The following is a 56,539-nucleotide window of genomic DNA, read 5'->3' as shown; positions in this document are numbered from 1 at the left end:
GTACGGCAGGAGCTTCAGAGCCTGCCGAAGACGCTCGCCGAGGATGTCGCGCGCAACCTGGTGATGGTCGCGCGGCTCATCGACGAGGACCCCGAGGGCGCGTACGGCTACTCGCGGGTCGCGCTGCGGCTGGCGTCGCGTGTCGCGGCCGTACGGGAGGCGGCGGGCTTCGCGGCGTACGCCAACCAGAAGTACACCGAGGCGCTGGCGGAGTTCCGTGCCGCGCGGCGGATGACCGGGACCGTGGAGCTGTGGCCGCTCATGGCCGACTGCGAGCGTGGACTCGGGCGTCCCGAGAAGGCGCTGGACATGGCCGGTGCGCCCGAGGTGCACAAGCTCGACAAGGCCGGGCAGGTCGAGATGCGCCTGGTCGCGGCCGGTGCCCGGCGTGACATGGGGCAGCTGGACGCGGCGATCGTGACGCTGCAGAGCCCGGAGCTCGCGTCCAACTCCGTGCAGCCGTGGACCGCGCGACTGCGGTACGCGTATGCGGACGCGCTGCTGGCCGCCGGGCGGCAGGGCGAGGCGCGGGAGTGGTTCGCGAAGGCCGTGGAGGCCGACAAGGACGGCAGCACGGACGCCTCGGACCGGCTCGCGGAGCTGGACGGTGTCGAGTTCGTCGACGCCTTCGACGAGTCGGAGGACGACGGCGAGGGCCAGAGCGGCGGCGGTGCCGCGGCGGCGCCGGCGGACGACGAGTGAGTGACTGACGTGTGAGGAGGGGCGGGATCCCGGCAGGGATCCCGCCCCTTCGGCGTTCTCAGACGTCCAGGGCGCGCAGCACCAGGCCCGAGGCCGGTTTCGGGCCGAAGGACGTCGACTTGCGGGGCATGGTGACGCCCTGGCGCGCGAGGTCGCGGACGACGTCCTCGCGGACGGGGTGCATGAGCACGGCCGTGCCGCCGTCGCGTTCCGCCTTGCGCACGGTGGCGGCGGTGTCGTGGATGTAGGCGATACGGGCCGGGTCGTCCTCGGGGATGCGCCAGATGTGCGCGAGGAGCGTGGCGTGCAGGACGGTGGCGTCCAGGGTGCGCCAGGCGGCCGGGCGGTCGGCGGGGACCGTGCGGTCGAGCAGGGCCGGGTCCGGCCGGTCGACGAGGTGGAAGCCGCCGTCGCCGGCCAGGAGGTACGCGTTGCCCTTGTGGGCCGCGTCGGCCAGGTGGTCCAGCGCCTCGGTGAGGGGCACGTCGAGGCGGCGTGCGCGGAAGTGGCCGTCGAGGGCGGCCAGGGCGTCGGCCGGCGCCAGGTCGTGCAGGAGGCGGTGGATGGCCCGTACGCGCAGCGGGTGGCGGGCCGTGTCGACCAGGAGGACCAGGCCGTGGTCCCAGGGGCTGGGGGAGGGGTGCTCGTCCCGCAGCCGCAGATAGGTGGCCCAGCGGTGGTGGCCGTCGGCGATCAGGGCCTGGCGGGGGGCCAGGTCCGAGCGGATGTGGGCCACGTCGGCGGGGTCGGTGAGCGACCACAGGCGGTGGCGGTAGCCGTCCTCGGTGGTGGTGGCGAACAGCGGCGGCAGGGCGGCCGTGCGGTCGATGACCGCGCTGGTGTCGTTCTCGGTGCCGTCGCCGCGGTAGGTGAGCAGCAGGGGTTCGAGGTTCGCCGAGGTGGCGCGCATCAGGGCGGCGCGGTCGGCGACCACGTGCGGCATGACGTCCTCGTGCGGCAGGACGACCCCCTCGGACGGGTCCGACAGACGCAGGGTGCCGATGACGCCGCGCTGGAGCATGCCGTCGTCGGAGCGCTGCTCGTAGACGTAGAGCGCGGGTTCGGGGTCGGCCCTGAGGATGCCCTCGGACAGCCAGCGGCGCAGCGTCTTCGCGGCCTGCTCGTTGCGGGCGGCGGGGCTGGCGGCCTGCGGCAGGATGAGGCGGACGATGTTGTACGGGTCCGCGTCCTGGAGGTGGTGCAGGCCGTCGGGCCGTACGACGACGTCGTACGGCGGGGATGTCACGGCCGCCAGACCGCCGACCCGGTCGGGGTCGTAGCGGAGGCCGCGGAACGGGGTGAGTTCCAGGCCGGGGCCCGCCGGTGGTTCCGGGTGACCTGCTGTGTTCATCCCGGCATCGTACGGGTGTCCGTGGCATGGGGGATGATCGGGGGAAAGCCGTCGAACGAGGAGCGATGCGGGATGAGCCAGAGCGTCAGGACGAGGCCCGGGGCGTGTGGCCGGGTGCTGAGCGAGGCGTACGACACGGCGCTGCTCGACCTCGACGGTGTGGTGTACGCCGGGGGTGACGCGATCGCGTACGCCGTGGACTCGCTCGCGGCGGCCAGGGCGGGCGGGATGCATCTGGCGTACGTCACGAACAACGCGCTGCGCACCCCGGACACGGTGGCGGCGCATCTGACGGAGCTGGGCATACCGACCGGCGCGGACGACGTGATCAACTCGGCGCAGGCGGTGGCGCGGCTCATCAGCGAGCAGGTGCCGCAGGGCTCCCGGGTGCTGGTGATCGGCGGGGAGGGGCTGCGGGTGGCGCTGCGCGAGCGCGGTCTCGTGCCGGTCGACTCGGCGGACGACGACCCGGCGGCGGTCGTGCAGGGGTACGGCGGGCCCGAGCTGCCGTGGGGCCGGTTCGCGGAGGCGTGCTACGCGATCGCGCGCGGGGTGCCGTGGTTCGCGTCCAACACGGATCTGACGATTCCGGGCGCGCGGGGGATCGCGCCGGGCAATGGGGCGGCGGTGGAGGTCGTACGGATCGCGACCGGTGCGGAGCCGCAGGTGGCGGGGAAGCCGCTGCCTCCGATGCACCGCGAGACCGTGCTGCGGACCGGTGCCGAGCGGCCGCTGGTGGTCGGGGACCGGCTGGACACGGACATCGAGGGCGCGTTCAACGGCGAGGTGGACTCGCTGCTGGTGCTGACCGGGGTCACGGACGGCGCCCAGTTGCTGGCGGCGCCGCCGCAGCACCGGCCGACGTATGTGGACGCGGATCTGCGGGGGCTGCTCACCGGACAGCCCGAGGTCGCCGGTGACGGGGACGGCTTCCGGTGCGGCGGCTGGACGGCGTCGGCGCGGGGCGAGCGGCTGGAACTCGACGGGGACGGCGCGCCCTTGGACGGGCTGCGGGCGCTGTGCGCGGCGGCCTGGACCTGGGCCGGGGACGGCGTGTGCACGCTGGACGCGGAGAAGGCGCTGGCGCGGCTGGGGTTGTGACCCCGGGGGTGCGTCGCCGTGCGGGAGGGCATCGTCGTTGATTGGCAGGCTAGGCTAACCTAACTGCGTGTTGGTCGACAGTCCTCCCCAAGAGCGCGCCCCGTCGGTGCCAGTGTCACCGAGCCGTCGGGCCGCGCGTGCCGTCGGGCTGCTGCTCTCCGCCCTGATCCTGGTGGCCGTCGTTCTGGCGAGCGTCGCGATCGGCGCGAAACAGCTGTCGCTCGGCGAGGTCTGGCACGGGCTGTTCGGGAGCACGGGCACCTACGCCGACGTCGTCGTGGACGACCGGATCTCACGGACCGTCCTCGGGGTGCTCGCCGGTGCCGCGCTCGGGCTGGCGGGAGCCGTCCTGCAGGCCCTCACGCGCAATCCGCTCGCCGATCCCGGGCTGCTCGGCATCAACGCGGGCGCGTCCGCCGCCGTCGTCACCGCCATCACCTTTCTCGGCGTCACCAGCCTGAGCGGGTATGTGTGGTTCGCGTTCGCCGGCGCTGCGGGGGTCGGGGCGCTCGTCTGGTTCCTCGGCGGCAGCCGGGGCGCCACACCGGTGCGGCTGGCGCTCGCGGGCACGGCCATCAGCGCCGCCCTGTACGGCTATCTGCAGGCCGTGATGATCCTGGACAACGCGGCGCTCAACAAGATGCGCTTCTGGACGGTCGGTTCGCTGACGTCGGCGACAGACTCCACCATCCGGCAGGTCCTGCCGTTCCTCATCGCCGGCATGGTGCTCGCGTTGTGTCTGGCCCGGCCGCTCAACGCCATGGAGATGGGGGACGATACCGCCCGGGCTCTCGGCGCCCGGCTGAACCGCACCCGTGTGCTGTCGATGCTCGCCGCGACCGTGCTGTGCGGTGCGGCGACCGCCGCCTGCGGGCCGATCGTGTTCGTCGGACTGATGGTGCCGCACGTGGTGCGTTCGTTCACCGGCCCGGATCTGCGCTGGATCCTGCCTTACGCGGCCGTCCTGTCGCCCGTGCTGCTGCTCGGCGCCGACGTGATCGGCCGGGTCGTCGCGCGGCCCTCGGAGCTCCAGGTCGGCATCGTCACCGCGATCCTCGGCGGACCGGTCTTCATCTTTCTCGTACGACGGCGGAGGACGGCCCAGCTGTGAGCACCGCATCGAAGCAGGCACCGCGGGACGAGGCGGCCGCCACCGCGCGGCGCGGGCGTACCGCGCGCGCCCTGCGCACCCCGGGCGGCCTCTCCGTCCGCCTCGACGTGCGGGCGCTGACCGTGGTCGTCGTCCTGCTGGCCGCCGCGCTGGCCGCCGGTGTCCTGCTGATCGGCACCGGCGAGTTCCCGATCGGCACCCAAGACGTGGTCAGGACGCTGCTCGGGGACGGCAACCCGGGGCAGGAGCTCGTCGTCATCGACCTGCGACTGCCGCGGGTGCTGGTCGCCCTGCTGGTCGGCGCCTCGCTCGGTCTGGGCGGCGCGCTGTTCCAGGCGCTGTCCCGCAACCCGCTGGGCAGCCCGGACATCCTAGGGCTGAGCCAGGGCGCCACGGCTGGGGCGCTCGTGGTGATCGTGCTGGTCGCCGGGGACGCCCGCCAGGTCACCCTCGGGGCCCTCGCCGGCGGGCTCGCGACCGGCCTGGCCATCTATCTGCTGGCCTGGAAGCGGGGCGTGCACGGCTACCGGCTCGTCCTGGTCGGCATCGGCATGTCGGCGATCATGACGGCGGTCAACGGCTATCTGCTGACCAAGGCCGACATGGTCGACGCGGCCCGTGCCGTGGTGTGGATGACCGGGTCGCTCAGCGGCCGGGACTGGGAGCAGGTCTGGCCGCTGCTCGCGCTGTGCGCGGTGCTCGTCCCGCTCGTCCTGGGCAACGGCCGCGCGCTGCGCATGATGGAGATGGGCGACGACGTCTCGTACGCGCTCGGGGTGCGGGTCGAGCGGGTGCGGCTGCTGCTGATGCTGGCCGCCGTGCTGCTCACCGCGGCCGCCACCGCCGCCGCGGGACCGGTCAGCTTCGTGGCGCTCACCGCGCCGCAGCTGGCCCGCCGGCTGACCCGTTCGCCCGGCCCGAACCTGCTGCCCTCGCTGTGCATGGGCGCGACCCTGCTGGTCACCGCCGACTGGACGTCCCAGCGGGTCTTCGGCGCCGACCAGCTCGCGGTGGGTGTGGTCACGGGCGTGCTCGGCGGCGTGTATCTGCTCTGGCTGCTGGTCACCGAGCGCAGGGCGGGCCGGATATGAGCGCCGGCAGCGGCCTCGGCAGCGAGGCGACCCACGGGCCGAACAACCGAAGGAGCACAGTGAACCGCCTGTCCGCCGACAACGTCACCCTCGCCTACGACCAGCGGGTCATCGCGGAGCAGCTGTCGGTGGAGATACCCGACCACTCCTTCACCGTGATCGTCGGCCCCAACGCGTGCGGCAAGTCCACGCTGCTGCGCGCCCTGTCGCGCATGCTCAAGCCGGCCGAGGGGCGGGTGCTGCTGGACGGCAAGGCCATCCAGTCGATCCCGCCGAAGAAGGTCGCGCGCACTCTGGGCCTGCTGCCACAGTCCTCCATCGCGCCCGACGGCATCACGGTCGCCGACCTGGTCGGCCGCGGCCGGTACCCGCACCAGGGCATCCTGCGGCAGTGGTCCGCCGAGGACGAGCGGGTCGTACGGGAGTCCATGGAGCAGACCGGGGTGGCCGAGCTCGCGGACCGCTATGTGGACGAGCTGTCCGGCGGGCAGCGCCAGCGGGTGTGGATCGCCATGGCGCTGGCCCAGCAGACCCCGCTGCTGCTGCTCGACGAGCCGACGACCTACCTGGACATCCAGCACCAGATCGATGTGCTGGACCTGTGCGCGGAACTGCACGAGGAGCAGGGCCGCACCCTCGTCGCCGTGCTCCACGACCTCAACCACGCCGCCCGCTACGCCACCCATCTGATCGCCCTGCGGGAGGGGCGGGTCGTCGCCGAGGGAGCGCCGGGGGACGTCGTCACGGCCGAACTGGTCGAGGAGGTCTTCGGGCTGCGCTGTCAGGTCATCGACGACCCGGAGACGGGCACGCCGCTGGTGGTGCCGGCGGCCCGCAAGGCCCGTACGAAGGCCGCCGTCACAGGAGCTTCCTGAGCAGCAGCAGATCGCGGACGCCCGCGTGGAGCTTCACCCGGCCCGCGCCCCAGGCCTTGGCGAAGTGCAGCTCGCCGGCGACCAGGGCGACCAGGTCGTCGCCGGTCATGGTCAGGCGGATCTGCGCCTTGTCGCGGGGCGGGCCCTGGAGGGTGTGGTCGACGTGGATGCGGCCGCCGGTCATCCGGCCGGTGAACGTCACGTCCAGGTCGGTGATGTGGCAGCTCACCGAGCGGTCCAGGGCGGTCGCCGCGTGGACGTCCCCCTCGGCGCGCTGCATGGACTCCGAGAGCTTCTCGAGTGCGGCGCGGCACTCCTCGATCGTGGCCATCGTCATCGACGGTACCCCAGGGGTTCGCGGTAGCGTCTGCGCATGAACGACTCTGCGCCCGAGGCCACGTCACCGGCCGGCGAGGAGGCCGTGGAGGCCGTCGACGAGCACGACCCGGCCGCCCCCGCCCCGCTGGCCGTCCCGCGCACCCCCACCGGGAACGCCGACGTCGACGCCTGGCTGGAACGGCTGGGTGACGCCGACCACCTTGCGACCGACGGGCACCTCGAGGTGTACGAGGATGTACACCGAGGGCTGCGCGACGCGCTCACCGCGCTCGACGCCCGCCCGGGACCCCCGGCGCCCTCTCCGCCGTATGGAAACAGGAGCTGAACCGAACGTGGCAGGAGTCGCACGCCGCCGTCTGGACGCGGAGCTGGTCCGCCGCAAGCTGGCGCGCTCGCGCGAGCACGCCAGCCAGCTGATCGCGGCCGGGCGGGTCACCGTCGGCAAGACCGTGGCGACGAAGCCCGCCACCCAGGTCGAGACCGCGGCCGCCATCGTCGTACGGGCCGACGACGGGGACCCCGACTACGTCTCCCGCGGCGGGCACAAGCTGGCGGGCGCGCTGGCCGCGTTCGTGCCGAAGGGGCTCGTCGTGGAGGGCCGGCGGGCGCTGGACGCCGGCGCGTCCACCGGCGGTTTCACGGATGTCCTGCTGCGGGCGGGCGCCGCGCACGTCGTCGCGGTGGACGTCGGATACGGACAACTCGCCTGGACTCTGCAGAGTGATGAACGCGTCACCGTCAAGGACCGTACGAACGTACGCGAGTTGACGCTCGATGCGATCGATGGGGAGTCAGTGGATCTTGTCGTCGGAGATCTGTCCTTCATCCCGCTCGGCCTGGTGCTGCCCGCTCTGGTGCGGTGCGTGAAACCGGACGCCGATCTGGTGATGATGGTCAAGCCGCAGTTCGAGGTGGGGAAGGAACGTCTGGGGAGTGGGGGAGTCGTACGGAGTCCGCAGCTGCGGGCGGAGGCCGTGCGGACGGTGGCCGGGAAGGCGTGGGAACTCGGACTCGGGGTGAACGGGGTCACCGCCAGTCCGCTGCCCGGACCGTCGGGGAACGTCGAATACTTTCTGTGGCTGCGTGCCGGGGCGCCCGCTCCGGACCCGGCCGACATCGACCGTGCAGTGGCGGAGGGGCCGCGTTGACACCGAACCGAGCTCGTACTGTTTTCCTGCTCGCCCACACCGGGCGGCCCGCGGCCATCCGCAGCGCCGAACTCGTGGTCGGCGGCCTGCTGCGCTCGGGGATCGGCGTGCGGGTGCTGGAGGCCGAGGCCGAGGACCTGCCGCTGCCGGACGAGGTGCAACTCGTCAAGGAGGCGACCCCGCAGTGCCTGGACGGCTGCGAGCTGCTCATCGTCCTCGGCGGTGACGGGACGCTGCTGCGCGGCGCGGAGTTCGCGCGGGCGTCCGGGGTGCCGATGCTGGGCGTCAACCTCGGGCGGGTCGGGTTCCTCGCGGAGGCCGAGCGCGACGACCTGGACAAGGTCGTCGACCGGGTGGTGACCAAGGCGTACGAGGTCGAGGAGCGGATGACCGTCGACGTCGTCGTCCACCAGAACGGCGACATCGTGCACACCGACTGGGCGCTGAACGAGGCGGCCGTGCAGAAGGTGTCCGCCGAGAAGCTGCTCGAGGTGGTGTTGGAGATCGACGGGCGCCCGGTCACCGGGTTCGGCTGCGACGGCATCGTGCTGTCGACGCCGACCGGATCGACGGCGTACGCCTTCTCGGCCGGCGGGCCCGTGGTGTGGCCGGAGGTCGAGGCGCTGCTGATGGTGCCGATCAGCGCGCACGCGCTGTTCGCGAAGCCGCTGGTGACCTCGCCGGACTCGGTGCTCGCCGTGGAGGTGCTGCCGCACATCCCGCCGGGGGTGCTGTGGTGCGACGGGCGCCGGACGGTGGAGCTGCCGCCGGGGGCGCGGGTCGAGGTGCGGCGCGGGGCGGTGCCGGTCCGGCTGGCCCGGCTGCACCACGCGTCGTTCACGGACCGGCTGGTGGCGAAGTTCGCGCTGCCCGTCTCCGGCTGGCGCGGGGCACCGCACTAGGCCTGGGAGACCTGGGAGAAAGGGCCGGGGAAAGGCCACCCGCCCGGGTGACAAGGTGGGGTCCGTACCCATTCGTCACCTGGACCTTCACAGGACTGGGACCGGGGTGCGTCGCATCCCCGGCCCCGGACCTCGTAAGGTCGTGTCCGTGTTGGAGGAGATGCGGATACGGTCGCTCGGAGTCATCGACGACGCGGTGGTCGAGCTGTCGCCCGGATTCACCGCCGTCACGGGTGAGACGGGCGCGGGCAAGACCATGGTGGTCACGAGCCTCGGGCTGCTGCTCGGCGGGCGCGCCGACCCGGCGCTGGTGCGGATCGGGGCCGAGAAGGCGGTGGTGGAGGGACGGATCACCGTTCCCCCGGACGCGTCGGCCGCCGTACGGGCCGAGGAGGTCGGCGCCGAGCTCGACGACGGCGCGCTGCTCATCAGCCGTACCGTTTCCGCCGAAGGGCGGTCCCGTGCGCACCTCGGGGGGCGCAGCGTCCCCGTGGGGATGCTGGCCGAGCTCGCCGACGAGCTGGTGGCCGTCCACGGGCAGACCGACCAGCAGGGCCTGCTGAAGCTGACCCGGCAGCGCCAGGCGCTCGACCGGTACGCCGGGGACGCCGTCGCGGTGCCGCTCGCCAAGTACGGCGAGGCCTACCGGCGGCTGCGGGCGGTCGCCACCGAGCTGGAGGAGATCGTCACACGCGCGCGTGAGCGCGCCCAGGAGGCCGATCTGCTGCGGTTCGGGCTCGACGAGATCGCCGCGGTCGAACCCCGCGCCGGTGAGGACGTCGAGCTCGCCGAGGAGGCCGAGCGGCTCGGGCACGCCGAGGCGCTGTCGTCGGCCGCCACCGCCGCGCACGCCGCTCTCGCGGGCAATCCGGAGGACCCCGAGGGCATCGACGCGGCGACGCTCGTCGCGGGCGCCCAGCGGGCCCTGGACGCCGTCCGCTCGCACGACCCGGCGCTGTCCGCGCTCGCGGACCGGATCGGGGAGATCGGCATCCTGCTCGGCGACGTCGCCGGGGAGCTCGCCGGTTACGCCGACGACCTGGACGCCGACCCGCTGCGGCTGGCGGCCGTCGAGGAACGGCGGGCCGCGCTGACCGGCCTCACCCGCAAGTACGGCGCGGACGTCGCCGCCGTGCTCGCCTGGGCCGAGGAGAGCGGGCGCCGGCTGACCGAGCTGGACGGCGACGACGAGCGCATCGAGGAGCTGACCGCCGAGCGGGACGCCCTCCGCGCCGAGCTGGGTGGACTCGCCCAGGCCCTGACCGACGCGCGCACGGAGGCCGCGGAGCGGTTCGCGGCGGCCGTGACCGCCGAACTCGCCTCCCTCGCCATGCCGCACGCGCGCGTGTCGTTCGCCATCCGGCAGACCGAGGACCCGGAGGGCGTGGAGGTCGGCGGACGCACCGTCGCCTACGGCCCGTCCGGCGCCGACGAGGTCGAGCTGCTGCTCGCCCCGCACCCCGGGGCGCCGCCGCGTCCGATCGCCAAGGGCGCCTCCGGCGGTGAGCTCTCGCGCGTGATGCTCGCCGTCGAGGTGGTCTTCGCCGGGACCGATCCGGTGCCGACGTATCTCTTCGACGAGGTCGACGCGGGCGTCGGCGGCAAGGCGGCCGTGGAGATCGGCCGCCGGCTCGCCCGGCTGGCCAAGTCCGCCCAGGTGGTCGTCGTGACCCATCTGCCGCAGGTCGCCGCGTTCGCCGACCGGCAGCTGCTCGTGGAGAAGACCAACGACGGGTCCGTCACCCGGTCCGGTGTGAAGGTCCTGGAGGGCGAGGAGCGCATCAAGGAGCTGTCCCGGATGCTCGCCGGCCAGGAGGACTCCGAGACGGCCCGGGCACACGCCGAGGAACTGCTGGAGACGGCCCGCTCGGACGGATAGGGAGTCCGGCGGCGGGGGCGTTGTCAGTGGCGGCACCTAGGCTGGCCGCATGATCGAACGCTCCGGCCGGATCCCCGCCTTCGCCCTCGCCGCGGCCCTCACCCGTGCCGCGGGGAGCGTGCTGCGCGCCATGTCCCCCGGCGGGCCGGGCCTGTGGGAGCGGAAGAACTACGCGGGCCGGACCGTGACGCTGCACGCCGGGCCCGCCTGCGCGCTCGCCGCCGCACTAGGGACCGCGCGCGTCTCGCCCGCCGCCGGGTTCGCCGTGGCCGCGGCCGGGGCGTGCGGGGCGTACGACGACATCGCGGGGGCCGGGGATCCCCGGCGGGGCTTCCGGGCCCATCTGTCGGCCCTGCGGGACGGCGAAGTCACCAGCGGTCTCGTCAAGTTGGCCGGGATATCCGCGGCCGGGCTCGTCACGGGCGCCTTCCTGAAGGAGCGGCCGCTGGACCGGCTGCTCGCGGGCGTGGTGATCGCGGGAGCCGCGCACGCCGTGAACCTGGTCGACGTACGGCCGGGGCGGGCCGCCCTCGGGGTGCTCGCGCTCGGCGCGCCCGGGCTGCTGCGCCCGGGTCCGGGGGCGCGGATGGCCGCCGGTGCCATGGGGGCCGCGGCGGCCGTGCTCCCCGACGACCTGGGGGAGCGGGCGATGATCGGTGACACGGGCGCTCATGCGCTGGGGGCGGCTCTCGGTGCCGCCGTGGCCGCCGGGAACGGCCGGGCGGGGCTGGCGGTCCACGCCGCCGCCGTGGTCGCGGCGGCCGTGTACGGGGACCGGGTGAGCGCGTTCGCTCGCGGGGCGGGCGCGGTCTGAGGCTGCGGTCTGAGGCGGTGTCGGCACCGGGGCGGCTCATGGCGGGGCGCGGTGGTGCGATCGCCGGGAGGAACCGATCCGGCGCGCCGGTTCACGCCGGGTGCCGAAAAGTGCGCCACGCGCGCGTGTTCGTGGACCATGCGCCACTCGCCTCACTCGTGCAGGTGACTCACCACGCCGCGTTGCCCGGCCGCCGCCCTCCCACCGTTCCCTGAACGGCCCTGCGTCCTGGCATCCTTGGCGTAAACATGTCGTACGCGTAGGGATTCAGGCGGTACACCCCCTCCGCCCGATCCATCTGTACGTTCTTCGTGACTGCCCGACCCGAAGCAGGAGACTTGGCCACGTGACCCCCGTGAGCAGCCACTCACCGCACGGCCAGTCGTCGCTGCGCACCGTGCAGGTACTGGGCGGCGGCAACGCCGGCAGTAGCGCGCATGTGCGATCGCTGTCCTCGGGGCTGGTCGCGCGGGGCGTGCGGGTCACCGTATGCGCCCCCCTGGAAGCCGATCACCTCTACGACTTCAAGGGGGCGGGCGCCGAGCATGTGCATGTGGCCCGCAGCAGCGACCCCGCCTCGGTGGCCGCCCTGCGGGCCGCGTGCGCCGACGCCGATCTGGTGCACGCGCACGGGCTGCACGCCTCGTTCCGCAGCGTCCTCGCGCTGAGCGGCCGGCGCATCCCGCTCGTCGTCACCTGGCACGACCGGGCCCACGCCGAGGGCGCCCGGGCCCATCTCGTCCGGCTGCTGGAGCGACGGGTCGTCAGGAACGCGTCCGTCGTGCTCGGCACCACCTCCGCCCTGGTCGACCGGGCCCGCCGTACCGGAGCGCGGGACGCGCGGCTCGCCGCGGTCGCCCTGCCCCGGCCGCGCCGCGCCCCCGAGCAGGACGACCCGGACCGGGTCACCGGCAAGGTCCGCGCCGAACTCGGCTCCACCGGACGGCCGTTGCTGATCGCGGTCGGCGCCCTCGAACGCCACCGCGGGTACGACGTGCTGCTGGACGCCGCACGGGCCTGGCGCGCCCTCGATCCCGCGCCGCTGGTCGTGATCGCGGGGGAGGGGCCGCTGCGGGCCGAGCTCCAGCGGCGGATCGAGGACGAGGCTTTGCCCGTACGCCTCATCGGACGCCGCGACGACGTCACGGACCTGCTCGCCGCCGCCGATGTCGCGCTGCTGCCGAGCCGGTGGGAGGCGCGCTCCGTCCTCGCCCAGGAGGCCCTGCACGCGCGTGTGCCGCTCGTCGCCACCGAGACCGGCGGTGTGCCCGAACTCGTCGGCGACGCCGCCGAACTCGTCCCGTACGGCGACTCCGGAGCCCTCGCCGACGCCGTCGTACGGCTCCTCGGCGATCCCGCGCGGCGGGACCTGCTCAGGGAGCGCGGGGTGCGGCAGGCCGCCACCTGGCCGACCGAGGACGAGACGGTGGCTCAGGTGCTCAGCGTCTACGACGAGTTGACGCAGCCCCGGCCCATGATCTGAGCCCGCCGGCCGTCACGGCACATACCGCCGGGCCCGCAGCGCCAGGCTCAACGCCAGGACCGTCTGCGGGTCGTCGAGATCCGTGCCGAGCAACTCCCCGATCCGGGCGAGGCGGTTGTAGAGCGTCTGCCGGTTCAGATGCAGTTCACGGGCCGTCTCCGCCTTGCGGCCCGCGTGCGCCAGGTACGTCTCCAGGGTCGGCAGCAGGGGCGGCCGGGAGCGGTCGTCGTGCGCGCGGAGCGGGCCGATCGCCCGGTCCACGAACGCCGCCAGACCGGGATGGTCGCGCAGTCGCCACAGCAGCAGGTCGATGTCCAGCCGCCGGGCGTCGTACCAGGGCACGTCCGGCAGCCCATGGGCGGCCGTCGCCGTCTCCGCCGCGTGCCGCAGGGACACCGCGGCCGCCGCCCAGCCGCCCGCCTCCCCGACCACCACGACCGGCGGCGGGGTGCCCGGGCGCAGCATCCCGGCCCGCTCCGCGCCCGCCCGCAGCGCCGCCGCGACCCGATCGGCCACCGCCGGCCGCTCCGACTCCGCGCGCAGCCCCAGCAGCAGCGGCACCCGGCCCTCCACCGGCCGTACGCCCAGCAGCACCGGCACCCCGACCGAGGCCAGCTCCTCGCCGACCGCGCGGGCCAGCACCGCCCAGCCACCGCCGCTCTCCACACCGCCGGGGCGGGACGTGCCGTCGTGCCCGGTCAGTGTGTCGCCGAGCCGCATCACCACCGGCAGCAGCGGACCGGACCCCGGCTTGAAGCCCAGCACCCGGGCCTGCGCCGGGGCGTCCTCCGGGCCGACCCGGCCCTCCGCGAGGTCGGTCAGGAAGTCGCCGCGCCCCCGGGCGGCCAGCTCCTCCTCCTGGCGGGCCTGCATCAGCACCACGGCCAGGATGCCCGCGGCCCGCTCGGCGGCGATCCGGTGCACCGGCGCCAGTGGCCCGCGCACCGGGAGCAGGGCCAGCCGGGCCCGCACCGAGCCCGTGCCCGCGCCACCGCCGGGGACGTCCACGAGCACCGACCCGGCGGGCGGCGGCGCCTCCTTGTGCTGGCCGCGCAGCCCCTCCCACACCTGGAGCGGATCCGTGCCCTCGGGCCCGGCGCCCGCTGCGTACAGCAGCCTGCCGTCCGGTGTCTCCAGGAAGACCGGGTTCCCGGCGAAGTCGGCCAGGATGGCGAGGACCTGCGGCACCCCGCCCCCGCCCAGGAGCGCCTCCGTGCACCGGCGGTGCACCTCCTCCGCCCGCTGCAGCAGCGCGTAGTGCCCGTTGACGATCTCGGTGTGGATCTCCTCGGTGACCGTGACGAACGGCACCTCACGGTGCAGCTGGACCAGCGGCAGCCCCGCCGCGCGCGCCGTGTCGACCAGTGCGGCGGGCAGCCGGGTGAAGCGCGCGCCCAACTCCACCACCAGGGCGGCGATGCCCCGGTCGGCCAGGGTGCGCACGAACGCCCGCTGCTCGGCGGGCCGGGTGCCCAGGCCGTAGCCGGTCGTCAGCAGCAGCTCGCCGCCCTTGAGCAGTGAGGCGATGTTGGGCACCTCGCCCGCGTGGACCCAGCGCACCGTGCGCCCCAGCCGGTCGCCGCCCGCGAGGACCTCGGGCAGCCCGCTGCGCAGTCCGGGCAGCTCCAGGGCCCGGCGCACGGTGATCCCGGCGCTGTGGGTGTCGAACGCGCTGTCCCTGCGGCTGTCCATAGCCGGACGCTACCCGCGGGCACGCCCCCGCGGCACATCCGCACCCACGGCGACCGGTCCGCCCGTCACGCGGGCGCGATGTTGTGGTTGAACCGGAACACGTTGTCCGGGTCGTAGCGGCGCTTGAGCGCGGCGAGCCGCCGGGTGTTCTCGGCGCCCAGCCCGGCCTCCACGCGGTTCGCGCCCTCGTCCCCGATGAAGTTGAGGTAGACGGCCCCCGTGCTGTACGGCCGTGCGCCGGCGCGCACGTCCCGCACCCACTGGACACAGCGCTCGTCGTCCGCCGGGTCCTCCCAGATCGCGAACGGGTGCACCGCCCAGGGCGCGTCCCGGTACGGCACCGGGTACTCGTGCGGGCCCGCCGCGATCGCCCCGCCCTGCGGGAACAGCACATGGATGGTGCCGCCCGGCGGCAGGGCCTCGCCGCCCGCGCAGAACACGTCCAGATACTCGTCGGGGGCGGCCGTCAGAAACTCGGCGGACCAGTAGTTCCGCATCCCCGGCGGATCGTCGATCATGCACTGGACGTCGGCGTACGGCATCGCGCCCACGAGCTCCGACTCGTGGGGCAGTGCCAGCAGCGGCTCGGCCAGCTTGCGCAGATCCTCCTCGGGCCCGGCGTACGTGAGCAGCGCCGCGCACAGCAGCGAGCCCACCAGGTGCGGCGGCACGAACTCCTCGGGCGGACCGGCGAGATACAGCACGCCTCCGCTCGCCTCGTCCGGGCCGGTGTGGATCAGCTCGCGGTAGGTGCGGGCCACCTCGCGGCCGCGCTCCGGCGGATACAGCAGCAGCGCGATCGAGAAGTCGGGCAGGGGGTGGAGCTTCAGGGTCAGCGCGGTCGCGACGCCGAAGTTGCCGCCTCCGCCGTGCAGACCCCAGAACAGCTCCGGGTTCTCGTCGGCGCTCGCGTGGACCCGCTCGCCGTCGGCGGTGACGAGTTCCACGCCGAGCAGATTGTCGACGGCCAGCCCGAAGCGGCGGTCCAGCCAGCCGGTGCCGCCGCCGAGGACGAAGCCGCCGACCCCGGTGGTGGAGGCCCGGCCGCCCGTCGTCGCCAGGCCGTACGGCTGACAGGCCCGGTCCAGGTCGCTCATCGTGGCGCCGCCCGCGATCCGGACCGCCTCGGCGGCGGGGTCCACGGAGACCGCGCGCATGTGCCGCAGATCGATGACGAGTCCGTTGTCGTTGACGGCCGAGCCGGCGACGCTGTGCCCGCCGCCGCGTACCGCGATGTTCAGGTCGAGGTCCCTGCCGAACCGCACGGCCCGCAGCACGTCGTCCTCGTTCACACACTGGGCGATGACGGCGGGCCGCTTGTCGATCATGGCGTTGAAGACGGTGCGAGCCTCGTCGTAGCCCGCGTCCGAAGGGGCGAACACGTCGCCGACCAGTTCCTCGCGCAACGCGGCGAGGGCCGCGCCCGCCTTCGATGGGGAGGCCATGAGGCGCCCCCTTCCCTGCAGAGGGCTGATGGTCCCAGCTTAGGCAGGCCGCGGCCGTCCTTCCTGTTCAGCCGCCGTACGCCCCCGACGCCGTCAGACGCAGCGCGGTGTCGATCAGCGGGACGTGGCTGAAGGCCTGCGGGAAGTTGCCGACCTGGCGCTGGCGGACCGGGTCCCACTCCTCGGCGAGCAGACCGAGGTCGTTGCGCAGCGACAGCAGCTTCTCGAACAGCTTGCGGGCCTCGTCGACGCGGCCGATCATCGCCAGGTCGTCCGCCAGCCAGAACGAGCAGGCCAGGAAGGCGCCCTCGTCACCGGGGAGACCGTCGACGCCCTCGTCCTCGCCCTCCGTGGGGTAGCGCAGGATGAAGCCGTCCGACGTGGACAGCTCGCGCTGGATCGCCTCGACGGTGCCGATGACCCGCTTGTCGTCCGGCGGCAGAAAGCCCACCTGCGGGATCAGCAGCAGCGAGGCGTCCAGCTCCTTCGAGCCGTACGACTGCGTGAACGTGTTGCGCTCCTTGTCGTAGCCCTTCTCGCACACGTCCCGGTGGATCTCGTCGCGCAGCTCCTTCCAGCGCTCCAGCGGGCCGTCCGCGTCACCGGACTCGATGAGCTTGATCGTCCGGTCCACGGCGACCCAGGCCATCACCTTGGAGTGCACGAAGTGGCGGCGCGGGCCGCGCACCTCCCAGATGCCCTCGTCCGGCTCGTCCCAGTGGTCCTCGAGGTAGCGGATCAGCTTCAGCTGGAGCAGGGAGGCGTAGTCGTTGCGGGCGAGACCCGTCATGTGCGCCAGGTGCAGCGCCTCGGTGACCTCGCCGTACACGTCGAGCTGGAGCTGGTGCGCCGCGCCGTTGCCGACCCGCACCGGGGCGGAGTTCTCGTAGCCCGGCAGCCAGTCCAGCTCGGCCTCGCCGAGCTCGCGCTCACCGGCGATGCCGTACATGATCTGCAGGTTCTCCGGGTCGCCCGCGACCGCCCTGAGCAGCCACTCGCGCCAGGCGCGGGCCTCCTCGCGGTAGCCGGTGCGCAGCAGCGACGACAGGGTGATCGCCGCGTCCCGCAGCCAGGTGTACCGGTAGTCCCAGTTGCGGACGCCGCCGATGTCCTCGGGCAGGGAGGTCGTCGGCGCGGCGACGATGCCGCCGGTCGGGGCGTACGTCAGGGCCTTGAGGGTGATCAGGGAGCGGATGACCGCCTCCCGGTAGGGCCCGTGGTACGTACAGTGCTCGACCCACTCGCGCCAGAAGTCCTCCGTGGCCTCCAGCGACTGCTCCGGCTCGGGCAGGGCCGGCGGCTGCTTGTGCGAGGGCTCCCAGGAGATCGTGAACGCGATCCGCTCGCCCGGCGAGACCGTGAAGTCCGAGTACGTGGTCAGCGACTTGCCGTAGGTCTCGGCGTCCGTGTCGAACCACACGGAGTCCGGGCCGGCGACCGCGACCGTGCGCCCCTCGTGCTTGTGCACCCACGGCACCACCCGGCCGTACGAGAACCGCATCCGCAGGGTCGAGCGCATCGGCACCCGGCCGGAGACGCCCTCCACGATCCGGATGAGCTGGGGCGCGCCGTCACGCGGGGGCATGAAGTCGATCACCCGGACGGTGCCGCGCGGGGTGTCCCACTCGGACTCCAGGATCAGGGAGTCGCCCCGGTAGCCGCGCCGGGCCGCCGTGGGCGGCTCGGACTCCGCGGCGTGCGCCGGCCCGAGCCGCCAGAAGCCGTGCTCCTCGGTGCCCAGCAGGCCGGCGAAGATGGCGTGCGAGTCGAAGCGGGGCAGGCACAGCCAGTCGACTGTGCCGTCCCGGCAGACCAGCGCGGCGGTCTGCATGTCTCCGATGAGTGCGTAGTCTTCGATGCGCCCGGCCACGTGCAACTCCAGTCGAACGGCCACGTCACCCCCTCTTCCGTACTCACTCGTACGACAAGGGGGCTCTCGCTAGTGCGGTCAAGGGGTGGTTGTAAATCGGGGTTGAGCGGTGAAGCAAAGCAGTCGCTCCGGCCGTGAGGCAAAACGGCGGGCACTGCTCGACGATCTCTGCTCAACGAACTGACGAGCTCTCGTTGTTCCGGTGCTTACGGGCGAGGGGTGGTGCCGTGTTGCCGGCCGGGCTCGGCAGCGAATGTCCGAGCAGGATACGACGCACGTAGATGATCTGCGTGCCGCTCCGGGCAACCCGGGTCGGCCGAACGGGTGAGCAATGGGTGACCGGCCGGTGGGGGCCCGGTGAAGTGTGCTCATGCGTGCCGGAGCGTACGCGGAGCGTGGCCGGAAGCCATCGGTCCCGGTCGCTGATACCCTGGTAGCCCGTGGACCGGTGGGCGTGAAGACCCCGAACCGCACTTCAAGATCGCGACCACGGGAGCCCCCTCTTGGCCATGCCGCCCGCTGCTTTCCGAACCAACGCAGCCACGACGACCAAGCACATCTTCGTCACCGGGGGTGTCGCCTCCTCGCTCGGCAAGGGCCTGACGGCCTCCAGCCTCGGCATGCTCCTGAAGGCGCGCGGTCTTCGCGTCGTCATGCAGAAGCTCGACCCGTACCTCAATGTCGACCCTGGCACGATGAACCCTTTCCAGCACGGTGAGGTGTTCGTCACCAACGACGGCGCCGAGACCGACCTGGACATCGGCCACTACGAGCGCTTCCTCGACCGTGACCTGGACGGATCGGCCAACGTCACCACCGGCCAGGTCTACTCCACGGTGATCGCCAAGGAGCGGCGCGGCGAGTACCTCGGCGACACCGTCCAGGTCATCCCGCACATCACCAACGAGATCAAGCACCGCATCCGCCGGATGGCGACCGACGAGGTCGACGTCGTCATCACGGAGGTCGGCGGCACGGTCGGGGACATCGAGTCGCTGCCGTTCCTGGAGACCGTCCGCCAGGTTCGCCACGAGGTCGGCCGTGACAACGTCTTCGTCGTCCACATCTCGCTCCTGCCGTACATCGGTCCCTCGGGGGAGCTGAAGACGAAGCCGACCCAGCACTCGGTCGCGGCCCTGCGCAACATCGGTATCCAGCCAGACGCGATCGTGCTGCGCTGCGACCGTGAGGTCCCCACCGCGATCAAGCGGAAGATCTCGCTGATGTGCGACGTCGACGAGGCGGCCGTGGTGGCCTGCCCCGACGCGCGGTCCATCTACGACATCCCGAAGACCGTGCACGGCGAGGGCCTGGACGCGTACGTCGTCCGAAAGCTCGACCTGCCGTTCCGCGACGTGGACTGGACGACCTGGGACGATCTGCTCGACCGCGTCCACAACCCGGACCACGAGGTCACCCTCGCGCTGGTCGGCAAGTACATCGACCTGCCCGACGCCTATCTCTCGGTCACCGAGGCGCTGCGCGCGGGCGGCTTCGCCAACAAGGCCCGCGTCAAGATCAAGTGGGTCACCTCCGACGACTGCAAGACGCCGGCCGGTGCCGCCGCCCAGCTCGGTGACGTCGACGGCATCTGCATCCCCGGCGGCTTCGGCGAGCGCGGGGTGAACGGCAAGGTCGGCGCGATCAAGTACGCCCGCGAGAACAGGATCCCGCTGCTGGGCCTGTGCCTGGGCCTGCAGTGCATCGTGGTCGAGGCGGCCCGCAACCTGGCCGACATCTCCGACGCCAACTCCACCGAGTTCGACCCGGCCACCTCCCACCCGGTCATCTCCACGATGGCCGAGCAGATGGACATCGTCGCCGGCGACGGCGACATGGGCGGCACGATGCGGCTCGGCATGTACCCGGCCAAGCTGGCCGAGGGCTCCATCGTGCGCGAGGTGTACGACGGCAAGGAGTACGTGGAGGAGCGGCACCGTCACCGGTACGAGGTGAACAACGCCTACCGGGCCGAGCTGGAGAAGAAGGCGGGCATCCTGTTCTCCGGCACCTCGCCCGACGGCAAGCTCGTCGAGTACGTGGAGTACCCGCGCGAGACGCACCCCTACCTGGTGGCCACGCAGGCCCACCCGGAGCTGCGGTCGCGCCCGACGCGCCCGCACCCCCTGTTCGCCGGGCTGGTGAAGGCCGCGGTCGAGCGGAAGATTTCGAAGTAACACGAGAGTTGTACGGTGGCCGGGGCGCAAACCTTCAACGGTGGGCGCCCCGGTTTTCCTTTGCGCACGTGGAAGGGCAGGGCATGACGATCAAGGACACCCCCGAGGAGTGGGAGGTCCGGGCGACCGCGACCCCCTTCGTGGGCAACAAGACCTCCGTCCGCACGGACGACGTGGTCATGCCGGACGGCTCGGTGGTGCGGCGCGACTACCAGGTCCACCCCGGCTCGGTCGCCGTGCTCGCCCTGGACGACGAGGGCCGCGTCCTGCTCATCAAGCAGTACCGCCACCCCGTCCGCCACAAGCTGTGGGAGATCCCGGCCGGCCTGCTCGACGTCCCCGGCGAGAACCCGCTGCACGCCGCCCAGCGCGAGCTGTACGAGGAGGCGCACGTCAAGGCGGAGGACTGGCGGGTCCTGACCGACGTCTACACCACCCCGGGCGGCTGCGACGAGGCCGTACGGATCTTCCTCGCCCGAGAGCTGTCCGAGGCGGAGGGCGAGCGGTTCCTGGTGGAGGACGAGGAGGCCGACATGGAGCACGCGCGTGTGCCGGTCGACGACCTGGTCCGGCGCGTCCTCGCGGGGGACGTGCACAACAACTGCCTCGTCGTGGGGGTGCTGTCGCTGGCGGCCGCGCGCGCCGGCGACGGGCTCGACGCGCTGCGCCCGGCGGAGGCGCCCTGGCCCGCGCGGCCCTTCACGTCCTGAGGAGCACCCACTCCTCCTGACGGAGCCTCCCTCGGCGGTGTGAAGATCGGCTGATCCGATCGGGGGATGTCCCCGTCGTGCCCGCCGCACTCCGCCCGGAACGTACCAGAGCGTCAACTAGGCTCTGAGCACGCCCGAACCGGAGTCCCGGCGGGCTTGCGCGTGCGTGGGACGGGAGTGTGGCCCGTGACGGACCAGGTGGTGGACACAGGCGGCGTGCGGACGTCGGCCCGGACCCCCGACGGCAGTCATTTCCTGGGCCGCACACGCGAGTTGAAGGAGCTGCGCGCCGACATCGAGCGCGCCGGCCTCGACACCCTCTCCGGCCGCAAGGCGCCCCGCGCGCGCGTGCTGCTCATCGCCGGACGCCCCGGCTCCGGCCGTACGGCACTCGCCGAGGAACTGGCCCGCCAGGTCGGCGACCGCTACCCCGACGGGGTGCTCCGCGCCCGGCTCAGCGAACCCGACGGCACCCCCGTCCCCGTCGCGCGCACCGCCCGCGACCTGCTCACCGACCTCGACGTGCCCGCCCCGCCCGGGGCCGCAGAGGACGACCTGTCGGCCGCCCTGCGCGAGGCGCTGGCGGAGCGCCGGGCCCTGCTGCTGCTCGACGACGCCGCCGACGCCGAGCAGGTCGACGCCCTGCTGCCGGACACCCCCGAGTGCCTGGCCGTCGTCGTCTCCGGCGGGCCGCTGACCGGCATCTCGGACGTCAGACCCTGCACGCTCGGCGGCCTCGACACCAAGTCGGCCGTGGAACTGCTCACCCGGCTCTCCGGGGCCGTGCGCATCACCGTCGACCCGAGGGCCGCCGAAGGGCTCGTGGAGGTGTGCCAGGGGCAGCCCGCCGCGCTGACGCTGGCCGGCGGCTGGCTCGCCGCCCGCCCCAAGTCCGCCGTCTCCGACCTGGCCAAACAGCTGCGGACCGAGGGCGAGGAGGGCACGGCGCTCGGCCGGCTGCTGCGCCTCGTCCACGCCTCGCTGCCCGCCCCCGCCGCCCGCATGCTCCGCCTGCTGACGCTCGCCCCCGCGGGCCTGGTCGATCCGCACGGCGCCTCCGCCCTCGCCGGCTGCTCGGTGGACGGAGCCCACACCACCCTGGACGACCTGGCCGCCCTCGGCCTGCTGCACCGCCTCGACTCACCGCTGCCGCAGTACCGGGTCCCTGGATGTCTGCACCCGCTCCTGAAGGCCCTCAGCGAGACCCAGGACCGCCCCGCCGAGGTCCAGCTCGCCCGCGCCCGCATGCTGGAGCGGACCGTACGGCTGCTGCAGTCCTGCCGGGCCATCACCGAGACCGACAGCCCCGCGACCCGGCAGAAGCTCCTCGGCGTGCCCCGCGCGCTGCGTTTCCCGAACCCCAGGGCGGCCGCCGACTGGCTGCGGCTGCGCCGGCCCGCCCTGCTGGCGTCCGCCCGGGCCGCCGTCGCCGACGGGGAGCTGGACACCCTCGCCCGCCGGCTGATGTCGCAGCTGGTCAGGGCGATGGCCGCGCACTTCGGGACCCAGGCCGCCGCCGGGGACCTGTACGAGATCCACGGCCTCGTCCTGGACGTGGCCGAGCGCAGGAACCTGCCCCGGGAGAAGGCGGCGGCCCTGCTGAACCTCGGCGACCTGGACGCCCGTACGGGGCGGACCCGGGAGGCGCTGACGCGGTTCCGGGCCGCGCTGGACGCCGGACGCGAGGCGGACGACCCGTACGCGACCGGCCGCGCGATGGAATCCGTCGGCGGCGCCCATCTGGAGCTCGGGGACTACGACCGGGCCGCCGACTGGTACGGCCGGGCCCTCGCCCAGCGGCTGGCCCGCGGGGAGCGCGCCGAGACCGCCCGGCTGTACGGCAGGACCGCCGAGGCGCACACCTACGCGGGCCGGTACGGCGAGGCCCAGCGCAACTGGCGGGCCGCGGTCGCCGTGCACCGCAAGAACGGCGACGTCGCAGGTCACGCGCGCGCCCTGAGCGAGCTGGCCCGGGTCCAGGAGTACGCGGGACGGCCCGAGGAATCGCTGCGCACCTGCCAGGAGGCGATCGAGTGGGCGCGCCGCGCGGAGGACGTACGGCTGCAGGGCGCGCTGTATCTGCGGCTCGCCGACACCCTGGACCGGCTGGGCGATCCCGCGGCCGCTGAGCTGCACCGGGGCGCCGCGCGGCGGATCCTGATGGAGGAGACCGATGCGGCCGAGACGGCCGGGCCCGGGACCGCCTCCATGACCGGTCCGGGGACCGGTTCCGGGGCCGGTGACAAGGCCATCGAGCCGGAACACGGCGGCAACGCCTGCGAAATCCGTAGCGCATCGAACGAAGATTGATGCAATGAAAGGCTAGACAGCGGGAACACCTTCATTAGACTGGCTCTGCCGCACCTTCTCCTGCGGTGTCTCCCGGTATGCCGCTGCATGCCTGGGATGTGTAGCAATGTTCCACACCCCCTGAGCCAAGGACCGTGATCGACGTGAAGGTCGGCATCCCCCGCGAGGTCAAGAACAACGAGTTCCGGGTGGCCATCACCCCCGCCGGCGTGCTCGAGCTGGTGCGCAACGGCCACCAGGTCGTCATCGAGCAGGGCGCCGGCCTCGGCTCGTCGATCCCGGACAGCGAGTACGTCGCCGCGGGCGCCCAGATCCTGCCCACCGCGGACGAGGTGTGGGCCACCGCCGACCTGCTGCTGAAGGTCAAGGAGCCCATCGCCGAGGAGTACCACCGCCTCCGCAAGGACCAGACGCTCTTCACCTACCTGCACCTGGCCGCGTCCAAGGAGTGCACGGACGCCCTCATCGAGTCCGGCACCACCGCGATCGCCTACGAGACGGTCGAGCTGCCCACCCGCGCGCTGCCGCTGCTCGCCCCCATGTCCGAGGTCGCGGGCCGCCTCGCCCCGCAGGTCGGCGCCTACCACCTGATGCGCGCCAACGGCGGCCGCGGTGTGCTGCCCGGCGGTGTCCCCGGCGTGCTCGCCGGCCGTGCCGTGGTCATCGGCGGCGGTGTCTCCGGCTGGAACGCCGCGCAGATCGCCATCGGCATGGGCTTCCACGTGACCCTGCTCGACAAGGACATCAACAAGCTGCGCGAGGCCGACAAGATCTTCGGCACGAAGATCCAGACGGTCGTCTCCAACGCCTTCGAGCTGGAGAAGGCCTGCCTGGAGGCCGACCTCGTCATCGGTGCCGTCCTCATCCCCGGTGCCAAGGCCCCGAAGCTGGTCACCAACGAGCTGGTCTCCCGGATGAAGGCCGGAAGTGTCCTTGTCGACATCGCGATCGACCAGGGCGGCTGCTTCGAGGACTCCCGTCCGACCACGCACGCCGAGCCGACCTTCCCGGTGCACAACTCGGTCTTCTACTGCGTCGCGAACATGCCCGGCGCGGTGCCCAACACCTCCACCTACGCGCTCACCAACGCCACGCTGCCGTACATCGTCGAGCTGGCCAACAAGGGCTGGGTCGAGGCGCTTCGTCGCGACCCCGCGCTGGCCAAGGGCCTCAACACGCATGACGGCAAGGTCGTTTACCGCGAGGTCGCCGAGGCGCACGGCCTGGAGCACGTGGAGCTGGAGTCGCTCCTCGGCTGAGCCGGACCGGCAAGTCACTTTCTGGTAAAGGCGATACGTCAACACAGGTCGTCAACCGCGCGCATCCAGCCGGACCTTGCTCGAAAAGGTCCGGCTGGATGTGTGTATGGTCACTTTGCGACGCTCGGTCAACTCGCCTCGAACGCAACCCTTCGACCGATTCGTACACCGGTGAAACCTGCTGTGCGACGGCCGTACGCCCTTGACAGCGCGATGTTTCATTGTCGACACATCTGCCCGGTCCGGTGGATTGTGTTGCTGCGGACCGCCGACACGCCATAGAGTCGCCAACCGTCGGCATGGTGCCACGCTGACCTGTCTAGAAGTTTCCTGGTCACCAAGGAGGTAAGACGACTTGTGAATGAGTCGACATTTTCTCCCGGGGGTGGTCAACCAGGAATGCCTGTACGGGGCCAGGGTCCCGCGGGATTCGAGGCTGTCGGCTCCGTCGCTGTCCGAACCTTCGCAGCCCACCAGAGCCAGACCAGCCCCCACACGGCTCTGACAGCAAACAAGAGCATGGATGGCCATCACGTGAACGCCATGGCCGGCGACGGAAGTGGCGCGCCCCGCAACCACTTCGCCGACTACGACGAACTGCCCGAAGGGCACTTCTACGACCCCGACGCGGAGTACGAGCCCGACCCCGAGTACGCGGCCACGCTCGCGCCCGACGCTGCCCGGCAGCGCCGCGAGCGCATCGGCCCGACCGGACGTCCGCTGCCGTACTTCCCGATCCCGGGTCCGCTGACCGACCACGGTCCCGCGAAGATCATCGCGATGTGCAACCAGAAGGGCGGCGTCGGCAAGACGACGTCGACCATCAACCTGGGTGCCGCACTCGCCGAATACGGTCGCCGCGTGCTGCTCGTGGACTTCGACCCGCAGGGCGCGCTGTCGGTCGGACTCGGCGTGAACCCGATGGAACTCGACCTCACGGTCTACAACCTGCTCATGGAGCGGGGCATGTCGGCCGACGAGGTCCTGCTGAAGACCGCGGTCCCCAACATGGACCTGCTGCCCAGCAACATCGACCTGTCCGCCGCCGAGGTCCAGCTCGTCAGCGAGGTCGCCCGGGAGTCCACGCTCCAGCGCGCCCTCAAGCCGCTGATGGACGACTACGACTTCATCGTCATCGACTGCCAGCCCTCGCTCGGCCTGCTCACGGTCAACGCCCTGACGGCCGCGCACAAGGTGATCGTGCCGCTGGAGTGCGAGTTCTTCGCGCTGCGCGGTGTGGCGCTGCTGACCGAGACGATCGAGAAGGTCCAGGAGCGGCTGAACCCGGAGCTGGAGCTCGACGGGATCCTCGCCACGATGTACGACTCGCGCACGGTCCACAGCCGTGAGGTCCTGGCGCGGGTGGTCGAGGCGTTCGACGACCACGTCTACCACACGGTCATCGGACGCACGGTCCGCTTCCCGGAGACCACGGTCGCCGGTGAGCCGATCACCACGTACGCCTCCAACTCCGTCGGTGCCGCCGCCTATCGCCAGCTCGCCAGGGAGGTGCTCGCCCGGTGTCACGCCGAGTGAGTCTGCCGGGGGCCGACGAACTGTTCCGCACGACAGGGGGTATGGCGCTCCAGCCGTCCACTCCCCGGCGCCCGGCCAACGGCGAGGCCCGGGTGCCGGCTCCCGCGGGGGAGAGCGACGCCGCGGCCGCCGAGGACGCTCCGCAGTCGGTGCCCGCACAGGGCGGCGACGGCGAGGGCGCCGAGCATGTGGCGGCCGACACCGAGCAGGCCGAGGCGGGGGAGTCCCGCAGCCGGTCCGCCTCCGGTGAGCGCTCCGCACGGCGCCAGGGGGCGCAGGAAGGTTCTGCCGGGTCCGCCGCGGCGGGCGGTGCCGCCGCCGGCGGGTCGCGCAAGCGGGGGCGGGCCGCCGCACGCCGGCCCAGCGGCCGCGAGCGGCACGACGAGAAGATCACCGTCTACGTCTCCGCCGAGGAGCTCATGGATCTGGAGCACGCGCGTCTGGTGCTCCGCGGTGAGCACGGGCTCGCCGTCGACCGCGGGCGGATCGTCCGCGAGGCGGTCGCCGTGGTCCTGGCCGATCTGGAGACCCGGGGCGACGCCAGCATCCTCGTACGACGGCTCCGCGGGCGGTAGCGGTAGCCTGCGGGGGCCATGACCTCGAACGACGTTCCCGCCCCGCGCGCCGGCGCCCCCGCCGGCCGCCGGCGCGCGCTGGGCCGGGGACCGGGGGCGGCGCCGGTGGCTCCGCCGGAACCCGAACCGGCACCGGAGCCGCCACCGGCACCGGGTCGCGCGCCCGTCGAGCCGGAACCGGACCCGCGACCGGCACCGGACCGCGTGGCTGCCGAGCCGGCACCGGACACGGGTGTCCCCGAGACCCCGGCGGCCGTCTCACCGCCGGCGCTTGATCCCGAGCCCGAGGCGACGGTCGCCGAACCCGCACCTGAGGCCCGCGCCCCGCAGGGTGACGCCGAGGCCGACACGGACGGTGTCTTCAAGGTCCGGCTCGCCAACTTCGAGGGCCCCTTCGATCTCCTCCTCCAGCTGATCTCCAAGCACAAGCTGGACGTCACCGAGGTCGCCCTGTCCAAGGTCACGGACGAGTTCATGGCGCACATCCGGGCCATGGGACCGGACTGGGACCTGGACGAGACGACCGAGTTCCTGGTGGTCGCCGCCACCCTTCTCGACCTCAAGGCGGCCCGGCTGCTCCCGGCCGCCGAGGTGGAGGACGAGGCCGACCTGGCGCTCCTGGAGGCGCGGGACCTGCTGTTCGCACGGCTCCTGCAGTACCGCGCGTACAAGCAGATCGCCGACATCTTCAACGCCCGGCTCGACGACGAGGCGCGCCGCTACCCCCGTACCGTCGGCCTCGAACCGCACCACGCCGAGCTGCTTCCCGAGGTCGTCATCAGCATCGGGGCGGAAGGATTCGCCAGGCTCGCGGTGAAGGCGATGCAGCCCAAGCCCAAGCCCCAGGTCTACGTCGAGCACATCCACGCCCCGCTGGTCAGCGTGCAGGAGCAGGCCGGGATCGTCGTCGCCCGGCTCAAGGAGCGCGGCGAGGCCAGCTTCCAGGAGCTCGTGGCGGACACCGACGACACCCTCACGGTCGTGGCGCGCTTCCTGGCGCTGCTCGAGCTGTACCGAGAGAAGGCCGTGGCCCTCGACCAGGAGACGGCGCTCGGCGACCTCCTGGTGCGCTGGACCGGCGGGGACGGGGACGCGCAGCCGAGGGTGACCGACGAGTTCGACCGGCCGCCGGAGGCGCCCGAGCAGGAGGAGAAGAAGGCGTGAGCGAGAGCACCGGGCTGCCCGCCGGGACGCGTGCCGTCGCGGACCTGGACCTCAAGCCCGCCCTGGAGGCCATGCTCATGGTCGTGGACGAGCCCGCGGCCGAGGAGCACCTCGCCAAGCTGCTGGAGCGGCCGCGGCGGCAGATCGCGGACGCGCTGCGGGAGCTCGCCGACGAGTACGCCCTGCAGGGGCGCGGCTTCGAGCTGCGGTTCGTCGCGGGCGGCTGGCGTTTCTACACCCGGCCCGAGTACGCGGCCGCCGTCGAGCGCCTGGTCCTGGACGGGCAGACGGCCCGGCTCACCCAGGCCGCGCTGGAGACCCTCGCGGTGGTCGCGTACCGCCAGCCGGTCAGCCGCAGCCGGGTCTCGGCAGTGCGCGGAGTGAACTGCGACGGCGTGATGCGGACCCTGCTGCAGCGCGGGCTGGTCGAGGAGGCGGGCGCGGAACCCGAAACAGGTGCGATCCTGTACAGGACGACGAACTACTTCCTGGAGCGGATGGGCCTGCGCGGCCTGGACGAGCTCCCGGAGCTCGCGCCCTTCCTCCCCGAGGCGGAGGCGATCGAGGCCGAGACACTGGAAGCGGTCCCGTCGTTCGATCCGGACGCCCCGGATTCCGAGGACGCAGACGACAAGACGGAACTTTGATGCGAAGCAGCAGCGGCAAAAACAGCAGCGGAAACAACGGCGGGAGCCGTGGTGGCAACAGCGGCGGCCGCGGCGGGAGCGGCGGTGGTCGCGGTAACCACCGCGGCGCCGGCAACAACCGCGACGACCGGCAGGGCGGTCGTCCCAAGAAGCCGCGCCCGGAGGAGCGGCGCTACGACGTAGGCCCGGGCGCCACCCAGGAGGGCCCCAAGTCGGGCCGTGGGCCGACGGCCCGCGGAGGCGCCAAGGGCGGGCCGAAGAAGCCCCTGCAGCGGGGCCGCTCGGTCCCGGCCACGTCCCGCGAGTACGAGGCGCGCGCCGAGGAGCGCAACCGCGAGCGGTATGCGGGCAAGAAGGACGTCAAGCTGCCCAAGACGTTCCCGGGCGCCGAGCAGGAGGGCGAGCGGCTGCAGAAGGTGCTGGCGCGCGCCGGCTACGGCTCGCGGCGCTCCTGCGAGGAGCTGATCGAGCAGGCACGGGTCGAGGTCAACGGCGAGATCGTCCTCGAGCAGGGCCTGCGCGTGGACCCCGAGAAGGACGAGATCAAGGTCGACGGGCTGACCGTCGCCACGCAGTCGTACCAGTTCTTCTCGCTCAACAAGCCCGCCGGTGTCGTCTCCACGATGGAGGACCCCGAGGGCCGTCAGTGCCTCGGCGACTACGTCACCAACCGGGAGACCCGGCTCTTCCACGTCGGGCGGCTCGACACCGAGACCGAGGGCGTGATCCTGCTCACCAACCACGGCGAGCTGGCGCACCGCCTCACCCACCCCAAGTACGGCGTGCGCAAGACGTACCTCGCGCACATCGTCGGCCCGATCCCGCGCGATCTGGGCAAGCAGCTCAAGGACGGCATCCAGCTGGAGGACGGCTACGCGCGCGCCGACCACTTCCGGGTCGTCGAGCAGACCGGCAAGAACTACCTGGTCGAGGTCACCCTCCACGAGGGCCGCAAGCACATCGTGCGCCGCATGCTGGCCGAGGCCGGGTTCCCGGTCGACAAGCTGGTTCGGGTCGCCTTCGGGCCGATCACCCTCGGAGACCAGAAGTCCGGCTGGCTGCGCCGGCTGTCGAACACCGAGGTCGGCATGCTGATGAAGGAAGTCGATCTGTAGGTCGATCTGTAAGTCGACTTGTGCGCACGCGGGCGTGCGTACCGCCGGCCGGTTCGGGGACTCCCGGGCCGGCCGGCGTGTTTTCCGCGCCCAGCGCGTCTGTGGCGGCCCGGGAGGGAGTGAAGTCCCCTGAGGGCGCGTGAGGCCTCGGAGGGCCCCAGAGGGGCGCCTGAGGGCCGTGGCGGGTGCCTTGCGGCGGATCGGTGAGCTCCCGGGGGTTGTGGAATCGCGTACAGAGCCTTTATGGTCAGAGTGACTAATAGTCGCGCTGACCATTAAGGGGGTGGCCGGGTATGCCCGGACCCACGGTGCCCGACGGGTACGACCGGCACGCGTACGAACCCTTCGCCGTCACCGCCGACCTCGCGGTCCTCACCCTCCGCGGCGGCGCCCTGCACGTGCTGCTCGTCGAGCGCGGACAGGAGCCGTACCGGGGCCACTGGGCCCTGCCCGGCGGCTTCGTGCAGCCCGACGAGTCCGCCGAGACCGCCGCCCGGCGCGAACTCGCCGAGGAGACCGGCCTGTCGGACGTCCGCGGTCTGCACCTCGAGCAGCTGCGCACCTACAGCGAGCCGGACCGCGACCCCCGGATGCGGGTCGTCACCGTCGCCTTCACCGCCCTGCTGCCCGACCCGCCCGAACCGCACGGCGGCAGCGACGCCGCACAGGCCCGCTGGGTGCCGTACGACCGGGCCCGGCCGCTCGCCTTCGACCACGACCGGATCCTGGCCGACGCCCACGAACGGATCTGCGCCCAGCTGGAGAACTCCGGTCTCGCCACCGCCTTCTGTCCGCCCGAGTTCACGCTCGGCGAGCTCCAGCAGGTCTACGAGGCGGTGTGGGGCACCTCCCTGGACCGGCCCAACTTCCGGCGCAAGGTGCTCGGCACGCCCGGCTTCGTCGAGCCCGTCCCCGGCGCGGCCCGGCTCACCGGCGGCCGCGGCAAACCGGCCGCGCTGTACCGCGCCGGCGCCGCCGCCACGCTCCACCCGCCCCTGCTCAGGCCCACCCCGGACACCCCGGAAGGACGTCCCGCATGACCGCCACCACCGTCCGCAAGCGCGCCGCCACCGGCTCCCTGCTCGGCCTCGCCCTCGGGGACGCCCTCGGTTTTCCCACGGAGTTCAACGGCGTGCCGTCGATCCTCGCCAAGTGCGGGCCGTGGCGCGAGATGGCGCTGCCGAAGCCGGCGATCGTCACCGACGACACCCAGATGACCCTGGCCCTGGGGAAGGGGCTGCGGACGGCGATGGACCGGGGCCTGCTCGGCCCCAAGCGGCTGGAGCGGCCCGTGCGCGAGGAGTTCGTGGACTGGTACCGGTCGCCGGAGAACAACCGGGCGCCCGGCCGAACCTGCCTGGTCGCCTGCAACCTGCTCAAGGACGAGCGCCGGCCCTGGCAGGACGCCTCCCAGATCGGCTCCAAGGGCTGCGGCGCCAACATGCGCGTCGCCCCCCTCGGTCTCGTCCCCGGGCTCGACGAGGAACAGCGCGCCGGCGCCGCCCAGTTGCAGTCCGGGCTCACCCACGGGCACCCCACCGCGCTCGCCGCGTCCGACCTCACCGCGCACGCCGTGCACCTCCTCGCGCGCGGCGCCGACCCGGCCGGGCTGGTCGGGCTGCTGCGGTCGTACGCCTACGACAACCGCACCCGCTACCACGAGCGCTGGCTAGGTGACCTGTGGACCCGCTCCCAGGACCCCTCGCCCGAGCACTTCATCGCACGCGGCTGGGACGAGTGCCTGGCCGTGCTGGAGCGGCTCCAGGAGGCCGTCCGGTCCGTGTCGCCGGAGACCGACCCGTGCCTGGCCACCGGCGAGGGCTGGATCGCCGAGGAGGCCCTGGCCACCGGGCTGCTGTGCTTCCTGTGGTTCGTCGACGAGCCGCTGACCGCGCTGCGCCGGGCCGCCTGCACCGCGGGGGACTCGGACTCGATCGCCTGCCTGGCCGGCGCGTTCGCGGGCGCCCACCTCGGCGCCGACGCCTGGCCGGCCGACTGGGCCGACCGCATCGAGTACCGGGGCGACCTGCTCGCCCTCGGAGCGCTCTGGGACGCTTGACCGATGCTCGACGCCCTCGCCCTCGACCTCACGCCGGTCGTCGCCGAACAGCCCGACCCCGTGCTGTTCGCGACCGTCTCCGGCGCCCATCTGTACGGCTTCCCGTCGCGCGACTCGGACGTCGACCTGCGCGGGGTGCACCTGCTGCCGGCCGCCGACCTCGTCGGGCTGCGGGAGCCGGACGAGACCCGGTCCCGGATGTGGGTGCGCGACGGCGTCGAGATGGACCTGGTCACCCACGACCTGCGGAAGTTCGTACGGCTCATGCTGCGCCGCAACGGCTATGTGCTGGAGCAGCTGCTCTCCCCGCTCGTCGTGCACACCACGGACGCCCACCGCGAGCTGGCCGGGCTCGCGCCGGGCGTGCTGACCACCCACCACGCCCACCACTACCGGGGGTTCGCGGCCACCCAGTGGCGGCTGTTCGAGCGGACCGGGGAGCTCAAGCCGCTGCTCTACGCGTTCCGCGCGCTGCTCACCGGCATCCATCTGATGCGCGGCGGCGGGATCGAGGCGCATCTGCCCACCCTGCTGGAAGCGGTCGGCGCGCCCGCCTATCTGCCCGAGCTGATCGCGGCGAAGGCCGAGCGGGAGCACGGGGACGCCGGTGGCGAGCACGCGCGCGTGGCGGCCGACGTGGAGCGTCTGCACGCCGTGCTCGACGAGGCGCAGGCGGTCTCAGCGCTGCCCGACGCCCCGAGCGTCCACGACGCCCTGCACGCCTTCGTCGTCCGCATACGGCTGGAGGGCTGAGGCGCGCCGGACCCGGACCAGGAAGTCCTCCACCCGGCGGCGGTCCGGCTCGGCCGGCAGCGGAGTGCGGTGCAGCGCCTCCTCCGCCTCCGCGGCGAGGCGGGTCATCCGGGCCTCCACCTCCGGCCACGGCACCTCGCCGTGTTTGACCTCCAGCAGGGACGCGCGCGCGTAGCCCACGTCGAGCGTCATCCGGCCGGTGCGCAGCAGGTCGCGGGCGCTTCCCAGGAGGCGCAGCAGATGCATGGCGTGCTTCCAGCGCGGGGTGCCGTGGGCGCGCAGGCCCGCCTCCAGCTTTCTGCGCTGGCCGAGGGCGTACCGCGTGAACGTGTCGTACACCTGCCGGGACAGGAACGCCTCGCGCAGGGCGAGCAGTTCGTGCCCGGTGGTGTCGGCGTACTCGACGAGCGGGGAGTGCAGGCACTCCAGGATGTTCGGGTTGGCGCGCAGGGCCAGCTCGCAGAAGCGTTCCAGCTCCCAGCCGAACTGCTCGGGCAGCGGTCCCTCGACATGGGCCGGGGGCTTCTCGAAGCGCCAGAACAGGGCGGTGGGGGCGAGATACACGCCCCGCCGGTCGGTGTCGCTGCCGTCCGTGGCCAGGCCGAAGGCGCGCGACCCCATGACACAGGCGTAGATCGTGTGGTCGCGGACCAGGGTCTCGGGGCGCATGCCCGGCAGCGTACGGGCCCGGTCACACCAGGCGGATCGAATTTCCCTCCACCACGATGTTCTTCGTCGGCAGCGGCCGGGTGGCCGGCGGGTTCGCCACCGCACCGTCCGTGATCTTGAACTTGCTGCCGTGGCACGGGCAGTTGATCGTGCCGTCCGAGACGGTGGAGACCAGGCACTGCTGATGCGTGCAGATCGCGGAGAACGCCTTGAACTGGCCTTCCTCCGGCTGGGTCACCACCACCTTCTCGTCGGAGAAGATCTTGCCGCCGCCCACCGGGACGTCGTCGGTCGTGGTGAGCTCCTGGCCGGGGGTCCCGCCCGAGCGGCCGGGGGAGACGCTCGTCGACGAGTCGCCGTCGCCGGAGTCGCCGCAGCCGACGGCGAGTGCCGCGGCGCCCGCCGTGCCCGTCGCGATGAGGAGGTCGCGTCGCGTCGGACGGTTGGTCATGTCGTCACTCCGGGGGTGTGCGCGAGGGGGGAAGAGGCCGTGGGCGACCCGCTCCGGACGGAGCAGCAGCATCTTCGCACCCGAAGCGCCCAAGGAGTGGTAATTCAGGAACAAGGCGATAAACCGAGCATTCGCCCGGTCCGGGCGGTGTCTCACCGTACGGGCGCGGTGCGTGGGCCGCGTACGGCCTGACTAGGCTGGACCGGCACGAGACGATCGGTACGTCGACGAGGAGCAGCGCCGTGGCGGTACGAGCGGTCCGGGGGGCCGTCCAGCTGGAGCGGGACGAGCCCGGCCACATGGACGAGCGGGTCGGAGCCCTGCTCACCGCCATCCTCGAGCGCAACGACCTCACCGCCGACGACCTGATCAGCGTCTGGTTCACGGCCACACCCGATCTGCACAGCGACTTCCCCGCGGCCGCCGCCCGCAAGCTCGGCATCGTGGACGTCCCGCTGATCTGCGCCCAGGAACTCGACATCGAGGGCGCCATGCCCCGGGTCGTCCGGGTCCTCGCGCACATCGAGTCCGACCGGCCCCGCGCCGACATCGCGCACGTCTACCTCGGTGCCGCGGCCGCCCTGCGCAAGGACATCGCCCAGTGAGAACCGCACTCGTCATCGGCACCGGACTCATCGGCACCTCCGCCGCCCTCGCCCTGTCCCAGCGGGGCGTCGCCGTCCACCTCACCGACCGCGACCCCGAGCAGGCCCGTACGGCCGCCGCGCTCGGCGCCGGCACCGACGGGACGCCCGACGGCCCCGTCGACCTCGCGATCGTCGCCGCGCCGCCCGCCCATGTCGCCGGGGTCCTCGCCGACGCGATGCGCCGGGGTGTGGCCCGGGGGTACGTCGACGTCGCCAGCGTCAAGGGCGGACCCCGCCGCGACCTGGAGGCGCTGGGCCTCGACCTGTCCGCCTACATCGGCACCCACCCGATGTCCGGCCGTGAGAAGTCCGGCCCGCTGGCCGCCACCGGCGACCTCTTCGAGGGCCGCCCCTGGGTGCTCACCCCGACCCGCGACACCGACACCGAGGTGCTGAACCTCGCACTCGAACTGGTCTCGCACTGCCGCGCCGTCCCGGTCGTCATGGACGCCGACGCCCACGACCGCGCCGTCGCGCTGGTCTCCCACATGCCGCACCTGATGTCCAGCATGGTCGCCGCCCGCCTGGAGGGCGCCGAGGAGGCGGCCGTACGGCTGTGCGGCCAGGGCGTACGGGACGTGACCAGGATCGCGGCCTCCGACCCCCGGATGTGGATCGACATCCTCTCCGCCAACCCGGGACCGGTCGCCGACCTGCTCACGGACGTCGCCGCCGACCTGGAGGAGACCGTCCGGGCGCTGCGGGCTCTGCAGTCCTCCGACGAGGACAAGCGGCTCCAGGGCGTCTCCGGCATCGAGGACGTGCTGCGCCGCGGGAACGCCGGCCAGGTGCGGGTCCCCGGCAAGCACGGCACCGCCCCGCGGGTCTACGACGTCGTGGCCGTGCTCATCGACGACCAGCCCGGACAGCTCGCGCGGATCTTCGCGGACGCCGACCGCGCCGGCGTCAACATCGAGGACGTCCGCATCGAGCACGCCACCGGGCAGCAGGCCGGTCTGGTCCAGCTCATGGTGGAGCCCAAGGCGGCCCCGGTGCTCACGGCGGCCCTGCGGGAGCGGGGCTGGGCGATCCGGCAGTAGCGGGCGCCCCCCCGTAGCCGTCCGCCCGGTCCGGGCGCGGCCGGACGAGTGACGCGCGCCCGGTAACCTTGTGCGGGACGCCCTCGCGTCCCCACACTCCCGCCCCACAGCACCAGGAAGGTGTCCTCCCGTGGAAAACGGTGCCGCCAAGCCCGTGATTGTCGCCATCGACGGCCCCTCCGGCACGGGCAAGTCGAGCACCTCGAAGGCCGTCGCCGCGCAGCTCGGACTGAGCTACCTGGACACCGGCGCCCAGTACCGGGCGATCACCTGGTGGATGGTGACCAACGGCATCGACATAGAGGACCCGTCCGCGATCGCCGCCGTGGCCGGCAAGCCCGAGATCGTCTCCGGCACCGACCCGTCCGGCCCGACGATCACCGTCGACGGCGTCGACGTGGCCGCCCCGATCCGCACCCAGGAGGTCACCTCCCAGGTCAGCGCGGTCAGCGCGGTCCCCGAGGTGCGCGCCCGGATCACCGAGTTGCAGCGCTCGATCGCGACCTCCGCCGAGCGCGGCATCGTCGTCGAGGGCCGTGACATCGGCACCACCGTGCTGCCCGACGCCGACCTCAAGATCTTCCTCACCGCCTCCCCGGAGGCCCGCGCCGCCCGCCGCAGCGGTGAGCTCAAGGGCGCCGACGTGCACTCCACCCGCGAGGCCCTGCTGAAGCGGGACGCGGCCGACTCCAGTCGCAAGACCTCCCCGCTCGCCAAGGCGGACGACGCGGTCGAGGTGGACACCACCGAGCTCACCCTCCAGCAGGTCATCGAGTGCGTCGTCACGCTCGTCGAGGAGAAGCGGGCCGCCAAGTGACAGCAGCATCCGAGCGCGGTGCCGACATCGGGCGGCGGATCGGCGTCGGCCTGATGTACGGGCTGTGGCGGCCGCGCGTCCTGGGCGCCTGGAAGGTGCCCGCCACCGGGCCGCTGATCCTCGCGGTCAACCACAGCCACAACATCGACGGCCCCATGGTGATGGGCGTGGCCCCCCGGCCCGTGCACTTCCTGATCAAGAAGGAAGCCTTCGTCGGCCCGCTCGACCCCTTCCTGACCGGCATCGGCCAGCTGAAGGTGGACCGGCACACCACCGACCGCACCGCCATCACCCGGGCGCTCGACGTGCTGGGCCAGGGCGGCGTCCTCGGCATATTCCCCGAGGGCACCCGGGGCGAGGGCGACTTCGCGTCGCTGCGCGCCGGACTCGCGTACTTCGCCGTGCGCGGCGGCGCCCCGATCGTCCCGGTCGCGGTGCTGGGAAGTTCTGAGCGGCGCGGACGGTTGATCAAGGCACTGCCCCCGCTGCGGCACCGTGTGGACGTCGTCTTCGGCGAACCGTTCGACGCGGGCGACGGCAGCGGCCGGCGCACCCGTCGCGCGCTCGACGAGGCGACGGAGCGCATCCAGAAGGAGCTCACCGCACACCTGGAAAACGCCAGGCGACTGACCGGTCGCTAGGCGACACTGAGTAGTGGATCAGCGGGTGGACCACCCGCCGCTCCACCGATCACCACGATGAACGAAGGTACGGACTTCATGAACGACCACATCCACTCCGAGGGCTCGGGCGAGGAGCACGACCACGGAGCGCTTGGCGACGCCGAGTACGCGGAGTTCATGGAGCTCGCCGCGGAAGAGGGCTTCGACCTCGAGGACGTCGAGGGGGCGATCGAGGCGGCCGGGCACGGCCCGCTGCCCGTCCTCGCCGTCGTCGGCCGGCCCAATGTCGGCAAGTCGACCCTCGTCAACCGGATCATCGGCCGCCGCGAGGCCGTCGTCGAGGACAAGCCCGGCGTCACCCGCGACCGCGTCACCTACGAGGCCGAGTGGGCGGGCCGCCGCTTCAAGGTCGTCGACACCGGCGGCTGGGAGCAGGACGTCCTCGGCATCGACGCCTCCGTGGCCGCCCAGGCCGAGTACGCGATCGAGGCCGCCGACGCCGTCGTGTTCGTCGTGGACGCCAAGGTCGGCGCCACCGACACCGACGAGGCCGTCGTACGGCTGCTGCGCAAGGCCGGCAAGCCCGTCGTGCTGGCCGCCAACAAGGTGGACGGCCCCAGCGGCGAGGCCGACGCGGCCTACCTGTGGGCCCTCGGGCTCGGCGAGCCGCACCCGGTCTCCGCGCTGCACGGCCGCGGAACCGGCGACATGCTGGACGCCGTCCTGGAGGTGCTGCCCACCGCGCCCGCGCAGACCTTCGGCGGTACGTCCGCCGGCGGGCCGCGCCGCATCGCCCTCATCGGCCGCCCCAACGTCGGCAAGTCCTCCCTGCTGAACAAGGTGGGGGGCGAGGAGCGCGTCGTCGTCAACGAGCTGGCCGGCACCACCCGCGACCCGGTCGACGAGCTCATCGAACTGGGCGGTGTCACCTGGAAGTTCGTCGACACCGCGGGCATCCGCAAGCGGGTCCATCTGCAGCAGGGCGCCGACTACTACGCCTCGCTGCGCACCGCGGCCGCCGTGGAGAAGGCCGAGGTGGCCGTCATCCTGATCGACGCCTCGGAGTCCATCTCGGTCCAGGACCAGCGCATCGTGACGATGGCCGTCGAGGCCGGCCGCGCCATGGTCATCGCCTACAACAAGTGGGACAACCTCGACGAGGAGCGCCGCTACTACCTGGAGCGGGAGATCGAGACCGAGTTCGGCCAGGTCTCCTGGGCGCCCCGGGTCAATGTGTCGGCCCGCACCGGACGCCACATGGAGAAGCTGGTCCCGGCGATCGAGACGGCGCTCGCCGGCTGGGAGACCCGCGTCCCCACCGGCCGGCTGAACGCCTTCCTCGGCGAGCTGGTCGCCGCCCACCCGCACCCGATCCGCGGCGGCAAGCAGCCCCGCATCCTCTTCGGCACCCAGGCCGGCACCAAGCCGCCGCGGTTCGTGCTGTTCGCCTCCGGGTTCATCGAGGCGGGCTACCGCCGCTTCATCGAGCGCCGGCTGCGCGAGGAGTTCGGCTTCGAGGGCACGCCGATCCACATCTCCGTGCGCGTACGCGAGAAGCGCGGCAAGAAGAAGTGACCACACGGCGAAGGGGCGGTCCCGACTCGGGACCGCCCCTTCGCCATGCCGTCAGCCCCGGCGTGCCGGTGGCAGTGCCGCGGGGACGTGGTGCATCCCCCGGTCTGGGGCCCGATGTGCCCGACGCGCTGCCACTGCGGCTGCGGACCGCCGCCGTGGTGCCGGGCGCTGTGCGCTCCCGCGCTGTAGGCGCTGTACGAGCTGCTGAACGACCCCGGGCGGTGGCCGCCGTAGGTGCCCGTACCCCGCTGGATGTTCCCGAAGGCGACGAACCCCAGATCCTCCTCGCCGCTGCGGTCTCCCGGCAGGGAGCGGAAGGACTTGACGTACTCGGCGTAGAGCGCGTCGTAGATCGGCGTGGGCGAGGAGCCGCCCTGGCGGCGGGGAACGTCGTATGCATGCACGTATGTCCAAACGACCCGGCACCGGAAGGGATGCGGCCGGTGAACGCACCAAAGGGGCGCGCGCCGGCACCGTCCTGAAGCTGCGTGGGCCGCACGGTGACGGGTCCTCGGACGGGCGCGGTCAGGTACCGGCGAGCGGCAGCGCGGCCGCCACCAGCTGCCCGTTGGCCGCGGCCTTGTCCAGCGCGCCGCGCAGCAGGTCCTCCCGGGGCTGACGGCCGATCGAGCCGACCGGAGCCGCGAACATCAGCACCTGCTGGTGCTTGTTGGCGGCGGCCCGCCAGCCCTCGGTCACCTGGAGGGGCTGGTGGGCCTGCCACCAGGCCACCGGCTGGCCGCCATTCGGCCCCGGCTGCAGGACGGCGTGCAGCTGTCCCATGGCCAGCAGCACGGACCAGCCGTGCAGCACCGGCGGGACCTCCGCCAGCTCCGACGCCGGCATGAACCCCTGCTCGATCAGCAGCGGCAGGAAGTCGTCGCCCGAGCCGGTCGCGCCGGGCCGCACGATCGGGCCGGTCGGCTCGACGACCAGGGCGGGGTGCAGCTCCCCGGCGATCAGCACCAGGCCGCTGGTCACGCCCAGCACCGCCTGCTCGGGGGCGACCCGCTCGGGCTCCGGGTCGACACGGTCGCCGGTGATGGACTTCACCGCGCCCCGCAGCTGGTCCTCGGTGACCTGGACGACCTGCGAGGGCAGACAGGTGGCGTGGGCGAAGGCGAGGACGGCGGTCTCCTCACCGATGAACAGGACGGTGCTGGTGCGCTCCTGTCCGGAGTCGCCCGGGGTGCGGCAGGACGTGCAGTCGTAGCTGCCCGGGGCGTTCTCCCCCGCGAGCAGCCGGTCGGCTTCCTCGTCGCCGATCTCGGCACGTACCTCGTCGCTGACGTCGAGCATGCGCGGCACGGATGGCTCCCTCGGGATGTGGCGTGGCGGGGCCGGGTGGCTCCCGGCCCGTGAACCGGGCGGGTCCCGGGCTCATGAAGAAGACAACGGGCGATCTGTGGCGGGAGTCACGCATCAGGGCGAACGGAATCGAACCATCCGACGCACTCGGTCACCATCGGTCCGGAATCGCCTACTCATCGTCAAGTAGAGGGAAATGTACGGGAGTTGGTTGCGTGTGGTGCGTCACAGGCGGGCGCGGGTGGTGGTCGACAAATCCCGAAATCGCGGAATGAAGTGGGTGGCCGAAAATCGCCGATACCCGAGGTAACGGCGAACTGGCCTGGCACGACGAGGAGTTGGTTGATGCCGGGCGGCCCGGCTCCTTAGATTCCTCCGCCGTGTGCACCGAGCACCGCCCGGGCAAGTCCGCCGACCGGCCTGCGACATCGGCCGGAACCCAGCACCGGCCTCACGGCGGACGGGACGGGCGCCGGCCACGCGTCCCATGGCGCGTACGGCGGCGTACCGCCCGAGGACCCCGGGTCCTCGGAGAGGGAACCATATGTCCGAATGTGCCGATACCACTCACCACGACGTCCGCAAGGCGCCGAAGGCTCCGGGCGGTAACCGGACCCGCGCGAAGGCGGTCCTCGCCGGAGCGGCCCTGCTCGCCCCGCTCGGACTGCTGACCGCCACCGGTGACGCCGCGGCGGCGGACAGCGGGGTGTGGGACCGCATCGCCCAGTGCGAGAGCGGCGGAAACTGGCACATCAACACCGGCAACGGCTACTACGGCGGACTCCAGTTCGCCGCCTCGACCTGGCGTGCCTACGGCGGCACCGCGTACGCGCCCACGGCGGACGGCGCCTCCAGGGAACAGCAGATAGCCGTCGCCACCAAGGTCCAGCGTGCCCAGGGCTGGCAGGCCTGGCCCACCTGTTCGGCCCGTGCCGGCGCCAACGGGAGCGCCCCGGCGGCCTCCTCCCCGTCCGTCCCGGCCAAGAAGGCGGCCCCGCCGAGGAAGACGGCGCCGTCGACTCCCGCGCGGACACCGGACCGTACGCCCGGGCACACCGCGCGCGACTCCTCGCGCGGCGACTACACCGTCCGCGCGGGCGACACGCTGAGCGGCATCGCCGCCCGGCACGGCACCACCTGGCAGCGGCTGTACGCCGCCAACAAGGCCGTCATCGGCGGCGACCCCGATCTGATCGTGCCGGGGCAGCGACTCGAACTCTGAACCGCGCACACCCTCGTACGGGGCCCCGCCCGGTCCGCCGACCGGGTGGGGCCCGGCCGCCCTCGGACGCGCCGCGCCGGGACCGCCGTGATGAGCTGCCTAGCGTGCTCATATGAAGAACGCACCGCTGACCATCGCCCTGGCCGCCGTCCTGCTGACCGCCGTCACCCCGGGGACGTCGCAGGCCACGTACGCCCCCCGGGGGGCCTCCGCACCACATATGTCCGGGCCGCCGCCCAAACCGGCGTCCCTGTCCTGTGCCAAGGACCAGTGGCCCTGGGGCTGTGTGGCCCAGTGCGAGAGCGGCGGCCACTGGCACATCAACACCGGCAACGGCCACTACGGCGGGCTGCAGTTCTCGCAGTCCACCTGGGAGGCCTTCGGCGGGCTGAAGTTCGCCCCGCGCGCGGATCTCGCCTCCCGCCACGAGCAGATCACCATCGCCGTCAAGGTGGTGGCGGTCCAGGGCTGGGGCGCCTGGCCGCAGTGCTCCCGGCGGTACGGGCTCGCCGGCCGGATGACGCTGGAGAAGCCCGCCGCCAAGAAGCCCGGGAAGCCGGCCAAGACCACCGAGCCGGCGAAGCCCAAGACCGAGAAGCCCACGACCGAGAAGCCGAAGAACGAGAAGCCGGCCAAGAACGAGAAGCCCGCGAAGGCCGGGAAGCCCGCCAAGGGTGACGCGCCGACAGCGAGCAAGCCGAAGAAGCCGGCCAAGCCCGCCGAGTCCGCGACCGGGACCGGCAAGTCCCCGAAGACCGAACAGGGAGTCGAGCCCGGCAAGGAGACCGGCGCGAACCAGCCCGCCTACCCCGACCGGAGGCTGGAGGACCTGCTGATCCCCGGCGCGCTGCTGCTCATGCCGAGGGGGTCGACCCTCCTGCCCGTGCCGCAGAACGGCGCCGGTACTCACTGGTCTCACCACTGAACACGACCGTCCCACGGCGCAGTTCGTGCACGACTGCCGCCCGCTCCCGCAGGGCGGGCGGCAGTCGCTGCTCGGCGACGACCACGCACGCGTCAAGGCCGGCCAGCAGTTCGTACGTCCGGGCGGCCACCGCCGGAGACATGCCCTGCGTGGGCTCGTCCACGAGGACCACCCGCGCGCGGGACAGCAGCGCGCGCGACAGCGCCAGCATGCGCTGCTCACCCCCGGAGAGCGTGCCGGCGCGGCGCGCGAGGAGCGGGACGAGCGCGGGATAGGCCTCCAGGGCCGGATCGGGGGAGGGCGACGCGAGTTCGAGGTTCTCGCGCACGGTGAGCGAGCCGAACACCGCCCGGCGCTCCGGCACCAGGCACATGCCCCGGCGGGCCCGTTCGTACGCGGGCGTCCGGGTCACGTCCACGCCGTCCCACACCACCGCCCCCGCCGCGAGGGGCACGACCCCGGCCAGGGCGCGCAGCACGGTCGTACGGCCGCTGCCGTTGCGGCCGAGCAGCACGGTGACGCCCGGCCCGGCGGCGGCGAGCGTCGCGCCGTGCAGGGCCTCGAGCGGGCCGTAGCGCACGCGCGCGTGCCGCAGGGAGACGGTCGTCATGCGGGGGCCTCCAGGGCTTCCGCCGCGTCCAGGACCCGGCCCGGCGGGCCGGAGGCGACGACGCGGCCGGCCGCCATGACGTGCACGGTGTCGGCGAGGTCCGAGACCAGGTCGAGGTCGTGCTCCACGACGAGCAGGGCCGTCCCGTCGGCGGCGAGGGCCCGCAGGATCCGGGCGAGCGCGGCGACCTCCGCCGTGTCGAGTCCGGCGGCGGGTTCGTCGAGCAGGAGGACGCGCGGGCCGCCCGCGAGCGCCCGGGCGAGTTCCACCCGCCGGAGCGTGCCGGTGGGGAGACCTGCGGCGGGCAGCGCGCGGACGGGGCCGTCCAGGCCCAGCAGCCGCAGCGCCCGCTCGACGGCCGCCGGGTCCGGCACCCGGCCCTGCTCGGCGCCGACACGGACGTTGTCGGCCACGGTGAGGGACGGGAAGACGGCCAGCCGCTGGAAGGTCCGGGCGACCCCGAGCCGGGTCCGGGCGTGCGCGGGCAGCCGGGTGATGTCCCGCTCGCCGAGCAGGACCCGTCCACGGGCGGGGTGATGGGTGCCGGCGAGGCAGTGGAAGAGGGTGCTCTTGCCCGCCCCGTTGGGTCCGACGACCGCGGTGACGGAGCCCGGCGGCACGGTGAGACCGACGTCGTCGAGGGCGACGAAGCCGCCGTAGCGGGCGCGGAGGCCGCGGGCTTCCAGTACGGCCGGGGCGGACGGCTCTACGCGCGTGCGCTCACGTCGTGCGGTCACCGCCGGTGGCGCGTGGACGGCCCGTGAAGGGGTGAGTCCGGTCGGCGGGGGAGCCGTCGCGGGTGCCGGTGTCCGGCGCAGCAGGTCCCGGGTCCGGGTGCCCACGTCCGTCAGCCGGGCCGTCCCGCCCCTCCGTCGTCCCACCGTGCGCAGCGTCTCGTACAGGCCTCCGGGCAGGCGACCCACCAGTACCGCCAGTACGCCGATCAGGGCCGCCGCCAGGCCGCCCCGGGTGCCCGCGTCCAGGCCGACCAGGAGGGCCGCCGCACCGAGGGCGCCCAGGGTGCTGTCGGCGCCCAGCACCATCACCGCCGCGAACCACAGCAGGCTGCGCACCGGGTCGTAGGCGCCCGGGTCGAAGGCGCGCAGCCCCATGCCGAGCATGCCGCCGCCCAGGGCCGCCAGGGCCGCGCCCGTGACGAACGCCAGGAGCTTCAGGGACGGCACCCGCGCGCCCGCCGCCGACGCCCCGGACGGGTGGTCCCGCATGGCGGCCAGCGCCCGTCCGGTGCGCCCCCGGCGCAGCAGCCAGGTCGCCAGCAGGGCGGCGGTCAGCAGCACCAGTTCGAGGACGTAGTAGGCGCGGTCGTCGTCGAAGCCCGCCGGGCGGCCCAGGGAGAGCCCGGACACGGCGTACGGCTGTGCGAACACGAAGCGGCTGACGCCCACGCCCACCGCGAAGGTGACCAGCGCCAGGGCCAGGCCCCGGCGGCTGATCGCCGGCCAGCCCGTGAGGAGGCCCAGCGGGGCGACCAGGACCACCGCCACCAGCAGTGCCGCGAGTTCCGGCAGCCGGGGCAGGCCCGGGAAGCGGCCCGCCGCCAGCAGGGCCGTGAAGAGGGCCCCCAGACCCGCGTAGGCGGCCTGCCCGAGCGAGATCTGGCCCCCGCGGCCCGTGACGACGACCAGGGAGAGCAGGACGACCGCCAGGGCCGGCACCTGCACCGACGTGTGCAGGTCGGAACCGGCGAGGCCCAGCGGGAGCAGGAACAGCACCCCCGCCACGATCCAGACGCCCACCGGGACCGGCCGGCGCGCGGCCGCGGGGCGGGGGAGGGCGTCGCGGGTGCCCACCCTGGGCAGCGCCAGGGCCGCGACCAGCAGGGCGACGACGAACAGGTTCGTGGAGACCGCCTGGACCAGCGGCGCGGCCCAGCCCGACGGGTGCAGCCGGGTCAGCTGGCTCTGCGCCACCCCGATGAGCAGCGCGACCGCCACCGCCACCGGCAGGCTCCGCATCCGGGCGGCCACCGCGACCGCCACCACCTCCATGACCAGCAGCGGCAGTCCGTACGGGTCGAGGCGCACGGCAGGGGCGAGCAGCACCCCGGTCAGCCCGGCCGTGAACGCGCCGAACGCCCATCCGGCCGCGGCCACCCGGTCCGCGTCGACGCCCGTGAGGACCGCCAGCTCCCGGTCGTCCACCACCGCCCGCAGCTCCCGGCCGAACCGGGTCCAGCGGACGACCGCGCCCACGCCCGCCGCCAGCACCAGCGCCGCCCCCAGCTGCCCCCACGGCTCCGCCGGCAGCAGCCGGGGCGCGTCCTCGCGCGCGCCCCGGCCCCACAGCAGCGCCGCCCCGCCGACGAGCAACACGAACACGCCGATGGACGCGACGAGCGTCCGCGCGGGATCGTTGCCGGCCATCGCCGGGGGCCGGAAGACCAGCCGCTCCAGGACCATCCCGATGCCGGGAGCGAGGACCAGGAGCGTGACGGTCGCGCCCGCCCACAGCGGCCAGCCCCACTCGACCACGCACTGTCGCAGCACATACGCGCACACCATGGCGATCGCGCCGTGCGCGAAGTTCAGGACACCGGTCGCCCGATAGGTGACGACCAGCCCGATGCCGGTGAGCGCGGCGGCGGCGCCGACGGACAGCCCGGCCAGCGTGAGGTCGTAGGTCAGGCCGGACATCAGTCGTCCGCTTCGGCGGGCTCACAGATCGGGCAAGGGCTCAACTCCCCGCCGCGCACGAGCTTGGCGTCCACCGGCACGGCCTCCGCCTTCCCGGCGACCAGCGGGCAGTCCGCGCGGTGCCACAGGGTGCCGCCGGGCACCATCAGCAGGTCCCCGCTGACCGCGAGCGGCGCGGCCGACGTCGTTCCCGGCTCCGTGTCGTCCGGCTCGGCGGCGACCAGCAGGCCGTACAGCTCCTCCACGCGCGCGGCGGCGAGCGCGCCCCGGCCATGGGTGATCAGCACCGATCCGGCGACGATCAGGGCGGCGCCGGGCACCGTGCAGGAGGCGAGGTACGGCAGCTGCCGCTCGGCGAACCGCTCGCCGGAGACGCCGTACCAGCCGAGGACGCACAGCACCGCGCCCGCGGCGAGCGCGGCCCAGCCGGCCCACAGCACGGGGTGCACGGTCCGCAGTCGCATCGTCCGCATCGCTGGCTCCCACACGTCGCGTCGGTGTGCATGCGCCGGCTCTCCACGCATGTGCCTGTCCATGTCAGCCAATGGCTTGCACTATGCCTCGTGCAAGCCGACCCTGAAAGCACCGGGCGCCCACGGCCCGGATCGACACCCCGGTGGTGAGCCAGATGGTTCTCGGGAGCGACCTCAGGCACAGCGGCACACGCAGGGGACGGGGGACGGCGGCCGCGGCCGCCCTGCTCCTCGTCCTCGGACCGGCCGTCGCGGCGTGCAGCGACGACGACGGTGGAGGCGGCGGCGCGACCCCGCCGTCCCCCACCGCCGAACGCACCGGACGGTCCCCGGCGGCCACGGCACCCGCCGACGCGCAGGCCGCCGTCACGGAGATCAAGGACAACTGGCAGAAGTTCTTCGACCCGAAGACGTCCCTGGAGGACAAGCAGGCCGTCCTGGAGAACGGCGACCGGATGGCGCCGGTCCTGCGGGCGTTCAGCGGTGACGAGCGCGGCGGCCAGGTCCAGGCGAAGGTCTCGAAGGTCGAGTTCACCTCGCCCACCGAGGCGAACGTGACGTACGACCTGACCCTGAAGGGCACCACGGCCCTGCCGGACGCGTCCGGGACCGCCGTCGAGCAGGACGGCACCTGGAAGGTGTCCACGAAGACGCTGTGCGCGCTGGTCCAGATGAGCGGCAATGGGTCGCCGATCCCGGGGTGTTGAGGCGGCGGTCGCCGTGATGGTGCTCGCCCTCGGGACCGCCTGCGGCAGCCGGCTGCCGGAGAGCGACTTCGAGCACCGCGACCGGGAGGGCGCGTCCCGGCCCGCCGACGGCACCCCGATCCGCGTCGGGATCATCACCAGCGCCACCAGCCCCGTCGGGGGCGGCGCCTTCACCGGCCCGCGCGACGGCGCCCGGGCCTGGTTCGACCGGCTCAACGCGCGCGGCGGCGTCGACGGCCGCCGCGTCGAGGTCCGGCTGTGCGACGACGGCGGCAGCGGCGTCGGCAACAACGAGTGCGTGCACCGCCTCGTCGACGAGGACGAGGTCGTCGCCCTGGTCGCCACCACGGCACTCGACTACGCGGGCGCACCGCGCGTCTCCCGCGCGCGTGTGCCCGACATCGGGGGCCAGCCCATCGGAGCCGCCTACGACACCTACCCGCATCTGTACGGCGTCTACGGCAGTCTCGCGCCCCGTGACGGCACCACCGGCTGGGACGGCGTCCAGTACGGCGGCACCGAGGTCTACCGCTACTTCAAGCGCGAGCACGGCGCCCGGACGGCCGCCGTCGTGTCGTACAACCAGCCCGCGTCCGCCGCCTACGCCCGGCTCGTGGGACGCGGCCTGAAGGCCGAGGGCTACAAGGTGGTCACCGAGCAGGTCGACTTCGCGCTGCCCAACTTCCGCGCGGCCGCGGCCGACCTGAAGGAGCAGGGGGCCGACCTTGTGTTCGACGCCATCGACGGGCACGGCAACGCCCGGCTGTGCGAGGCGATGGACGACGTCGGCGCCGACGTCACCGCCAAGGTCACCAACGTGCAGAACTGGACGTCCACCGTCGCCGAGGACTACAAGGACGCCCCGCGCTGCCGCAACGCGCTCTGGGCGACCGGCTCGTCCCGCAACTTCGAGGACACCGGCCACCCGGCCGTGCGCGAGTTCCGGGACGCGACGAAGAAGCTGCCGACGCGCTCCCAGTGGCAGCTGGAGGGCTGGGCGGCGGCCCGCTGGTTCACCGACGCGGCGAAGGCGTGCGCGGCGCGGGGCGTCACGCGCGCGTGCGTGGACGACCACATGAACCGCAGCCAGGGGTTCACCGCCGGCGGCCTGTTGCTGCCCGTCACGTTCGAGCGGCTGCCCGAGCCGCCGAAGACCCGCCGCACCTGTCTGTCGGTGGCCCGCTGGGAGGACGGCGAGGGCTGGGTGTCCCAGGGAGACATGAACCGCACGTGCTTCGAGGTGCCGCAGCTGCCGTACCGGCCCTGAGGGGCAACCAAAGGGCGTTGTCACCGGTCCAACCGACGAGGCCCCGACCCGAAGGAGGAACCGCAGCGCATGACGACCGTGCCGCAGGCCGCACCACTGCGCGCCGACTGCATCGCCGATTCGGCGGGCGGCCTGACGTTCGACGTCACCGCGCCCGAGGCGAACGACACGGCCCATCTCGTGCTGCGGCACCGCGAGGGGCCGGAGGAGGTCACCCTGCCGCTCGCCCCGGCGGCCCGCGGACGGCTGCGCGCGGCCCTGCCCAGCAGCGTCGTCCTGCCCGAGGGCCACTGGGACGCCTACGCCAGCGTCACGGCGGAGGACCCGGACGCCCGGGTGGTCTCGGGCGCCATGGACGTCCACCCGTCGGCCTCCCGTGTCCCGTACGTGACCCGGCAGGGGAATCTGAGCGTGGAGAGCCGGTTAGGGCGTGTTCAGGAGGACGCCGCCTGATGGGACGGCGGTTCGGGCTGGGGCGCCTCCAGCGCGTGCTGCGGATGGTGCAGGTCGAAGGCCGGTGACTCCGAGCGGATCCGCGGCAGCGTCGTGAAGTTGTGCCGGGGCGGCGGGCAGGAGGTCGCCCACTCCAGCGAGCGGCCGTACCCCCAGGGGTCGTCGACCTCGACCTTCTCGCCGTACCGGGCCGTCTTCCAGACGTTGTAGAGGAACGGCAGCGTCGACAGGCCGAGCAGGAACGCGCCGATCGTGGAGACGGTGTTCAGCGCGGTGAAGCCGTCGGCGGCCAGATAGTCGGCGTACCGGCGGGGCATGCCCTCCGCGCCCAGCCAGTGCTGCACCAGGAACGTGGTGTGGAACCCGACGAACAGCGTCCAGAAGTGGATCTTCCCGAGCCGTTCGTCGAGCATCTTCCCGGTGAACTTGGGCCACCAGAAGTGGAACCCGGCGAAGATCGCGAACACCACCGTGCCGAAGACGACGTAGTGGAAGTGGGCGACCACGAAGTAGGTGTCGGAGACATGGAAGTCCAGCGGCGGTGACGCCAGGATCACCCCGGTCAGACCGCCGAACAGGAACGTCACCAGGAAGCCCGTCGCCCAGAGCATCGGGGTCTCGAAGGACAGCGAGCCCTTGATCATGGTCCCGGTCCAGTTGAAGAACTTCACCCCGGTGGGCACCGCGATCAGGAAGCTCATGAAGGAGAAGAACGGCAGCAGCACCGCGCCCGTGACGAACATGTGGTGCGCCCACACCACGATCGACAGCCCGGTGATCGACATGGTCGCGCCGACCAGCGTCAGATAGCCGAAGATCGGCTTTCGGCTGAAGACCGGGATGATCTCCGTGACGATCCCGAAGAACGGCAGCGCGATGATGTAGACCTCGGGATGCCCGAAGAACCAGAACAGGTGCTGCCACAGCAACGCCCCGCCGTTGCCCGCCTCGAACACCACCGAGCCGAACCGGCGGTCCGCCTCCAGCACCAGCAGCGCGGCGGCCAGCACCGGGAACGCCATCAGGATGAGGATCGACGTGAACAGCGTGTTCCAGGTGAAGATCGGCATCCGGAACATCGTCATCCCCGGCGCGCGCATGCAGATGATGGTGGTGATGAAGTTGACGGCGCCCAGGATCGTGCCGAAGCCGGCCAGCGCCAAGCCCATGATCCACAGGTCGGGGCCGATGCCGGGGGAGCGTTCCAGGCTGTTCAGCGGCGCGTAGGCGAACCAGCCGAACGAAGCCGGCCCGTCCGGCACGATCAGCGAGCCCATCACGATCAGCCCGCCGAACAGGAACAGCCAGTACGAGAACATGTTCAGCCGGGGGAAGGCCACGTCCGGGGCGCCGATCTGCAGCGGCATCAGCTCGTTGGCGAACCCCGCGAAGGTCGGCGTCGCGAACAGCAGCAGCATGATCGTGCCGTGCATGGTGAAGAGCTGGTTGAACTGCTCGTTGCTCACGATCTGCGTCCCGGGCCGGGCCAGCTCGGCCCGCATCAGCAGCGCCATGGCACCGCCGGCCAGGAAGAACACGAACGACGTGATCAGGTAGAGATGGCCGATCTTCTTGTGGTCCGTCGTGGTCAGCCAGTCGACGACCACCCGGCCGCCGGGCCTCTCGCTCCGCATGGGTCGTGCCGTCGCCGGTACGGTCTGCGTCCCCATCGCTCGCTCGCCCCTTCGCTCGCCGTGCCCCGGGCCCTCTGAACCCGCGCCGCACGCGCCGACGCGAGCTCACGCCATGATGCTCGCGTCGGCGGTGCCGCGACAGAGGGCGTACGGAGGTTCTGTGGTAGAACCATGTACTTTTCGTGCGGCACCGGCTGCCGGAGCCCACGCGAAATCCCGGGAAAAGGAGTGCCGAGGCAGTTCTGCGGGAACTCTCGCGCCGCGCTTCCGGGGCCCCCGGACGACACGCGGGAATTACGTTCGAATGCCTGCGCAGAACCCCGGAAATCCCTCGTTCGTGTGACGGCTCATCGTGTCCGCCACCGCCGTTGCGGTGACCGAAACGTGTGTAGTGATGCTGTGACAAAAGCGTGACCCCGAGGGGACGCGGGCGGGGGACGGGCGTGCCTCCGCGCAGCCGGGCACCCCTGGCCCCATCCCGTGCCGAGGCCCTAGCGTGGGCCGCATGGCACCCATTCCGCATCCCCCCACCGAACCCCAGGACGACCCGGAGACCTACGTCGGACTCGACGCCGGCGAGGCCGAGCGCCGCGCCCGGACCCGTGGGTGGCCCACGGTGCGCGCGCTGCCGCCGGGGGCGATCATCACGATGGAGTACCGCGCGGGACGGCTGAACTTCGAGGTGAAGGACGGCCAGGTCGTACGGGCCTGGAAGGGCTGAAAACGCCGAAGGCCCCGGTTCCCGTCGAGGGAGCCGGGGCCTTCGTGATGCCGCGGGGCGCTGTGTGTACCGAAGCCCCGCGGCCCGGGTGTCAGGCGCCGGTCACGGGGCGGGCCGTCGAGGCGGCGCCGCGCGTGGTGCGCTCCGTGTGCGGCGGCCGGCGGCTCCCGGTCGGCGTCCCCGGGGCGCGCTCGGCGCGGGCGGTGTGCGGGCCGGGCGCCAGATAGACCGGCGCCCGGGGGCCACGGGCCGCGAGGCCGGTCTCCCGCGCGGCGGCGGCCTCGTCCTCGGCGACGGGCGTTTGCGAGGTGACCAGCACCGGGGCCTCGGCCGGCGTGACCGGCACGGACGCTCCGGCGGCCCGGCGCTCCCGCAGGCGGTCGCGCAGGTCGAGCAGCCAGGCCTCGGCGCGGGCGATCAGCGGCTCGAACCACGGCAGGGCGAGCAGGATCAGCAGGCCGGCGGCCCAGCCGAGCAGCACGTCGCTCAGCCAGTGCGTACCGAGGTAGACGGTGGACATGCCGACGCCCAGGGAGGTCACCGCCGACACGGCGGACAGCCAGCGGCGGGCTCTCGGGGTGGAGGCCAGATAGGCGAGGATGCCCCAGGTGACCACGGCGTTCGCGGTGTGACCGCTCGGAAATATATCGCCGCCGAGCCACATCTCGTTCGAGCCGATCTCGGTCGCGTAGTGCGGTCCGAGGCGGCCCATGCCGAGCTTGGCGGCGCCGACCGTCACGTTGAGCAACAGCAGCGAGACGCCGAGCGCGAGCAGCGGGCGCAGGGTGTGCTGCCGCCAGGAGCGCCAGCCCAGCCACGCGGCGACCATCACGGCGGTGGGGCCGCGCTGGCCCAGCACCACGTAGTAGTCGACGAAGGCGTGGATCTCGGCCCACTGCTGGTACGGCCGGAAGAACATGACCTGCCAGTCCAGCCGGACCAGCCACGAGGTGATGACGACGGCCCACACGATGGCCCCGTAGAAGGCGAGGGTCGCCGCGAACAGCACCACCCGGTGCGGGGTCATCCGCGGCACATCGATGTGGGCCGGGCGTTCGGGCTCCCGGTCCAGCCTGGCGAAGACCCGGTCCAGACGGGTCAGCTTTCGTTCGGTACACACCCAATCGACGTTACAGCGAGTGAGCGCGGTACAACGGCGATTCCGCGGCTTTGTGATGACGATGTGATGTGGCATTCCTCTCAACGCGCCCCGCAATTCCTGAGAATCGCTAATCCCCGCGCCCCTGTCCCTTCAATTCCATTGATCGCCGCGGCCCTTTGTTATTCGGGTCTTATGAATTCGTTCATCGGAGCCTCGGGTGACCTTCGTCCGGCGATCACCCTCCGGGGTGGGCCGGACGGGGACCGGTTCGGCCGACCGTGTGGCGTACACCACAGAGATGCGGGCGGAGGTCTGAGAGGTCCGCCACTCGGTGCCCTCGCGGACTCGCGTACTCTGACGAGTCACTCGCCCTTCGTCGCGCGGGCCGGAGACACCGCTCCTCCGGCCGAGTCTCGGGGAGTCCCCACCCCGTGAGCCCGCCGGGGCGAGGGAACATCTGGGAGGTACGTACATGTCCGGGACGACCACGGCCGCCGCTGCGCTGCGCCGTCGGGCGGCCGGGGCCGGTGCCAACCGCTGGGTCGTCCTCGTCGTCCTCTGCGTCAGCCTGCTGCTGGTCGCCGTCGACGCCACCGTCCTGCACGTGGCGGTACCCGCCGTCACCGAGGACCTCAGGCCCGGCGCGATAGAGCTGCTCTGGATCGTCGACATCTACCCGCTCGTCTGCGCCTCGCTGCTGATCCTGTTCGGCACGCTGGGCGACCGGGTGGGCCGCAGACGCGTTCTGCTGCTGGGGTACGGCCTCTTCGGCCTCGCCTCCGGTCTCGCCGCCCTCGCGCACGATCCACAGGTGCTGATCCTGGCCCGCGCGCTGCTCGGCGTCGGCGGAGCCATGATCATGCCGGCCACCCTGTCCATCCTGCGCCAGGTCTTCCCCGACCGGCGCGAACGGGCGCTGGCCATCGGCATCTGGAGCGCCGTCGCCGCCGTGGGCGCGGCGGTCGGGCCGCTGCTCGGCGGTTTCCTCCTCGAGCACTTCTGGTGGGGCTCGGTCTTCCTCGTCAACATCCCGCTGATGCTGGTCAGCCTGCCGGTGGGACGGCTGCTGCTGCCCGAGTCGAAGGGCGACGGCCGGGGCCCCTGGGACGTCGTCGGCGCGCTGATGGCGGCGGCAGGACTGTTCGGCGTCGTCCTCGGCGTGAAGCGGCTGGGCGGCGGGGAGCCCGTGGTCAGCGCGCTCACCCTGGCGCCGCTCCTGCTCGGCGCGGTCCTGCTGGTTCTTTTCGCGCGACGGCAGCGGCGGCGGACGTATCCGCTGGTCGACCTCACGATGTTCGCGCGGCCCGCGTTCAGCACCTCCGTCGGATGCATCGTGCTGGCCATGCTCGCCCTGGTCGGCCTCGAACTGATCGCCGCGCAGTACCTCCAGCTGGTGCTCGGCCTGTCCCCGCTGGAGACCGGGCTGAGGCTGCTGCCGCTGACCTTCGCCGCGATGGCGGCCGGGCTGGCGGGAGCGCGGATGCTGCGCCGGTTCGGGCCGCGGGCGATGGTCTGCTTCGGCTTCTGCCTGACGGCCGCCGCCGTCGTGCTGCTCACCTTCATGGGCCGCACCGACAACTCCGCGCTGATGGTCGCCGGGTTCATGCTGCTCGGCTTCGGACTGGAGACCACGCTCTTCGGGGCGTACGAGTCGATGCTCTCCGAGGCGCCGCAGGAGCAGTCCGGAGGCGCTGCCGCCATCGGCGAGACCTCCTACCAGCTGGGCGCCGGCATCGGCATCGCCCTGCTCGGCAGCGTGATGAACGCGGCCTACGCCCCCGGCCTCACCCGGGTCGAGGGCGTCCCGGCCGCCGCCTCCACCTCCGCCTCGCACTCACTGGGCGAGGCCTACGAGGTCGCCGCGCAGCTGGGCGGGCCCGCCGGTCTGGCCCTGCGGCACGCGGCCCGCGACTCCTTCGTGCACGGACTGCATGTGACGCTCCTCGTCAGCGCCGGTCTGCTGCTCCTCGGAGCCGCGATGGCGCTGAAGCTGCCCCGCGTCATGCAGTGCGAGACCCCGCCCGTGGAGCTGCCCAAGCCGCGCGAGGCCGTCGAGCGCCGCGTCTCCGCCTGACCGCGCGGGCGCGCCCGGTGCGCACTGGACGTGCGGAACACCACGTCGTAGCGTCGGGGCCAGTCGATGATGATGAGCGGTGCTAGTTTTCGTGCTGCCGGAGGGTGTCCCATGTCCGCGTCCGTGAAGTTGCCCCCGTTCGACCCCGCCGACCCCCTCGGCATCGACGACCTCCTCGAGCCCGAGGACCTCGCGGTCCGGGACACGGTGCGGCGCTGGGCGGCGGACCGGGTCCTGCCCCATGTCGCCGAGTGGTACGAGAAGGGCGAGCTGCCCGAGATCCGGGAGCTGGCGCGGGAACTCGGCGGGATCGGCGCCCTCGGGATGTCCCTCACCGGCTACGGCTGCGCCGGCGCCTCGGCCGTGCAGTACGGCCTCGCCTGTCTGGAGCTGGAGGCCGCCGACTCCGGCATCCGCTCCCTGGTCTCCGTGCAGGGCTCGCTCGCCATGTACGCCATCCACCGCTTCGGCAGCGAGGAGCAGAAGCAGACCTGGCTGCCCCGGATGGCCTCCGGCGAGATCATCGGCTGCTTCGGGCTGACCGAGCCCGACCACGGCTCCGACCCCGCCTCCATGCGCACCTACGCCAAGCGGGACGGCTCCGACTGGGTGCTCAGCGGCCGCAAGATGTGGATCACCAACGGCTCCGTCTCCGGGGTGGCCGTGGTGTGGGCGCAGACCGACGAGGGGATCCGAGGCTTCGTGGTGCCGGCGGACAGCGCCGGGTTCTCCGCGCCGGAGATCAAGCACAAGCTGTCGCTGCGGGCCTCGGTCACCAGCGAGCTGGTTCTGGACGACGTACGGCTGCCGGCCGACGCGGTGCTGCCGGAGGTCGTCGGGCTGAAGGGCCCGCTCAGCTGTCTCTCGCACGCCCGGTACGGGATCGTGTGGGGGGCCATGGGGGCGGCGCGGTCCTGCTTCGAGGCCGCCGTCGACTACGCGAAGACACGGGAGCAGTTCGGCCGGCCGATCGGGGGCTTCCAGCTCACCCAGGCCAAGCTCGCCGACATGGCGCTCGAACTGCACAAGGGGATTCTGCTCGCCCATCATCTCGGGCGGCGTATGGACGCCGGCCGCCTGCGTCCCGAGCAGGTCAGCTTCGGCAAGCTCAACAACGTCCGTGAGGCCATCGACATCTGCCGTACGTCCCGGACGATCCTCGGTGCCAACGGGATCTCGCTCGAGTACCCGATCATGCGGCACGCGACCAACCTCGAGTCGGTGCTCACCTACGAGGGCACCGTCGAGATGCACCAGCTCGTGCTGGGCAAGGCGCTCACCGGGCTGGACGCCTTCCGGTGAACCCCATGAGGGGCAGGGCCGGCGAGCGGCCCTGCCTCAGCTCTGGTTGTAGAAGCCGTCCGCGCGGTGCGCCGCCGGCTCACCGCTGACGATCTCGGTGTCGGCGGGGGACAGCAGGAACACCCGGTTGGACACGCGGTCGATCGAACCGCGCAGACCGAAGATGAGCCCCGCCGCGAAGTCGACGACACGCTTGGCGTCGGCGGGCTCCATGGCCGTGAGGTTCATGATGACCGGGACGCCGTCCCGGAACAGCTCGCCGATGGCGCGGGCGTCCCGGAAGCTGTCCGGGGTGACCGTGCCGATACGGCGGCCCTTCTCCTCGGCGACGTCCGTGGCCACCTTGACCCGCGGGTCGGTGACCCAGGCATCCCCGGACTCGGTCCCTTCGGAGTAGTCGTCGTCGTAGTAACGCTCGTCATCGTTGTCGTCAACGAGGCCCAGCCAGGCACTCGCCTTGCGCACCGATCCCATGGACGCCTCCTCTCACAGCGGTCTTTCTTTCCATTCCGCATCCCTATGGTCATCCATGATGCGGACGTCGCGCCAAGTGGATAGACGCCGCGCGGGGGGTTTGTGACGGTACTGGTGCACAGCGAATCCGTCGAGAGTCCGTGTCCCCCAAGGGGCGTGCCACAAACGGCTGCTGACTGTGAGTGAAATATGATTCTTCACGGCGACCGGGTGATGAGGGGTGCGTCCGGGTGAACGACGCGCCCGGGGGGAAAGGCACGGCGGCCGGTACGATGCGGCAGCCCGGCGCAGTGGAACAACCTCGGGGGAGCGTCATGTTCGGAATGGTCAGGCCCTGCCGGCACCGGCTCGGAGAGCGGTTCACCACGGAATGGATGGCGCATTTGTGCGGGCTGTGTCTCGCACTGCGCGGGGACCACGGACAGCTCGCCCGGGTGGTCACCAATTACGACGGGCTGCTGATATCCGTCCTGACGGAGGCTCAGTCCGACCGGTCGGGGGCGCTGCGGCGTACGGCGGGGCCGTGCCCGTTGCGCGGAATGCGCACCGCGTCCGTCGCTCAGGGGGAGGGCGCCCGGCTCGCCGCCGCCGTCTCGCTGGTGCTCGCCTCCGCGAAGGTACGGGACCACGTGGCCGACGGGGACGGGCTGCTGGCCCGCCGGCCGGTGGCGCTCGCCGCCCGCCGGGTGGCCGCGGGCTGGGGTGCGGCGGGGCTGCGCTCCGGCTCGGCCGTCGGCTTCGACACGGCCGTCCTCGTCGACGCCGTCGACCGGCAGCTCGGCATCGAGACCCTCGCCGGGCCCGGCACACCGATCCTCACCGTCACCGAGCCGACGGAGACCGCGACGGCCGCCGCCTTCGCGCACACCGCCGTCCTCGCCGGACGGCCGGGCAACGCCGGGCCGCTGGCCGAGGCAGGCCGGCTCTTCGGACGGCTGGCGCACCTCCTGGACGCCGTGGAGGACCTGGCCGCCGACGCCGAGGCCGGTGCGTGGAACCCGCTGACCGCCACCGGGACCTCCCTCGCGGAGGCGCGGCGGCTCGCCGACGACGCCGTGCACGGGGTGCGGCTCGCGCTGCGCGAGGTGGAGTTCACCGAGCCCGGGCTCGCGCACCTGCTGCTCGTGCACGAACTGCGGCGCTCCGTGGACCGCGCGTTCGGCACGACGCCGGTCTGCGCCTCCCATCAGCCCGGCCCGTACGGGCAGCCGCCGCAGCAGGGGCCGTACGGACAGCCGCCGCAGCAGGGGCCGTACGGGGGCGCGCCGCAGAACCCGTACGCCGGGGGCGGGAATCCGTACGCCGGAGGCGGGGGCGCGGCGGGCGGAAGCGGGAGCGGGGGTGGCTTCGGGGGCTTCGGGGGCTTCGGGGAGGGGCCGGCCCCGCAGCCGCCCAAGGGGCGGCGCGGATTCTGGGCCGGCTGCGGGATGTTCTGGCTGCTGTGCTGCACCTGCAAGTTGTGCTGCGCCAAGGAGTACGAGGGCCCGTGGTCCCGTAAGAAGCGCGAGGGCTGCTGCCGCGACTGCGACTGCGACGGGTGCGACTGCTGCTGCCCGTGCGACGGCTGCTAGGCGCGAACCGCGAACCGCGAACCGCGAACCGCGAACCGCGAACCGGTAACCGGGATCCGGAGAACGGGATCCGGGAATCGGCTATCCGGAGGGGCTACTTCCGGCCATCCGG

52 protein-coding genes and 1 pseudogene (2 of these 53 only partly in view) are annotated in these 56,539 nt (G+C 72.7%); 38 read left to right on the top strand and 15 right to left on the bottom strand.

The genetic code is table 11. The annotated features are described in order from the left end of the window. On the top strand, positions 1–64 hold the 3' portion of the coding sequence (locus tag DC008_RS35680) for a hypothetical protein (RefSeq protein ID WP_208646144.1). Its footprint begins 1,136 nt before the window's first position; 64 of the gene's 1,200 nt are visible here — the last part of the coding sequence; its start codon lies beyond the left edge, outside the window; it ends in the stop codon at positions 62–64. After that, positions 1–702 carry the 3' portion of a tetratricopeptide repeat protein gene (locus tag DC008_RS35675; protein ID WP_208646102.1) on the top strand. The gene continues 45 nt to the left of window position 1, outside the view, so 702 of the gene's 747 nt are visible here — the last part of the coding sequence; its start codon lies off the left edge, out of view; the stop codon is at positions 700–702. The genes DC008_RS35680 and DC008_RS35675 overlap by 109 nt, the downstream gene beginning before the upstream one ends. Positions 703–760: 58 nt before the next feature. Here the strand turns inward: DC008_RS35675 and DC008_RS07125 are convergent, their stop codons facing one another. Then, entirely contained in the window at positions 761–2,053 is a 1,293-nt protein-coding gene (locus DC008_RS07125; RefSeq protein WP_108706214.1) for a DUF1015 family protein, read from the bottom strand. Between the two features lie 72 nt (positions 2,054–2,125). Between DC008_RS07125 and DC008_RS07120 the strand changes: the two genes are divergently transcribed. From DC008_RS07120 to DC008_RS07105, 4 genes are all read left to right on the top strand, one after another. Beyond that, complete coding sequence (locus DC008_RS07120; RefSeq protein WP_108706213.1) at positions 2,126–3,154, top strand: HAD hydrolase-like protein; 1,029 nt, start codon at positions 2,126–2,128, stop codon at positions 3,152–3,154. A gap of 67 nt (positions 3,155–3,221) precedes the next feature. Beyond that, a complete protein-coding gene (locus DC008_RS07115) occupies positions 3,222–4,265 on the top strand; it encodes a FecCD family ABC transporter permease (RefSeq protein ID WP_108706212.1) in 1,044 nt (347 codons plus the stop codon). Between the two features lie 71 nt (positions 4,266–4,336). Further along, positions 4,337–5,356, top strand: coding sequence for a FecCD family ABC transporter permease (locus tag DC008_RS07110; RefSeq protein WP_235072799.1), 1,020 nt, complete (start codon positions 4,337–4,339; stop codon positions 5,354–5,356). Then, complete coding sequence (locus DC008_RS07105; protein WP_108706210.1) at positions 5,353–6,231, top strand: ABC transporter ATP-binding protein; 879 nt, start codon at positions 5,353–5,355, stop codon at positions 6,229–6,231. The genes DC008_RS07110 and DC008_RS07105 overlap by 4 nt, the downstream gene beginning before the upstream one ends. On the opposite strand, the gene DC008_RS07100 is transcribed toward DC008_RS07105, so the two are convergent. Beyond that, positions 6,215–6,562, bottom strand: a complete 348-nt coding sequence (locus tag DC008_RS07100; RefSeq protein ID WP_108710593.1) for a sterol-binding protein — start codon at positions 6,560–6,562, stop codon at positions 6,215–6,217. The two genes, DC008_RS07105 and DC008_RS07100, sit on opposite strands and share 17 nt — an antisense overlap. Before the next feature lie 42 nt (positions 6,563–6,604). Here DC008_RS07100 and DC008_RS07095 point away from each other — a divergent pair, with 42 nt between their 5' ends. The 6 genes from DC008_RS07095 to DC008_RS07070 all read left to right on the top strand — a co-directional run bounded on the left by DC008_RS07095 (position 6,605) and on the right by DC008_RS07070 (position 12,796). Beyond that, positions 6,605–6,895: a hypothetical protein gene (locus DC008_RS07095; protein ID WP_108706209.1), complete on the top strand. Its 291-nt coding sequence runs from the start codon at positions 6,605–6,607 to the stop codon at positions 6,893–6,895. Between the two features lie 7 nt (positions 6,896–6,902). Continuing rightward, positions 6,903–7,718, top strand: coding sequence for a TlyA family RNA methyltransferase (locus DC008_RS07090; RefSeq protein ID WP_108706208.1), 816 nt, complete (start codon positions 6,903–6,905; stop codon positions 7,716–7,718). Further along, entirely contained in the window at positions 7,715–8,620 is a 906-nt protein-coding gene (locus DC008_RS07085; RefSeq protein ID WP_055622736.1) for an NAD kinase, read from the top strand. Before DC008_RS07090 ends, DC008_RS07085 begins: the two co-directional genes overlap by 4 nt. Before the next feature lie 160 nt (positions 8,621–8,780). Next, a complete protein-coding gene (gene recN, locus DC008_RS07080) occupies positions 8,781–10,499 on the top strand; it encodes a DNA repair protein RecN (protein ID WP_108706207.1) in 1,719 nt (572 codons plus the stop codon). Between the two features lie 49 nt (positions 10,500–10,548). Next, on the top strand, positions 10,549–11,313 hold the full coding sequence (locus tag DC008_RS07075; RefSeq protein ID WP_108706206.1) for a hypothetical protein: 765 nt from the start codon (positions 10,549–10,551) through the stop codon (positions 11,311–11,313). A 346-nt stretch (positions 11,314–11,659) separates the two neighbouring features. Continuing rightward, positions 11,660–12,796, top strand: a complete 1,137-nt coding sequence (locus DC008_RS07070; protein WP_108706205.1) for a glycosyltransferase family 4 protein — start codon at positions 11,660–11,662, stop codon at positions 12,794–12,796. A gap of 12 nt (positions 12,797–12,808) precedes the next feature. Here DC008_RS07070 and DC008_RS07065 read toward each other — a convergent pair whose 3' ends face one another. The 3 genes from DC008_RS07065 to DC008_RS07055 form a co-directional block, all read right to left on the bottom strand. Next, positions 12,809–14,488, bottom strand: a complete 1,680-nt coding sequence (locus DC008_RS07065; protein WP_108706204.1) for a PucR family transcriptional regulator — start codon at positions 14,486–14,488, stop codon at positions 12,809–12,811. A 65-nt stretch (positions 14,489–14,553) separates the two neighbouring features. Beyond that, complete coding sequence (locus tag DC008_RS07060) at positions 14,554–15,933, bottom strand: FAD-binding oxidoreductase (RefSeq protein ID WP_108706203.1); 1,380 nt, start codon at positions 15,931–15,933, stop codon at positions 14,554–14,556. A gap of 67 nt (positions 15,934–16,000) precedes the next feature. After that, a complete protein-coding gene (locus tag DC008_RS07055; RefSeq protein WP_108706202.1) occupies positions 16,001–17,803 on the bottom strand; it encodes a glycoside hydrolase family 15 protein in 1,803 nt (600 codons plus the stop codon). A gap of 509 nt (positions 17,804–18,312) precedes the next feature. Here DC008_RS07055 and DC008_RS07045 point away from each other — a divergent pair. The 12 genes from DC008_RS07045 to DC008_RS06990 all read left to right on the top strand — a co-directional run bounded on the left by DC008_RS07045 (position 18,313) and on the right by DC008_RS06990 (position 32,108). After that, positions 18,313–19,980, top strand: a complete 1,668-nt coding sequence (locus DC008_RS07045; RefSeq protein ID WP_108706200.1) for a CTP synthase — start codon at positions 18,313–18,315, stop codon at positions 19,978–19,980. An 83-nt stretch (positions 19,981–20,063) separates the two neighbouring features. Continuing rightward, the gene (locus DC008_RS07040; RefSeq protein ID WP_108706199.1) at positions 20,064–20,690 is read left to right on the top strand and encodes an NUDIX domain-containing protein; all 627 of its coding nucleotides are present in this window, start codon (positions 20,064–20,066) and stop codon (positions 20,688–20,690) included. Between the two features lie 186 nt (positions 20,691–20,876). Continuing rightward, complete coding sequence (locus DC008_RS07035) at positions 20,877–23,000, top strand: tetratricopeptide repeat protein (protein ID WP_108706198.1); 2,124 nt, start codon at positions 20,877–20,879, stop codon at positions 22,998–23,000. A 134-nt stretch (positions 23,001–23,134) separates the two neighbouring features. Further along, the gene (gene ald, locus DC008_RS07030; RefSeq protein WP_164492270.1) at positions 23,135–24,259 is read left to right on the top strand and encodes an alanine dehydrogenase; all 1,125 of its coding nucleotides are present in this window, start codon (positions 23,135–23,137) and stop codon (positions 24,257–24,259) included. A gap of 399 nt (positions 24,260–24,658) precedes the next feature. Further along, positions 24,659–25,795, top strand: a complete 1,137-nt coding sequence (locus tag DC008_RS07025; RefSeq protein ID WP_079033693.1) for a ParA family protein — start codon at positions 24,659–24,661, stop codon at positions 25,793–25,795. Then, positions 25,780–26,370, top strand: coding sequence for a hypothetical protein (locus DC008_RS07020; RefSeq protein ID WP_108706197.1), 591 nt, complete (start codon positions 25,780–25,782; stop codon positions 26,368–26,370). The genes DC008_RS07025 and DC008_RS07020 overlap by 16 nt, the downstream gene beginning before the upstream one ends. Before the next feature lie 18 nt (positions 26,371–26,388). Then, positions 26,389–27,534, top strand: coding sequence for a segregation and condensation protein A (locus DC008_RS07015; protein ID WP_208645821.1), 1,146 nt, complete (start codon positions 26,389–26,391; stop codon positions 27,532–27,534). Continuing rightward, positions 27,531–28,181, top strand: coding sequence for an SMC-Scp complex subunit ScpB (gene scpB, locus DC008_RS07010; RefSeq protein WP_108706196.1), 651 nt, complete (start codon positions 27,531–27,533; stop codon positions 28,179–28,181). Before DC008_RS07015 ends, scpB begins: the two co-directional genes overlap by 4 nt. Beyond that, on the top strand, positions 28,181–29,296 hold the full coding sequence (locus DC008_RS07005) for a pseudouridine synthase (RefSeq protein ID WP_055622749.1): 1,116 nt from the start codon (positions 28,181–28,183) through the stop codon (positions 29,294–29,296). Before scpB ends, DC008_RS07005 begins: the two co-directional genes overlap by 1 nt. Positions 29,297–29,589: 293 nt before the next feature. Then, entirely contained in the window at positions 29,590–30,336 is a 747-nt protein-coding gene (locus DC008_RS07000) for an NUDIX hydrolase (RefSeq protein ID WP_108706195.1), read from the top strand. Continuing rightward, positions 30,333–31,355 carry an ADP-ribosylglycohydrolase family protein gene (locus tag DC008_RS06995; RefSeq protein WP_108706194.1) on the top strand — a complete coding sequence of 341 codons (1,023 nt, stop codon included), beginning with the start codon at positions 30,333–30,335 and terminating at the stop codon, positions 31,353–31,355. The genes DC008_RS07000 and DC008_RS06995 overlap by 4 nt, the downstream gene beginning before the upstream one ends. Before the next feature lie 3 nt (positions 31,356–31,358). Next, positions 31,359–32,108, top strand: a complete 750-nt coding sequence (locus tag DC008_RS06990) for a nucleotidyltransferase domain-containing protein (RefSeq protein ID WP_108706193.1) — start codon at positions 31,359–31,361, stop codon at positions 32,106–32,108. Here DC008_RS06990 and DC008_RS06985 read toward each other — a convergent pair. Both DC008_RS06985 and DC008_RS06980 read right to left on the bottom strand, forming a co-directional pair. Continuing rightward, positions 32,034–32,777 carry a nucleotidyltransferase domain-containing protein gene (locus tag DC008_RS06985; protein WP_108706192.1) on the bottom strand — a complete coding sequence of 248 codons (744 nt, stop codon included), beginning with the start codon at positions 32,775–32,777 and terminating at the stop codon, positions 32,034–32,036. The genes DC008_RS06990 and DC008_RS06985 overlap by 75 nt on opposite strands. Positions 32,778–32,799: 22 nt before the next feature. Next, positions 32,800–33,228, bottom strand: a complete 429-nt coding sequence (locus tag DC008_RS06980; protein WP_108706191.1) for a Rieske (2Fe-2S) protein — start codon at positions 33,226–33,228, stop codon at positions 32,800–32,802. A 242-nt stretch (positions 33,229–33,470) separates the two neighbouring features. On the opposite strand from DC008_RS06980, the gene aroH reads away from it, so the two are divergent. From aroH to der, 5 genes are all read left to right on the top strand, one after another. Continuing rightward, positions 33,471–33,833 carry a chorismate mutase gene (gene aroH / locus DC008_RS06975; RefSeq protein ID WP_055622755.1) on the top strand — a complete coding sequence of 121 codons (363 nt, stop codon included), beginning with the start codon at positions 33,471–33,473 and terminating at the stop codon, positions 33,831–33,833. Further along, positions 33,830–34,915, top strand: a complete 1,086-nt coding sequence (locus DC008_RS06970; protein WP_108706190.1) for a prephenate dehydrogenase — start codon at positions 33,830–33,832, stop codon at positions 34,913–34,915. The genes aroH and DC008_RS06970 overlap by 4 nt, the downstream gene beginning before the upstream one ends. Positions 34,916–35,045: 130 nt before the next feature. Beyond that, a complete protein-coding gene (gene cmk / locus DC008_RS06965; RefSeq protein ID WP_108706189.1) occupies positions 35,046–35,732 on the top strand; it encodes a (d)CMP kinase in 687 nt (228 codons plus the stop codon). 53 nt (positions 35,733–35,785) lie between these two features. Beyond that, on the top strand, positions 35,786–36,373 hold the full coding sequence (locus DC008_RS06960; RefSeq protein ID WP_108710590.1) for a lysophospholipid acyltransferase family protein: 588 nt from the start codon (positions 35,786–35,788) through the stop codon (positions 36,371–36,373). A gap of 78 nt (positions 36,374–36,451) precedes the next feature. Then, entirely contained in the window at positions 36,452–37,930 is a 1,479-nt protein-coding gene (gene der, locus DC008_RS06955) for a ribosome biogenesis GTPase Der (protein ID WP_108710589.1), read from the top strand. Between the two features lie 51 nt (positions 37,931–37,981). On the opposite strand, the pseudogene DC008_RS35900 reads toward der, so the two are convergent. Together DC008_RS35900 and DC008_RS06945 are read right to left on the bottom strand one after the other, a co-directional pair. After that, a pseudogene (locus tag DC008_RS35900) lies at positions 37,982–38,334 on the bottom strand (hypothetical protein). A gap of 121 nt (positions 38,335–38,455) precedes the next feature. Continuing rightward, a complete protein-coding gene (locus DC008_RS06945) occupies positions 38,456–39,238 on the bottom strand; it encodes a hypothetical protein (protein WP_055622759.1) in 783 nt (260 codons plus the stop codon). A 544-nt stretch (positions 39,239–39,782) separates the two neighbouring features. On the opposite strand from DC008_RS06945, the gene DC008_RS06940 reads away from it, so the two are divergent. Together DC008_RS06940 and DC008_RS36235 are read left to right on the top strand one after the other, a co-directional pair. Continuing rightward, on the top strand, positions 39,783–40,460 hold the full coding sequence (locus DC008_RS06940; RefSeq protein WP_108706188.1) for a LysM peptidoglycan-binding domain-containing protein: 678 nt from the start codon (positions 39,783–39,785) through the stop codon (positions 40,458–40,460). Between the two features lie 112 nt (positions 40,461–40,572). Continuing rightward, complete coding sequence (locus tag DC008_RS36235; RefSeq protein WP_108706187.1) at positions 40,573–41,385, top strand: transglycosylase family protein; 813 nt, start codon at positions 40,573–40,575, stop codon at positions 41,383–41,385. Here DC008_RS36235 and DC008_RS06930 read toward each other — a convergent pair. From DC008_RS06930 to DC008_RS06920, 3 genes are read right to left on the bottom strand one after another with little or no spacing between them, the layout of a single operon-like run. After that, a complete protein-coding gene (locus DC008_RS06930; RefSeq protein WP_108706186.1) occupies positions 41,315–41,995 on the bottom strand; it encodes an ATP-binding cassette domain-containing protein in 681 nt (226 codons plus the stop codon). The genes DC008_RS36235 and DC008_RS06930 overlap by 71 nt on opposite strands. Next, positions 41,992–44,649: an ABC transporter permease subunit gene (locus tag DC008_RS06925; protein WP_108706185.1), complete on the bottom strand. Its 2,658-nt coding sequence runs from the start codon at positions 44,647–44,649 to the stop codon at positions 41,992–41,994. The genes DC008_RS06930 and DC008_RS06925 overlap by 4 nt, the downstream gene beginning before the upstream one ends. Continuing rightward, a complete protein-coding gene (locus tag DC008_RS06920; RefSeq protein ID WP_108706184.1) occupies positions 44,649–45,122 on the bottom strand; it encodes a hypothetical protein in 474 nt (157 codons plus the stop codon). The genes DC008_RS06925 and DC008_RS06920 overlap by 1 nt, the downstream gene beginning before the upstream one ends. Positions 45,123–45,277: 155 nt before the next feature. Here DC008_RS06920 and DC008_RS06915 point away from each other — a divergent pair, with 155 nt between their 5' ends. The 3 genes from DC008_RS06915 to DC008_RS06905 all read left to right on the top strand — a co-directional run bounded on the left by DC008_RS06915 (position 45,278) and on the right by DC008_RS06905 (position 47,549). Continuing rightward, positions 45,278–45,829, top strand: coding sequence for an MTB12 C-terminal domain-containing protein (locus DC008_RS06915; RefSeq protein ID WP_108706183.1), 552 nt, complete (start codon positions 45,278–45,280; stop codon positions 45,827–45,829). Then, positions 45,804–47,096, top strand: coding sequence for an ABC transporter substrate-binding protein (locus DC008_RS06910; RefSeq protein WP_108706182.1), 1,293 nt, complete (start codon positions 45,804–45,806; stop codon positions 47,094–47,096). Before DC008_RS06915 ends, DC008_RS06910 begins: the two co-directional genes overlap by 26 nt. A gap of 69 nt (positions 47,097–47,165) precedes the next feature. Continuing rightward, on the top strand, positions 47,166–47,549 hold the full coding sequence (locus DC008_RS06905; RefSeq protein ID WP_108706181.1) for a hypothetical protein: 384 nt from the start codon (positions 47,166–47,168) through the stop codon (positions 47,547–47,549). On the opposite strand, the gene ctaD is transcribed toward DC008_RS06905, so the two are convergent. After that, positions 47,531–49,219 (bottom strand): aa3-type cytochrome oxidase subunit I, encoded by a 1,689-nt coding sequence (ctaD, locus tag DC008_RS06900; RefSeq protein ID WP_108706180.1) that lies wholly within the window; start codon positions 49,217–49,219, stop codon positions 47,531–47,533. The genes DC008_RS06905 and ctaD overlap by 19 nt on opposite strands. Before the next feature lie 469 nt (positions 49,220–49,688). On the opposite strand from ctaD, the gene DC008_RS06895 reads away from it, so the two are divergent. Next, positions 49,689–49,904 carry an I78 family peptidase inhibitor gene (locus DC008_RS06895; protein ID WP_108710588.1) on the top strand — a complete coding sequence of 72 codons (216 nt, stop codon included), beginning with the start codon at positions 49,689–49,691 and terminating at the stop codon, positions 49,902–49,904. A 91-nt stretch (positions 49,905–49,995) separates the two neighbouring features. Here DC008_RS06895 and DC008_RS06890 read toward each other — a convergent pair whose 3' ends face one another. Continuing rightward, on the bottom strand, positions 49,996–51,024 hold the full coding sequence (locus tag DC008_RS06890; RefSeq protein WP_108706179.1) for a phosphatase PAP2 family protein: 1,029 nt from the start codon (positions 51,022–51,024) through the stop codon (positions 49,996–49,998). A gap of 454 nt (positions 51,025–51,478) precedes the next feature. Here DC008_RS06890 and DC008_RS06880 point away from each other — a divergent pair, with 454 nt between their 5' ends. Next, a complete protein-coding gene (locus tag DC008_RS06880) occupies positions 51,479–53,080 on the top strand; it encodes an MFS transporter (RefSeq protein WP_108706177.1) in 1,602 nt (533 codons plus the stop codon). Positions 53,081–53,191: 111 nt separating this feature from the next. Further along, positions 53,192–54,382: an acyl-CoA dehydrogenase family protein gene (locus DC008_RS06875; protein ID WP_108706176.1), complete on the top strand. Its 1,191-nt coding sequence runs from the start codon at positions 53,192–53,194 to the stop codon at positions 54,380–54,382. 36 nt (positions 54,383–54,418) lie between these two features. Here the strand turns inward: DC008_RS06875 and DC008_RS06870 are convergent, their stop codons facing one another. Continuing rightward, positions 54,419–54,856: a cell division protein SepF gene (locus tag DC008_RS06870; RefSeq protein ID WP_055622772.1), complete on the bottom strand. Its 438-nt coding sequence runs from the start codon at positions 54,854–54,856 to the stop codon at positions 54,419–54,421. Between the two features lie 314 nt (positions 54,857–55,170). On the opposite strand from DC008_RS06870, the gene DC008_RS06865 reads away from it, so the two are divergent. Then, positions 55,171–56,427, top strand: coding sequence for a DUF5685 family protein (locus DC008_RS06865; protein WP_208645819.1), 1,257 nt, complete (start codon positions 55,171–55,173; stop codon positions 56,425–56,427). The last annotated feature ends 112 nt before the right edge of the window (positions 56,428–56,539 follow it).

Origin of the sequence: Streptomyces nigra (assembly GCF_003074055.1) — a bacterium.
GTDB lineage: Bacteria > Actinomycetota > Actinomycetes > Streptomycetales > Streptomycetaceae > Streptomyces > Streptomyces nigra.
Note: the sequence above shows the minus strand (reverse complement) of the source record. Positions and strands in the feature narration are given on the sequence as shown.

Excerpts from the sequence above, each read along its gene's own strand:
- DC008_RS06880 (WP_108706177.1), top strand. The coding sequence starts at position 51,479 with ATGTCCGGGACGACCACGGCCGCCGCTGCGCTGCGCCGTCGGGCGGCC.
- DC008_RS07005 (WP_055622749.1), top strand. The coding sequence starts at position 28,181 with ATGCGAAGCAGCAGCGGCAAAAACAGCAGCGGAAACAACGGCGGGAGC.
- ctaD (WP_108706180.1), bottom strand. The coding sequence starts at position 49,219 with ATGGGGACGCAGACCGTACCGGCGACGGCACGACCCATGCGGAGCGAG.
- DC008_RS06985 (WP_108706192.1), bottom strand. The coding sequence starts at position 32,777 with ATGCGCCCCGAGACCCTGGTCCGCGACCACACGATCTACGCCTGTGTC.
- DC008_RS06870 (WP_055622772.1), bottom strand. The coding sequence starts at position 54,856 with ATGGGATCGGTGCGCAAGGCGAGTGCCTGGCTGGGCCTCGTTGACGAC.
- DC008_RS07065 (WP_108706204.1), bottom strand. The coding sequence starts at position 14,488 with ATGGACAGCCGCAGGGACAGCGCGTTCGACACCCACAGCGCCGGGATC.
- DC008_RS06920 (WP_108706184.1), bottom strand. The coding sequence starts at position 45,122 with ATGCGGACGATGCGACTGCGGACCGTGCACCCCGTGCTGTGGGCCGGC.
- DC008_RS06960 (WP_108710590.1), top strand. The coding sequence starts at position 35,786 with ATGTACGGGCTGTGGCGGCCGCGCGTCCTGGGCGCCTGGAAGGTGCCC.
- DC008_RS07120 (WP_108706213.1), top strand. The coding sequence starts at position 2,126 with ATGAGCCAGAGCGTCAGGACGAGGCCCGGGGCGTGTGGCCGGGTGCTG.
- DC008_RS06925 (WP_108706185.1), bottom strand. The coding sequence starts at position 44,649 with ATGTCCGGCCTGACCTACGACCTCACGCTGGCCGGGCTGTCCGTCGGC.
- DC008_RS06910 (WP_108706182.1), top strand. The coding sequence starts at position 45,804 with ATGGGTCGCCGATCCCGGGGTGTTGAGGCGGCGGTCGCCGTGATGGTG.
- DC008_RS06905 (WP_108706181.1), top strand. The coding sequence starts at position 47,166 with ATGACGACCGTGCCGCAGGCCGCACCACTGCGCGCCGACTGCATCGCC.
- DC008_RS07000 (WP_108706195.1), top strand. The coding sequence starts at position 29,590 with ATGCCCGGACCCACGGTGCCCGACGGGTACGACCGGCACGCGTACGAA.
- DC008_RS06915 (WP_108706183.1), top strand. The coding sequence starts at position 45,278 with ATGGTTCTCGGGAGCGACCTCAGGCACAGCGGCACACGCAGGGGACGG.
- DC008_RS07095 (WP_108706209.1), top strand. The coding sequence starts at position 6,605 with ATGAACGACTCTGCGCCCGAGGCCACGTCACCGGCCGGCGAGGAGGCC.
- DC008_RS06930 (WP_108706186.1), bottom strand. The coding sequence starts at position 41,995 with ATGACGACCGTCTCCCTGCGGCACGCGCGCGTGCGCTACGGCCCGCTC.
- DC008_RS07075 (WP_108706206.1), top strand. The coding sequence starts at position 10,549 with ATGATCGAACGCTCCGGCCGGATCCCCGCCTTCGCCCTCGCCGCGGCC.
- DC008_RS07060 (WP_108706203.1), bottom strand. The coding sequence starts at position 15,933 with ATGGCCTCCCCATCGAAGGCGGGCGCGGCCCTCGCCGCGTTGCGCGAG.
- DC008_RS06995 (WP_108706194.1), top strand. The coding sequence starts at position 30,333 with ATGACCGCCACCACCGTCCGCAAGCGCGCCGCCACCGGCTCCCTGCTC.
- der (WP_108710589.1), top strand. The coding sequence starts at position 36,452 with ATGAACGACCACATCCACTCCGAGGGCTCGGGCGAGGAGCACGACCAC.
- DC008_RS07100 (WP_108710593.1), bottom strand. The coding sequence starts at position 6,562 with ATGGCCACGATCGAGGAGTGCCGCGCCGCACTCGAGAAGCTCTCGGAG.
- DC008_RS07040 (WP_108706199.1), top strand. The coding sequence starts at position 20,064 with ATGACGATCAAGGACACCCCCGAGGAGTGGGAGGTCCGGGCGACCGCG.
- DC008_RS07015 (WP_208645821.1), top strand. The coding sequence starts at position 26,389 with ATGACCTCGAACGACGTTCCCGCCCCGCGCGCCGGCGCCCCCGCCGGC.
- DC008_RS07105 (WP_108706210.1), top strand. The coding sequence starts at position 5,353 with ATGAGCGCCGGCAGCGGCCTCGGCAGCGAGGCGACCCACGGGCCGAAC.
- DC008_RS07125 (WP_108706214.1), bottom strand. The coding sequence starts at position 2,053 with ATGAACACAGCAGGTCACCCGGAACCACCGGCGGGCCCCGGCCTGGAA.
- DC008_RS06875 (WP_108706176.1), top strand. The coding sequence starts at position 53,192 with ATGTCCGCGTCCGTGAAGTTGCCCCCGTTCGACCCCGCCGACCCCCTC.
- DC008_RS06980 (WP_108706191.1), bottom strand. The coding sequence starts at position 33,228 with ATGACCAACCGTCCGACGCGACGCGACCTCCTCATCGCGACGGGCACG.
- DC008_RS06895 (WP_108710588.1), top strand. The coding sequence starts at position 49,689 with ATGGCACCCATTCCGCATCCCCCCACCGAACCCCAGGACGACCCGGAG.
- DC008_RS06865 (WP_208645819.1), top strand. The coding sequence starts at position 55,171 with ATGTTCGGAATGGTCAGGCCCTGCCGGCACCGGCTCGGAGAGCGGTTC.
- DC008_RS06940 (WP_108706188.1), top strand. The coding sequence starts at position 39,783 with ATGTCCGAATGTGCCGATACCACTCACCACGACGTCCGCAAGGCGCCG.
- DC008_RS36235 (WP_108706187.1), top strand. The coding sequence starts at position 40,573 with ATGAAGAACGCACCGCTGACCATCGCCCTGGCCGCCGTCCTGCTGACC.
- DC008_RS07025 (WP_079033693.1), top strand. The coding sequence starts at position 24,659 with ATGCCTGTACGGGGCCAGGGTCCCGCGGGATTCGAGGCTGTCGGCTCC.
- DC008_RS06990 (WP_108706193.1), top strand. The coding sequence starts at position 31,359 with ATGCTCGACGCCCTCGCCCTCGACCTCACGCCGGTCGTCGCCGAACAG.
- recN (WP_108706207.1), top strand. The coding sequence starts at position 8,781 with ATGCGGATACGGTCGCTCGGAGTCATCGACGACGCGGTGGTCGAGCTG.
- DC008_RS07045 (WP_108706200.1), top strand. The coding sequence starts at position 18,313 with ATGCCGCCCGCTGCTTTCCGAACCAACGCAGCCACGACGACCAAGCAC.